This is a genomic window from Magnetospirillum fulvum MGU-K5 (assembly GCF_000442515.1).
Lineage (GTDB): Bacteria > Pseudomonadota > Alphaproteobacteria > Rhodospirillales > Magnetospirillaceae > Phaeospirillum > Phaeospirillum fulvum_B.
In genome coordinates this window covers 1-45348 of the sequence record NZ_AQPH01000024.1, presented here as the reverse complement: position 1 = coordinate 45348, position 45348 = coordinate 1, and the positions used below count along the sequence as shown (strand labels likewise).

The window sequence follows — 45348 nt, the reverse complement described above, 5'->3', positions numbered from 1 at the left end:
GGTAATCTCCATCTGATCAACGGCCTGTTCGATTGTCACCGCTCGCGGGTGCCGGTTCTGGCGATTGCGGCACAGATTCCCAGCGCGGAAATCGGACGGCATTATTCTCAGGAGACCCACCCCCAGACCCTGTTCGCCGAATGCAGCCATTTCTGCGAAATGGTTTCAACGCCGGAGCAGATGCCGGGGGTGGTCGAAACGGCCATCCGTGCCGCTGTTGGTCAGCGCGGGGTCGCGGTGATCGTCATCCCCGGCGATGTCGCCTTGATGAAGGCCCCGACCGAGGCGCGGTCTTCGGTCTCTCTGCTGCCGCCGGTTCCGCTCGTCCGCCCCCATGACGATACGATTGACGCTCTGGCGGTCATGCTGAATGCCGCCTCTCGCGTCTCGTTATTTTGTGGGCGGGGCTGTTCTGGCGCTCATGACGATGTGATCCGTCTGGCTGAACAACTGAAGGCCCCGATCGTCCATGCCTTGGGCGGCAAGGAAGGGGTTGAGTACGACAATCCGTTCTCGGTGGGGATGACCGGATTGATCGGCGTGAGTTCCGGCCATTACGCGCTTCAGAACTGCGACCTGCTGCTGATGCTGGCGACGGATTTTCCCTATCGCCAATTCTACCCGACCGAGGCAACGGTCGTTCAGGTCGATCTCCGCGTCGAGAATTTGGGGCGGCGCTGTCCGATCGATCTGGGCGTTGTCGGCGATGTCGGGGCGACGATTGCCGCCTTGCTGCCTGGTCTCGATACAAAGTCAGACAGAAGCCATCTCGACGAATGCCTGGGCAGATTTTCCCAAACCCGCCGTGATCTCGACGATCTGGCGGTCGGCCATCCCGGACGCACCCCGATCCATCCGCAATATCTCGCCAAGCTTATCAGCGATCATGCCGCCGACGATGCCGTGTTCACCTGCGACGTTGGGACGACGACGATTTGGGCGGCCCGCTATCTGAAAATGAATGGGCGGCGGCGGCTGATCGGATCATTCACCCATGCCTCGATGGCGAATGCCCTGCCGCAGGCGCTGGGGGCGCAATCCGCCTTTCCGGGGCGACAGGTGATCTCGCTGTCCGGCGATGGCGGCTTCGCCATGCTGATGGGTGACTTCATCACCCTGACCCAGCAGGCATTGCCGGTGAAGATCGTCGTTTTCAATAACGGCACGCTGGGCTTCGTCGAGTTGGAGATGAAGGTCGCGGGATTTCTTGAGACCGGGGTCGATCTGATCAATCCAGATTTCGCGGCGATGGCGCGGGCGATGGGGGTGTTTGCCCGCCGGGTCGAGGACCCGGCCGATCTGGACACCGCGTTGCGAGAGGTGCTTGACCATGACGGCCCGGCGCTTCTCGATGTCGTGACCAACCGTCAGGAACTGGCGATGCCTCCGCAAACCACGTTGGCCCAGGGGCTTGGCTTTGGTCTCTATGCGCTGAAAGCGATGATGAACGGGCAGGGCGATGATCTGGTTGATCTCGCCCGGACCAACCTTTTCCGTTGATATCTGTCCGAGGAGGAATGAACGATGAAATACGGTCTTCTATGGCTGCTGGGCGTCCCGATTCCGGTCCTGATCATCATCTATCTGTTCGTTCGTTGATGCGGTTGGGCCGGGTCGTTCCGGTATTGAAAGAGAGATGCCATGAGTCAGATCCGGATCGCCGTTATCGTCGGCAGCCTTCGTCGCGACTCGTTCAATAAAAAGCTGGCTCTGGCACTTGCTCCCCTGGCTCCGCCCGAGGTGTCGTTCACTCACCTCGGGATTGGCGACCTGCCCCTGTATACTCAGGATGAGGATGCCGCCCAGGCGGAGTCGGTTGCGCGCTTGAAACGTGGGATTCTGGCCGCACACGGCGTTCTGTTCGTGTCGCCGGAATATAATCGCTCGGTGCCTGGCGTGCTGAAGAACGCAATCGATCATGCCTCGCGCCCCTTCGGTCAGAGTGCGTGGCGAAAAAAGCCTGCCGGAATTATCGGCGTCTCGGTGGGCGCCGCCGGGACCGCGATGGCCCAACAGCATCTCCGCAACATTCTGGCCAATCTCGACATGCCGACGATGGGCCAGCCCGAGGCGTTTCTTCAGGCCAAAGAGGGGCTGTTCGATGCCGATGGCATGATCGGTCCGGACAGCCGGAATTTCCTCGAGGGCTGGATGGGCCAGTTCACCGCCTGGGTGCAAGCCCACGCCGTCTGACAAGGGGCGGTGCGTTGAAATCGATGGCCTTATACCGACGAGCCGTCGATTTCGCAACTGGTGCTGGCCGCCGACACCGGAGCGGGCAGGTCGGGGAACGGGCGGTCGTCCCCGCTTACCCCGGCTTTTGAATCCAGAACTGGTACATCCCGACGAAGGTCAGCGGGTGGTCGGCCTCGAACCGGCTCCACTGGCCAAGATCGGTCGCCGCCCAATCGTCGGGAAAGCGCGAGCGGTAGGCCTGAAGGGTGGTTGCGTCGATGTCAAAGCCAAGGAAGCGCATCTTCGTCTTGTCCAGGACCGCCGCGATCGTCTCCAGCGTCAGGCAATGTTCCTCGACGTGAAAGATCAGGTCGCGGCATTCGCTGGTCGTAAAGAAGTCGGAAAATTGGGCGGCCTGGGCCAGGGGGGACGACGGACCGGCGTCCAAGATCTCCTGGCGGCAGCGGCGGATGCCGTCGGCGGTGGCGGGATAGCCCCGCTCGGCGATCAGGGCGCGGGCGAAGGCCAAGCCCCGGCGCGCCGTTTCGCTGTAGAAGCCGACCCGCATGAAGCCGCCCGGCCGCAGCAGCGACAGCAGGATCGTCCAGGCCTGCACCGGGTCGGACAGATGATGCAGCACGCCCGACGAATCGATGACGTCGAAGCTTCGCCCCAGCGCGGGCAGGGCCAGGATGTCGGCCTGGGCGTACTCGATCGCGCCCAGCCCCAGCGCCAGACTTTTCCGCTTGGCGTAGCTCAGGCTGGACAGGCTGAGGTCGACCGCCAGAACCCGCGCCCCGGCGTAGCTCTGGGCGCTTTCGATGGATTGCTGGCCGGTGCCGCACCCGGCGACCAGCACGTCGCAGCCGGGTCCATGGGCCGGGGCGAAGGGCAAGATCGGAGCCAACGGGAAAAGCTTCCGCAGGACGGCATCGACCGGCCGGGCCGTCTCGGGCGGGGCGGCGACGATCCAGCGGGGATAGGGGTTTTGCTCGTATTGGGCCTGGACCCGGCGCGACACCTCGGACTCGATCGCGGTCAGCCGGGGGATGGTGGCGCGGAGATGCCGCTCCTGCTCGGGCTCGCGGCATTGCTGGGTCAGGACGGCCTCGACCGGCCCCGGCCAACTCCGCTCCAGCAGGCGGGCGGCGCCGGGCAAGGAATGAAGCGGGCGATAGGACGCCACCGCGACGACCCAGGCGGGCGGAACCGGGGCGCCGCTGTCCAGGGCGGTGGCAAGGGACCGGGCCAGGTGGTCAACCTGCTCCGTCTCGCTGTCGGTGAGGTCGTAGACATATTCGTTGATGAAGCATTGCCGGGCGAGCGCGGCGTGAAAGTCGGACAAACCCGGTGCCGGTTCGACGGCCGCGACCGCCGTGTCGAGCAGGGCGTGGCGGGCGACGGTCAACAGCCGTTCCAGCCCGCTGTCAGGAATCGGGGCGGCGGTCAGGGCCGCCCGCAACACCGGGTCTGCAATGGTCGCGGCGAAATCGGTCGAGGCGAGGAACCCGGCCGAGACCACCCGGTGGGAACCGCCATCGCCAAACCGGGCCTGGGCGGACCCGATCTCCGGGTTGGCCTTCACCAGGGTCAGCGCGGCCCTCATCACCGCGCTGGTCCGGTCCCACGGTTCGGCGAAGGCGCGCAGCACCGCTGCTTGCATCGCCGCCTGGGCCGCCCTGTCCGTCGGCACGGTGCCGCCCCGGCCCAGGCAGTAGACGAACAGCCGTTTGGTCGGCCCCATCTCCTTCAGGGCCAGCGCGCGCAGGCAGGCCTGGATCGCCTCGTCGAAACGGCCGAGATCGCTTAAAACGTGGGCCAGATTGCACTGCGCCTCGGCCAGACCGGGATTGATCGCCAGGGCCTGACGAAGCAGGTCGGCCGCCTCGTCCAGCCGCCCCTGCTCGCGCAGGACGTAGCCGAGATTGCTGTAGGATTCGGCATGATCGGGCCGCAGCGTCAGGGCCCGCCGCCAGCTCGCGACCGCCTCGTCATGCCGCCCCAATTCCTTCAACACGCTGCCGAGGTTGGAGCAGTACATCGCGTTGTTGGGGTTGACCGCGACGGCCTGGGCGATCAGCTCCGCCGCCGCCTCGGGCTGACCGCTTTGGAACGCGACCATGCCCAGCAGATGCAGGCTGTCGGCGTGGCGGGGGTCGAGCGCCAGAATCCGCCGGTAGAGCCGTTCGGCCTCACCCAGCCGCCCCTCCTGATGGTGGCGGAAGGCCTCGAGCAGAATCGGCTGGAGTCCGGATGGCTCCGCCGCCGTCCCCGGCGTGCCCGTCTTCGTCGCCTTGTCGGCCCGGCGTTGCTTGCGATTCATCGGACGTCTCCCCCGCGGCAATGACCGCTGGTCGCAGGATACACGGCTCTTCCGGCGTGGAACACAGGGGTTCGCCCCCGGACGCGGCGGCAGCGCACAATCTCCTTGTGTTCTTTTTCCCCGATCGGGCCGAGGCCTCTTTGCCCGACGCGCCCGCACAGGCTATGGTCGCAGCCAAGACGGGACCGAAAGGCCGCCCCCAGTGCGGGGGCTGTACAGAGACGGTATCGGCTGACGTGATTTGCCGTATTGTCCCTCTGCCCTAGCGGGCGCATCCGCGCTCTTGGCCGTCAGCCATGGCTGGCGGCCAAGAGCGGTTTATTGCCTTAGGCGAAGCGGGAGAAGTCGGGCTGACGCTTGGCGAAGAAGGCGTCGATCGCTTCGCGCAATTCCGGCGAACGCAGCCTGTGCATGAACAACTCAGCTTCCTCGACGATGCGGGTATCGACCTCATGGCGGGGCGATTTGATCAGGGATTTGACCTGACGCAGCGCTTCGGGGGCCTTGGCGGCAAGGCGGGCGGCCAGTGCCAGCGCCTCGGTTTGCAACGCGTCCGCCTCGACAACGCGGGAAACCAGCCCGATCTCGCGCGCGGTCTCGGCATCGAAGCTGTCGCCCAGCATCAACAGCGCGGCGGCGCGGTGGTAGCCGGCGAGGCGGGGCAGCAAAAGCGAACTCCCCGCTTCGGGCACCAGACCGAGATTGATGAACGGGAAAGCGAACTGCGCCGTCCGCGCCGCGATGACGAGATCGCAGTGCAGCAGCATCGTCGCGCCGACTCCAACGGCCGGTCCGTCGACGGCGGCCACCAGGACCTTGTTCGCCGAAGCCAGGGTGCGGATGAACCGGAACGCCGGGTGATCGGGTCCGTCGGGCGGGTTTTCCAGAAAATCGCGCAGATCGTTTCCGGCGGTGAAAACGCCGTCGGTTCCGTGAAAAAGGACAACGCGCACCGCCGGGTCGGCTTCGGCGCGGTCCAGCGCGGCGGCCAGTTCGCCATACATCTCCACGGTGATCGCATTGCGCTTGTCCGGGCGGTCGAAGCCGACGACCAAGGTCGCGCCTTCGTGCCGCAGGGTAATTCCCGTCATGTTTTGTCCTTCCCTGTTGCCTGGTCTTCTTGTTTTTGTCGAAGTCGGCACAACGTCCAACTCCGCGTCGGCGGTTTTGCCGATCGATTGTGAAGTCCTAAGGCACAGAGTATGAATAAAACCGCTACGCGATCAAGGGGGCGGATCGTCTAGTCCCACGACGCGGCGACAGGCCTGCGCATGATCTTGCGCACCAACAGGGACAGGCCGCCGCACAGCACGAAATACAGCGCCGCGGTGAACAGAAAGATCGTGGTCGGATAAAGCTGGGTTCGGTTGTTGACCTGACTGGCAACCATCGTCAGTTCGGGGACATTGACGATAAAGGCGAGCGAGGTATCCTTGATCAGCGAGGCGAACAGGCTGACATAGGAGGGCACGAGATTGACCAGCGCCTGGGGCAGCAGAACCACGAACAGGGTCTGCATTTCGGATAGCCCGGTGGACAAGGCGGCTTCGCGCTGACCACCGGACAGAGCCTCTAACCCGGACAGGGTGCTGTACATCACCGCCGCGGCGGAGAACCAGGCCAGGGCGAGAATCACCGACACCGTGCCGGGGATCGCCCCGCCGAACAGGGCCGGGACCAGGAAATAGACCCAGAAGATCACGAAGATCAGGGGGATGCCCCGGATCAGGTCGGCCCACACGAACAGCACGCGCCGCAGCAGGCCGGACGAAAACCACGCCAGCACCGCGAGCGCGATTCCGCCGACCAGGGCCAGCACGCCCGAGGCGAGGGCGATCAGGACGCTAAGCAGCAACCCGCCCGGCTCTCCCTGCGCCATCCGGCCCCACAGCAGGTAATCGAGATTGCGCCAGATCACGTCGAGTTCAGGCGGCATGTCCGGCCTCCGCGCCCCGCCGTCCGTCCCGTCGTTTGGGGGCAAAGGCCAGCATCAGCCGTCCCATCGCCAGCCCGAGCAGAAGGTACAGCCCGGTCCCGACCGCGAACGCCTCGATCGCGTGAGAGTTATAGCTTTCGATCTGACGCACCTGATAGGTGATCTCGGCCAGTCCGATCGCGGTGGCCAGCGAAGACAGCTTCATCAAATTGAGATATTGCCCGACGACGGCCTGAAACGAATTGGTCAGGGCCTGGGGCAACAGCACATGGCGCAGGCTGGCCCAATGGCCGAAGCCCTGACTGAGCGCCGCCTCGCTCTGGCCTTTGGGCAGGGCGAGCAATCCGGCGCGGATTTCCTCGGCGATGAATACCGCCGAGAACATCCCCAACCCCCAGGTCGAGGCGATGAATTCCGGGCTGACCAGCGGGATGTTGCCGGGCAGGGTGGCCCAGGAATGATCGGCGTTGATCCAGTCGCGGATTCCGGACGGCAGCAAGCCGAACGCGGCGAAGTACCAGAACATCATCTGGACCAGAAACGGCGTGTTGCGGAACAGTTCGATGATCCCGGCCGCGATTGTCCGCGCCGGTCGATTGTCCGAGATGCGCAGTCCGAGCAGGAGCAAAGCCAGCAGACTGGCCAGCACACTGGCGGCGATCGTGACGACGATCGTGGTGAAAAAGCCGGTGACCAGCCAATGCAACGGGGGGCCGCTCAGAACCCCGGCGAAATCGACGGAAAAGCCCATCACTCCGTCGCCGTATGCAAGGGAGACAGCAATTGCCGTAAGAAACGCTGGGCGCGGGGATGGCGGGTGGCGAGGAAAAATTGCTCGGGCGGGGCGTCTTCGAGGATCACTCCGCCATCGATAAAGACAACGCGGTCGGCGATCTCGCGGGCAAAGCCCATTTCGTGGGTCACCACCAGCATCGTGATCCCGGTGTCGGCCAACTGCCGGATCACCGCGAGAACCTCGCCGATCATTTCCGGGTCCAGTGCCGACGTCGGCTCGTCGAACAACAAGATCTTGGGCTGCATCGCCAGGGCGCGGGCGATCGCCACCCGTTGCTGCTGCCCTCCCGACAATTGCGACGGATATTGGGCTTCCTTGTCGGCCAGTCCGACCCGGGCCAGCAACGCCCGCGCCCGCTCCAGCGCCTCTTGCGCCGAGAGGCCGAGGACCTTGCGCGGGGCAAGGGCGATGTTCTCGGCGGCGGTCAGATGGCCATACAGATTGAATTGCTGAAAGACGAATCCGATGCCGGTGCGCAATTCGCGCAAGGCGGCGCCGCGATAGGACGCGGTGCTGTTCCCGTCGATCAGGATATCGCCCGAACTCAGGCTTTCCAGCCGGTTGACCAGACGGATCAGGGTCGATTTCCCCGATCCGGAGGGGCCGCAGATGACGACGACCTCGCCCTGGGCGACGGACAGATCAATGCCGCGGATGACCGGATTTGTTCCAAAGGATTTGGTGACGGAGCGAAATTCGATCACCGGCGGGGCGGGCTCTGACATCAACGGACCGATTCACTGCCAAGCGGGGGAGGGGAGATAAGGCGGCTCCCCAGCCGCAGCGACGGGGGAGCCGGTGATCAAGGGTAGCGGGTGGGGAACCCTTCCCTCAAGGCCGATGTTACGGGGTGCCGATCTTGAAATTGCGCGGCTCGGGCGCCTTGCTCTTGGCACCGAACCATTGCTCGAAGATCGCCGCGGCCCGGCCGTTATTTTCCAGCTCGAGCAGGATCGCATTGACCTGGGCAAGCAGCGCCGTTTCGTCCTTCTTGACCGCGACGCCGATCAGTTCGCGGCTCAACAATTCCGGTAGAACCTTGTATTTGGCCTTGTCCGGTGCCTCGGCCAGCAGACCGGCCAGGATTTCGGCATCCTGGGTGATCGCCTGGACGCTGCCATTGCGCAGGGCAGAGAAGGCCAGCGGGATATCGTCATAGGACAGGACCCGCGCTTCGGGGAAGCGGGCCTTGGCCGCCTGCTCGCCGGTGGTGCCTTTGACCGCCCCGATCCGGCTCTTGGCGTAATCGGCCAGCGTCGCTGGAGCGTTGGCCGGGACCAGGAATTGCTGGCCGGTGACGAAGTAGGGAATGCTGAAATCGACCACCTTGCCCCGCTCCGGGGTGATGGTGAGATCGGCGACAATCAGATCAGCCTTGCCCGACTGAAGCACCGGGATGCGGTTGGCCGGGTTGGTCGGCACAAGCTCGAGCTTCACCCCGATCTTGTCGGCAAAGGCTTTGGCGAAGTCGATGTCATAGCCTTCCAGGGCATGGGTCTTCTCATCGACGAAGCCGAACGGCGGATTGCTGTCAAAGACGGCGACCCGCACCACACCCGCTTTGCGGATATCGTCCAGCTGGTCGGCCTGGGCCGCGCCGGTGACGAAGACAAGGGCGGCGGCAAGAATCTGCGGTATCTTGCGAAACATCGTTTTCCCCCGAATGAAGAGAGAGGATGCGGGCCAGGTGGTCCTGTCCCGCCTCACTTTACGCGTTAGAAGCCGTACTTGACGCTGGCCTGGATCCGGTTCGCCGAACCGGACGAAGCCCAGGTCTTGGTCGCGGTATCATATTGCGGCCGGTCGAGTTCGATATGGCCGTAAATGTACTCGAGACCGACATCGGTGGAGTCCCACGGGCTCCAGATCAAATTGGCGTGGAATGAAGTCAGGCTCTTGAGCGGCTGAACGGTTCCCCCGGCGGGGGTGCTGAAGTGGCTGTAGCCATAGGCGGCGCTGCTGCGCAGCGTGTCGGTCCAGAAGTGGGTATAGCCGACGGTGCCGCCCCACACGTCGATCGGCCGGATTTCGTCATTGGTGACGATCGCCGAGATGAACTGGCCGTGTTCGAGATAGCGTCCGACGCCATTGCCATCGACGGTCTGGAACAGCAACTGATCCTTGCCGAAGGTCTTGATCCCGAGACCGGCCAGGACGCCATAGACGAACTTGCCGTCACTCTGCCCGGACAGGCCGGAATCGGTCGCCAGATAGCGGCCCAGGGCTGCCACGCCGACATGGCCCCACGAGGTGTCGGCGGTGTAGCGGGCGACCAGATCCGGGGCCTTGTCGATCTTGCTGTCGTTGAAGGTGCCGGTCGCGTTGAAATCGCCCTGCGGGCTTTCGATCGCAAGGTCGAGTTTGCCGAGCGGAAGCGGCTGAGTATAGCGCAACAGCGGCTGGCGCGTGGCGGCGTAACCGACCGGACCATTGAAATCGAGCGTTTCCGGCTGGGCGGTATCGAGGTCCGAGAAGGTCGTCCAGGTCTGACCGGCCAGGAAGCGCCCCCCCTGCACATAGGCCTGGCGCAGTCGGAACACGTTGGCGCCGCCATTGCCCGAGCCGTAGAAGTCGCCTTCGACATAGGTCTTCACGTCGCCCAACGCTTCGGTCGCGGTCAGAGCGGTCAGATTGAGCCGGGTTTCCTGGGCGCTGAAGGTGACCTGACCGTCGCGATTGCCCTTGCGCGAATGGTCGAGCGGAATCGATCCGAAATCGGTGGCGACGCTGCTGCCGATATTGCCGGAAAGATCGTCAACCGCGTCCAGTTTGACGTAGCCGCCGAACTTCAGCGAGGTCCGGGTTCCCGGAATCTTGAAGAAGCCGGGCTTGGTCGGATCACCTGCCAGCACAGGCGCCTCCGCAGCCTGCTTCTTGGCGATATCCTGCTGCTGGGCTTCGACCTTTTGCAGCGTGTCACTCTGGGTGGTGACCTGCTTTTTCTGCTCGTTGACCTGATTGTTCAACTCGTTGATCTGGGCACGCTGTTCGACGACCTGTTTTTTCAGCTCGTTGACCAGTGATTTCAGTTCGCTGATATCGTCGGCACGGGCGGACCCCGAATACAGCGCTGCCCCTAATCCCAAGGTGACGACCGAAATCGTCTTTGCGTTCTTGGAAAGCAATTCTCCCTCCTGCGCTCTTTCAATACTCAACCGCCGCAAGCGGTTTTTAGTTGTTTGGTGAATATATTTATCCCTTAATAAGGGTGTTTGGGCGGCGCGTTCGGATCTCCCGTCCGACGACGGGCGGCTCTGATGTCCTGTCGGCATTTCCGTTACTTCACCGGACGTTCGTCACACTGGATTGACGTCGCAGACATACGGCTCCGCTCTTCCCCGCCATCGGTGTGCGATGATGGCGGGGCTGTCTGGTTTCCGTGCATATGAGCGGAACGACCCGAACGACAGACGCGCAGGCCCCCTTACCACGCGGGAAGGATGGCCCCCTTGAAGCGCGTTTCAAGGAAGCTCGACACTTCCGGGGACTGATAGGCGGCGACCAGGGTCTTGAAGACCGGCTTATCCTTGTCTTGCTCCCGAACCGCGATGAAATTGCCATAGGGGTTGTTCTGGCGCGGTTCCTGAATCAGGGCGTCCTTGACCGGATCGAACCCGCCATTCAGCGAATAATTGGTGTTGATGACCGCCGCGTCGAAATCATCGAGGGCGCGCGGCAATTGCGGCGCTTCCAGCTCAAAGAACTTGATCTTCTTGGGGTTCTTGGCGATGTCGAGAACCGAGGCATCTTCCTGCTTGCCGTCTTTCAGGGTAATCAGCCCATGCGCCGCCAGCAGGCGCAGGGCGCGCGCCCCATTGCTGGGGTCGTTCGGAATGCCGATCTTGGCCCCGTTGGGCAATTGGTCGAATTTCTTGATCTTTTTCGAAAAAAGACCGATCGGCTCGACGATGGTGAAGCCAACGGGAACGATGTGATAGCCGTGCGCCTTGATCTGGGCGTCAAGGTAAGGCTTGTGCTGGAAGGCGTTGGCGTCGAGATCGCCCGATTCGAGGGCAGCGTTGGGCTGCACATAATCCGAGAAGGTGATCAGTTCGACGTCCAATCCCTTGGTCGCCGCGACCTTCTTCGCCACTTCGGCGATTTCTTCCTCGGCACCGCCGATCACGCCAAGCTTGACCTTTTCGGCGGCTTGGGCCGTGGCCGTCACCAGAGCCGCGACCAGACCCGTGGTCAAGGCAAACCCGCGCAGCCATCGTCTCTCAAACTTTACCATGGCATCGACCCCCGTCTTTGTTTTTGAAAAAACTGTATAGTCTATAGAGATACTATACAGTTCTGTTGCGCTGCAACCCCGAAATATGGCCATGCACAGGATATGGACATGCGGCATAGGGGGAGGGGCAGATATGGCGAGATTCGCCCTGTTGCAGGTGTCGACTTTCAATCAATCGGTTCGATTTCATGGGGTGGGCGACATCCTGGATATCGGCAGGCGTGACCTTTTTATGGTGCCGATCTGATTTCCGGAATGGTCTCGGGCAACGAGAGAGGTGCACCTTATTCGGGCAATTCTGCGCAACGCATCGCGATCTGTCGGTCTGCTATTAAACTGAAGTTTGACGCAATAGGTTTCATTTGAACGCTTTGAGACGCAAAGCAATTTGGGGTAAGGTCTTGGCTTAAGAACTCGTCATACGAGCATTATTACGGGGTTTTGCCCTGGGGATACCGCCCAGGCCAAGGTGAGGTTGATGCCAAGCGATTTGAGCCAAGAGAACAAGGGCACGCTTTCCACGGTGATCTCCCAGGAAAAGTTGCCCAAGCCGACCTTGCTGCCTTCCCCCGACCTTGGGGCGTGGCTGCGGCAGGTTGGGGGAACGCTGGCCTTCACCACCTATCAGACCGCGCGCCTGTTCTTTCTGTCGGCGGACGAGGACGGCCAGACCGTGGCGCAGGAGCGGATCGTCGGCTCGGCCATGGGCATGGCGATCAACAAAAACGCCATGTGGGTCAGCAACAAGGAACAGGTGTGGCGCTTTTCCAATGTCGGCCCGCACACCATCAAGGAGCAGGACTGGCAGGCGGTCTACATGCCGCGCAAAGGCTATTTCCTGGGGTCCTGCGACACCCACGACATTATCCCCAACGCCGTGATCGGCGGCCTGCGCTACGAACTGACCTTCGTCAACACGCTGTATAGCTGCATCGCCGCCATCGACGGACATTACGGCTTCCGCCCTCTGTGGAAGCCCAGTTTCATCACCGCGCTGTCGCCCGAGGACCGTTGCCATCTGAACGGGATGGGCACCCGTGACGGCGAAATCGCCTACGTCACCCTGTGCGGTGAGTTCGACAGCCGTATCGGCTGGAAAGCAACCAAGAGCGGCGGCGGGATGGTGATCGACGTCCGCGACGATTCCGTGCTGTGTCGGGGCCTGTCGATGCCGCACAGCCCGCGCTGGCACAATGGGCGGCTATGGCTGCTGAATTCCGGCGACGGCGATTTTGGCTATCTGGACGGCGACCGCTTTGTGCCGGTCACCCCATGCCCCGGCTTCGCGCGCGGCCTGTGCTTTGTCGGCGATTACGCCGTCATCGGCCTGTCGATGCTGCGCGACAACACCTTCTCTTCGGGGCTGTCGATCAAGGCACGCCTGGAGACGGCGCACATTCCGCAACGCTGCGGCCTGATCATCGTCGATCTCAACACCGGTACTATCGTGCACTGGCTGACCATTCAGGGCGTGGTGACGGAACTGTACGACGTCACGTTCCTGCCCGAGATCACCCGGCCCTACACGCCGGGTTTCTCGGAACCCGAGTTGCAACGCCGGATCGTTCACCTGACCCCCGGCATCTTTCCGTTCGAAATGCCGCGCCCAAAGACCGACCCCGCCGAGGAAGCATCGTCCACGCCCGTTCGGGAAGGAACACAGCAATGACCGCCATGCCCCGCCCGTCCAAGTCCCGTCGTTCCGGCATCTCGTTCCACATCCTGGCGCTGGAACCCCGCATGATGTTCGACGGTGCCGCCGCAGGCGACGTGGCCGACAAGGCGGCTGCTGCCAGCAAGAGTGCAGACACAGCGACTGCGGCAGCCGCCGCGACGACGACCACCGACACCAGCGCCAAAAGCGCGGCGGCGGCGGCCGAGGCGGACAAATCCGCCGCAACGGCAACGGTGGTACGCTGGAACGGTCAGGTGTCCACCGATACCACCGGCACCCGCCACGAAGTGGTGGTGGTCGATACCACCGTCGCCGACTGGCAGACTTTGGTGGCGGGGATCAACCCCAATACCCCGATCATCCTGCTGAAACCCAACGCCAACGGCATGGGCGAGTTGGAAGTGCTGGCCCAGATCATGAGCCAGTACCACGACCTCGACGCCATCCATCTGGTGGCCGAGGGACGGACCGGCGCGATCCTGCTGGGGAAGGAAGTGATCTGGAACGGCGACATGACCGCCGCCAGCCCCTATCTCGCCACCATCGGCGGCGCGCTCAAGGATGGCGGCGATTTCATGCTGTATTCCTGCTCGGTCGCCGGATCGGACAGCGGCAAGGCCTTCATCGACAGCTTCGCCCGTGCGCTGGGCAAGGTCGATGTCGCCGCCTCGACCGACCGCACCGGCCCGACCCGGCTGGGCGGTGACTGGGACCTCGAATACAAGGTCGGTGACATCGAAACCGTGCTGCCCTTTACCCTACAGGGCATGCAGGACATCAGTCATTGCCTGGGCTGCAGCGTGACGGGGACAAACGGTAGCGAAGTTCGCCGCGACAGTGATAACACCTTGCTGGCTCACTATGACAGCTCCGCGCAGGACTGGAGATTCGATTTCGCGGTTCATCTGGTCGATACCCCGACCATGGCGGTCGCGGTCGGTGACCTTCTGAATGGGAACTGGTATATCGGTCCGAACATATCGAGCGATGGCCCGTTCGTTCTTAGTAACATCGTGGAATGCCAGACTCCCGCCAACACCGCCCCCACGGTAACAGCGGGCTCCAGTTCCGCCAGCTACACCGAGAACGGCAGCCCCGTCACGGTGGACAACACCATCACCGTCGCCGATGCCGAACAAGCGGACATCACCGGCGCCACCGCCATCATTTCGGGCAACTTCGTCACCGGCGACGTGCTGAATTTCACCGCCCAGAACGGCATCACCGGTTCCTGGGACGCCGGCACTCACACACTGACGCTCAGCGGCACCGCCACCAAGGCGCAGTACCAGGCGGCGTTGCGCTCGATCACCTTCAGTTCCAGCAGCGATGCCCCGACCAATGCCACCCGCACCATCACCTGGAAGGTGAATGACGGCCAGAGCAGCAACAATTTGTCCACTGGCGTTACCAGCTCGGTATCCGTCACCCCGGTCAACGACACGCCGACGGGAACGCCATCCGTGTCGGGCACGACGCAGGTGGGGCAGACACTGACTGGCAGCGCGGCCTCGGTGGCCGATCTGGATGGCTTGGGAACCTTCAGTTACCAGTGGCAATCGTCCAGCGACGGCAGCACCTGGAACAATATCTCGGGTGCCACCTCGACCACCTACAGCCTGCAATCGGCGGAAAACGGCAAGCATGTCCGCCTGAAGGTCAGCTACACCGATGGCGGCGGCACCGCCGAAACGGTTTACAGCACCGCCACGGCGGCGGTAACGGCGCCGCCCTCGACCACGGTTTCCGTATCCTCGTTGTCGGCCGATACCGGCAGCAGCGGTACCGACTGGATCACCAAGACGGCGGCGCAGACGGTCAGTGGTACCCTCAGCGCCGCCCTGGTGGCGGGGGAAACGGTGCAGGTGTCGTTCGACAACGGCAGCACGTGGCAGAACACTACGGCGACCGCTGGCGACAGCACCTTCAGCTTCATCACCACCTTGTCTGGAACCAACACCTTCAAGGCGCGGGTGACCAACAGCACCGGCAGCAGTACCGCTTTCAGTCACTCCTACACGTTGGACACCACGGCCCCGAGCGCGCCGACCGTGTCCATCAGCGCCGACACCGGCAGCAACGCCTCGGACGGCGTCACAAAAACGGCGACACAGACGGTGACGGTTACGGCGGAAGGCAGTGCGACGTTGGACATCGATTACGGCGATGGCACGGCACATGGTTCTGCCAACGGCAGCCACACCTATACCGCCGACGGCAAATACACCATCTCGGTCACCGCCACCGACGCGGCAGGTAACGTCTCCAGCGCCGGAACCAAGGTGATCGTGGTGGATACCACCGCGCCGACCAACATCACCCCCAGTGTCACCCAGGTGGCGGTGGACGATGCCACCAACGGCGCCACCTTCTGCGCGCTGACCGCCACCGACGCCACCAATATCCCGAGCTTCACCGATGCCTGGACCTATACGCTGGGTGGCACCGATGCCGGAAAGTTCAGCATTTCCGGCGGCAATCTGGTCATCAACAACAGCGGCGGCCTGACGACGGGCAGCTACAGCGTGGATGTCACCGCCACCGACACGGCGGGCAACACCTATACAAAAACCCTGACTCTGAGCGTGGTGTCCGGCCCCAGCACTGCGGTATCGACGGCGTCGCTGTCGGCGGATACCGGCAGCAGCAATACCGACTGGATCACCAAGACGGCGGCGCAGACGGTCAGCGGTACCCTCAGCGCCGCCCTGGTGGCGGGGGAAACGGTGCAGGTGTCGTTCGACAACGGCAGCACGTGGCAGAACACCTCGGCGACCACCGGCGACACCACCTTCAATTTCACCACCACCTTGTCGGGCGCCAACACCTTCAAGGCACGGGTGACCGACAGCATCGGCAGCAGCACCGCCTTCAGCCACAGCTACGCCCTCGACACCACCATCGCGGCCCCGTCCGCGCCCGACCTGAGCGCGGCCAGCGACAGCGGACGCTCCAGCACCGACAACGTCACCAACGTCACCACGCCGACCTTCACCGGCACCGCCGAGGCAGGGGCGACGGTAACCCTGTACGACACCGACGGCACCACCGTTCTGGGCACCACGACCGCCGACGCGACCACCGGGGCATGGTCGATCACGTCCTCGGCACTGAGTGACGGAAGCCATACGGTGACGGCCAAGGCCGTAGACGTGGCGGGCAATGTCAGTGTCGTCTCGTCCGGTTTGGCGGTAACCATCGACAGCTCGGCCCCCGCCGCCCCGTCGGCCCCCGACCTGACGACGGCCAGCGACAGCGGCGAGAATTCCACCGACAACATCACCACCAACACCACCCCCACCTTCACCGGCACCGCCGAGGCCGGGGCGACGGTGACCCTGTACGACACCAACGGTACCACCGTTCTGGGCACCACGACCGCCGATGCGACCACCGGGGCATGGTCGATCACCTCCTCGACGCTGGGTCTTGGCGACCACACCATAACCGCCAAGACCACCGACGCGGCGGGCAACGTCGGTTCGGCCTCGTCCGGCCTGACGATGACCATCGTCACCGGTCCCGCGGCACCGACCGGACTGGCCATTTCGTCCGACACGGGCCAGTCCAATTCCGACAACATCACCAAGATCGCAACCCAGACCATCAGCGGGTCCGGCCCCGCCGGTGCCACCATCCTGATCTACAAGAACGGCGTGCAGGTCGGCAGCGTGACCGCTGACGCCTCCACCGGCAGTTGGACCTACAATACCGGCGCCCTGGCGGACGGAACTTACGCCTTTACCGCCAAGGCCCGGGTGTCGGGCCAGGATAGCGCCGCCAGCACCGCCTTGAACGTCACCGTAGACACGGCGACGCCGACGGCTCCCCACGTCACCGGCATCTCCACCGATGACGGCAGTTCGACCAGCGACGGCGTCACCACCGATCGTACCCTGACCATCTCAGGCACTGCCGAGGCTGGCAGCAAGGTCGAAGTGTTCAAGAACGGCGTATCCCTCGGTATCGTCGATGCCGACCCCACCACCGGGAGCTGGAGCTTCGATTACACCGGAACCGTCCTGGCCGATGGCAGCTATGTCTTCACCGCCACGGCCACGGATAATGCAGGCAACACCTCGGCCACCTCGTCGGGCTTCACCGCCAAGGTGACCACTGACGCCACCGCGCCGGGCGCGCCGACCCTGACCGCGACCGGCGGCGGCACCACGACCGCCTTCAGCGCGACCGGCACGGCCGAGGCCGGGGCCACCGTCAAGATTTACGATGGTGCAACCCTGCTGGGGACCGCCACTGCCGACGGCACTGGCGCCTGGAGCTATACCGGTACCTTGGCAGTGGGCACCCACACCCTGACCGCCACTGCTACCGACGCGGCGGACAACATTTCGGTGGCGTCCGGTTCCGCCACCATCACCGTGACCTCGCCGCCCACTCCACAACCGCCCGCGCCGACCACCACTCCCACCGATCAGGGGACGCCCAAGGAGACCAAGGCGTCCGACACCACCCCTGTTCCCAGCGCGCCACCGGTGACCACGGTTCGCGAACCCACTGTCACCGATAAACCCGTCGACATGCAGACGGTGGTGCGGACCACCTCGATCACCACGCCCAGCGGCTTTGGAGATGCGGGGACCGGAACCGGGGTCGCGACCGGAGCCGCAGCCGGAACAGGCGGTCTTGGCGGTGGCACCACAGGCGGATTCAGCGGCGGCGTGCCTGTGCTGGGCGACACCAGCCGGACAGCGGGCGGGGGCAACACCTTCCAGGTGGCGGTAGCGGCGCGTGCGCCGGGCGGCGGTGATGCCCTGGTGGTCAACACCCGTGTCCCCGATGCGTCGTTCGATGCCGGATCGCGCATTTCGGTGACGGTACCGGGCGACGCCTTCGCCCATACCCGGGCCGACGCCACGGTAACGCTGTCGGCCACGCGGGGCGATGGCGCGGCTTTGCCGGGCTGGATGAACTTCAACCCGCGGACCGGCACGTTCGAAGGTACGCCGCCCCCCAATTTCCGTGGCGAAGTGGTCGTCAAGGTCACGGCGCGTGACAGCGATGGCCGTCAGGTGGTGCAGACCTTCAAGATCGTGGTCGGCAGGGATCAGGGCACCGTCGCCCCAGATCGTGGCCAGGGCCAGCCGGGCGGGCGGTCCGGCGCGCTGCCCGACCAGAGCGGTATCCGCCTGGGCGACGCGCAACCGGCCGGTCGCACCAGCCTGACCGAACAATTGCGGCAAATGAGCTTCAAGGGAGGCATGGCGCGTCACATCGCCATGTTCGAAACAATCACGCGCGGCGACAAGGTCGTGTAGGAAGAGGGGATTGGAATGAAATTGTCCGTGATCCGCGCGAAGCGGTTGCTTGCCTCGGTTTCCGTCGCCGCCTTGCTGTCGGCCTGCGCGGTGACGCCCGAGCCGTTTACCGCCGATCAGATGAAGCAGGACGGGGCCGAGGACCGCAGCGCTATGTTCAAGGGCGGTGATCCCCTGGTCGCCCCGCTGACGGTTTCCGACGCCATCGCGCGGGCGCTGAAGTACAATCTGGACCGCCGCGCCAAGTTGATGGAAGAGGGGTTGGCGCTGGGTCAGACCAAGGTTGACCGCTGGGATCTGCTGCCGAAGCTGACGGCCAATGCGGGCTATAGCCACCGGTCCCAGCCCAACGCCACCGTGTCGCGCGACGTGCGCACCGGACAGGACGGCACCAGTTACAGCTATTCCGCCGATCAGAACCCCATGACGGCTGATCTGGGACTGTCGTGGAACGTCCTGGATTTCGGCCTGTCTTATTTCACCGCCAAGCAGAACGCCGACCGAGCTCTGATCGCCACCGAGCGTAAACGCAAAACGGTGCACAATCTGGTGCAGGAAGTGCGCTTTGCCTTTTGGCGCGCCGCCGCCCACCAGGAACTGAAGGCCGATGTTGAAAAGGCGGTGAACGAGGCCAAGGTGGCGCTGGACCGCGCTCGCACCGTCGAACGCGAGAACCTGCGCGCTCCGGCCGAGGCGTTGCGCTATCAGAAGAGCCTGCTGGAAACCCTGCGCCAGCTGACCGCGATCCAGCAGGAGTTGAGCACCGCCGAGATCGAACTGGCGGCGCTGATCAATTTGCCGCCGGGCAGCAAGCTTGTCCTTGACGTGCCTGCCGAGATGAAGGTGCCGTCCTGGCCCTTAAGCCTGGAGCAGATGGAGGAAAAGGCTTTCCTCAACAATGCCGACCTGCGTGAACAGGGCTATCTGGCCCGCATCGCGGTGGACGACACCCGCAAGGCCATCACCCGCCTGTTCCCCGGCGTCACTCTGAGCGCCAGCCGCCAGTATGACAGCAATACGTTTCTGATGGACAACCATTGGTACGAGGCCGGTGCCAAGCTGAGCTGGAGCCTGATCAATCTGGTTTCGGCCCCCGATACCCTGAACTACGCCGAGACCAACGAGGAAGTGGTCAAATCCCGCCGTCTGGCGCTGCGTATGGCAGTGCTGGCCCAGGTGCACGTCGCCGAACGTCAGTTCCAGAACGCCGTCAGCCAGTACGAGCAGTCGGACGAATTGTGGAAGGTGGACCAGCGCCTGTACACCTTGTCCGAGGTCCGCAGCGCCAACGACGCCCAGGGGATGCTGGAACGGGTGGCTGGCCGCGCCTCGGCCATCGCTTCGCAACTGCGCCGCTTCCAGACCTATGCCCAGGTCGAACAGGCCTATGCCAAGATGCAGGCCAGCATCGGCCAGGACCTGATGCCGGACAGCGTGGCCAGCAGCGACCTCAAGGTTCTGTCGGCGGCGATCGCCAAACGCCTGGAAACCTGGGGTCGGGAAGATCCGGCCCCCGACGAACCGACCGTCGCTGCCACCAAGGACGAAGCCAATAATAATGGTGACGTCCTGTCCAGGCTGAAAACGTGGTTCTCCGCCGAACCGACCGTCGTCGCCGACACCAAGGTCGAGGCCAAGGACAATGGCGCCGCCCTGTCCAGGCTGGCACCGTGGTTCTCCGACGAGGAAGCCAAGGTGGCGGTGTCGACCCAAGCCTCGGCCGCCCAATGAAGGCCTGGGGGGGATTTTTGGCCGTGGCGGTGGTGGCCTGCGAGTTAACCGCCGCCAACGCTCAGGAATTGCGAGCCCAGCTTTCTCCGCACGACTTCACCACCCTGGCCGCCGAGATCGGCGCCAAGGTGGAGAAGATCGCCGTGCGCGAAGGGGACCGGTTCAGGAAGGGTGAGACCCTGATCGCCTTCGACTGTTCCATCCAGCGGGCGCAGTTGGCCGAAGCCCGTGCCGCCCTGGGTGCCGCCGACAAAACTGCGGCCGTCAACAGCCGTCTGCTGGAACTCCAGACCATCGGCAAGCTGGAAAGCGATGTCGCCCTGGCTGAACGCGACAAGGCCCGCGCCAAGGAAAACGCCAGCGCTGCCGTCCTGGGAAAATGCACGATCCAGGCCCCGTTCAGCGGACGCGTGGTTGAACAGAAAGTCCGCGCCCAGCAATTCGTCCAGCCCGGCCAGGCCCTGTTGGACATTCTGGACGATTCCGTCCTGGAACTGGATTTCGTCATCCCCAGCAAATGGCTGGTCTGGCTGAAACCCGGCCACACGTTCCAGGTCGCCATCGACGAAACCGGAAAGACATATCCCGTCAAGATGACCCGCGTCGGAGCCCGTATCGACCCCGTCAGCCAATCGGTCAAGGTCACCGGTGCCATCGGCGGAAACTATCCCGAACTCAGCGCCGGAATGAGCGGAAAGGTCCTGTTAACCCCCCCGCAATGACAATAGCGGGGGGTGGCCCATCGACCGCCCGCCAGCCTATGCTGGCGTCAAAGTCGACGTCCAGCGCCCGAGGACCTGAGATGAACGATCTGATTCACGCCTGGTTGGAGCTGGAGCACCGCCTGCTGGAGGCCAAGCGGCCGGTGGAGGCGGCGTTTTCCGCCGTCAATCTGGGCCATTCTCTGGTGCCTTACCGTCAGGCGGCGTTGTGGCGGCCCGAAGGCGGCGTGGAGGCGCTATCGGGTGCGGCCACCGTCGAACACGGGTCCCCTTATCTGCTGTGGTTGAGCAAGTTGTTCCAGCATCTGGCCGGTAGCCCCGCCCGTATGCTGACCGCCGCTGACCTTCCTGCCGCCTTGGCCGAACCCTGGGCCGACTGGTTGCCGGAACATGGATTGGTGCTGCCCGTCGATGACGGACTGCTGCTGTTCGTGCGCGAAGAGGCCTTCACCCCCCAGGATTTCGCCTTGCTGGAGCGGCTGGCCCTGCTGACCGGCCTGTCGTTGCGGGCCTGGACGCCCAAGCGGCTGCGCCTGCGGTTGCCACGCGGGCGCAAGGCGTGGATGGCTGTCGCCGCCATGGTGATGGCCGCGCTGTTCCCGGTGACCGGCTCGGTCCTGGCCCCGGCCGACAGCGTCGCCGCCCATCCGGTGGTGGTGCGCGCGCCGCTGGATGGAGTGATCGATACCCTGGCGGTGCGGCCCAATGATCATGTGAACGAGGGGCAGCCGCTGTTCGCGCTGGACGCCACCACCCTGTCGGGCCGCCTGGACGTGACGCGCCAGCAACTGGCTACGGCCGAGGCCGAATTCCGTCAGGCCGCCCAGGCCATGGTGTTCGACGCCAAGGCCAAGGCTCAGGTGGCCATCTTGTCGGGCAAGGCCGAGGAAAAGGCCGCCGAGGTTCGGTTGCTGGAAAGCCAGTTGGCGCGCATCGCGGTCAAGGCACCGCGCGCGGGTATCGCGGTGTTCGATGATTCGTCCGACTGGATCGGCCGCCCGGTCACGGTCGGCCAGAAGGTGATGGACGTCGCCGACGAAACCGATACCGAAATCGAGGCCTGGGTGTCGGTGGCCGATGTGGGAGAAGTGCAGATCGGCGGTCCGCTGACCCTGTTCCTCAACACCGCGCCGTTGTCGCCGCTGAAGGCCAGGGTGCGATCCATCGCCTACGAGGCCTCGGCCCGCCCCGACGCCACCGTCGCCCACCGCGTCCGCGCCACCCTGGATGACGGCACCGCCAAGCCCCGTCTGGGGCTGAAAGGAACCGCACGGATCGACGGCGACACCGTGCCGCTGGTGTGGTGGTTGTTCCGCCGTCCGCTGTCGATCGCCCGTCAGTTCCTGGGCTTCTGACCATGGCCGCGCTGGCTCTGCCCACTCTGCGCGACGAACTGTCTGTCCTGCCGGGTCCGGCCGCCGATGACGGTGCGCCGACCTGGACCCTGCACGACCCGCTGGCCAATCGCTATTTTCGTCTGCCCTGGCCGGCCTTCGAAATCCTGAGCCGCTGGCACCTGAAGGACCCGCAGGCGGTGGCGGCGGCAGTCTGCCGGGAAACCACCCTGCATCTCGAGATCGACGACGTGATGGACGTGGTCGAGTTCATGGCGCGCAGCCAGTTGCTGAAGGCCCAGACCGGCACGGACGTCGATCGCCTGATCAAGCTGCATGATGCCAGCAAGACGTCGTGGGCCACGTGGCTGCTGCACCATTACCTGTTCTTCCGGGTTCCCTTGGTCCGGCCCAACCAGATGCTGGACGCCCTGTTGCCCTATGTGCGCTGGCTGGGCGGCGCCGCCTTTCGCTGGGCCACCCTGGCGGCGCTGGTGCTCGGCTTGTTCTTCGTGGTCCGGCAGTGGGACAGGTTCAGCACCACCTTCGTCGATAATTTGTCCGCCACCGGTCTGGTGGCGTTCGGCATCGCCCTCGGGTTCGCCAAGATCGTCCACGAATTGGGCCATGCCCTGACCGCCAAATCCTATGGTCTGCGGGTGCCGACGATGGGCATCGCCTTTCTGGTGATGATGCCGGTGCTGTACACCGACGTGAACGAGGCATGGACCCTGAACGAGCGGCGACGGCGACTGATGGGTGGGGGGCGCGGGCATCCTGTCGGAACTGGCGATCGCTGCCTGGGCCACCCTGGCCTGGGGCCTGCTGCCCGAGGGCTCCGCGCGGGAGATGGCCTTCATCCTGGCCACCACCACCTGGATCAGTTCGCTGGTGATCAACCTGTCGCCGTTTATGCGTTTCGACGGCTACTTCCTGGCGATGGACGCGCTGAACCAGCCCAATCTGCACCCGCGCAGCTTTGCCCTGGCGCGCTGGCATCTGCGCGAAGTGCTGTTCGATCTGGGCGAGCCGGTCCCCGAGGTGCTGTCACCGTGGACGCGCGGCTGGATGATCGCCTTTGCCTGGGCGGTGTGGATATACCGGCTGCTGTTGTTCCTGGGCATCGCCGTCCTGGTCTATCATTTCTTTATCAAAGTGGTCGGCATCCTGCTGTTCGCCGTCGAGATGGGGTGGTTCGTGCTGAGGCCGTTCTGGATGGAATTCGCTGAATGGGGTAAGCGGTACAAGGTCATCCGGACCCGGCCTCGCAGCCGCTGGCCGCTGGCCCTGCTGGTGGTGGCGGTGCTGGTGGTGGCGGTCCCGTGGAACGGCCGCGTATCGGCTCCGGCGATGCTGAAGGCCGAGCGCCATGCCCAGGTCTACACGCCGTCTCCGGCCCGGCTGGCGGCAATTCTGGTGGAGGAGGGCCAGACGGTGACGGGTGGCACCGCCGTCGCCCAACTGGACAATTCCGACATCGACCTCCGGCTGTCGATGACCGCCCGCCGCATCAGCGTGTTGAAATACGAATTGTCATCGATCGGTTTCGAAGACGCCTTCCGCAGCCGGGCCAAGGCCATCGCCGAGGAACTTGAAGGCGTCATCGCCGAGCAGGCAGCATTGCGGGCCGACCAGCGGCGGCTGGAGTTGGTCGCTCCGATGACAGGCAGTGTCGGCGACCTGTCACCGGCACTGCAACCGGGGCAATGGATCAGCCCGCACGACCCGCTGTTGAGCGTCAGCGCAGGGGCCTTGGTCGAAGCCTATGTGGCGGAAACCGACTTGCCCTACCTCTCGGTCGGAGACGAGGCGGCGTTCATTCCCGAAAGCCGGGCCGCCCGAATCACCGCCCGCGTTGCCGCCATTGATCGTGTCGCGGTATCCACCCTGACCGAACCGTCCCTGGCCGTGCCCTATGGCGGCAGTATTCCCGCCCGTTTCTCCGACAAGGCGCTGATACCCGACACTGCCGTCTATCGGGTACGATTGACCCTGGACGGCGTCAGTTCGGTCACTGTGCCGTTGCGCGGAAAAGTCCACATCGCTGGAATCCAGCGATCCTTGCTTGGTCACGTCTTTCAAAGTGTTGCCGCCATCCTGATCCGTGAATGGGGAATGTAACCATGCGCAAACCCAACACACTTGCTTCCCTCGCTCTGCTGGCCCTGCTGGCGGCAACGCCCGCCCTGGCCCAGTCGAGGTCCTTGGACTCCGCCGACATCGCCGTGCAATCGGCCCGGCTGGAAACTCTGCGCGCCCGCGCCGCCATGACACCGTCGGTTACCACCAACGCGACCCTGATCGAGGCCGAGAGCCTGCTGCGCCAATTGCGTCAGGCCCCTACCGAGAAGCGCCAGGCCCTGAATTCCCAACTCGACGCCGCCCTTGGCCGCCTTGATCTGGAGATCGACAGCGCCAGCCGCTTCCGCTGAGTCCCGCCTCTCTGTCAGATCGCGCCCTGGTTCCACCAGGGCGCGATTGCTTTGCCGTCTCTTGCGGGTGCACAGCCTGTCTGCTGCGTCTTTATTGTGAAATTTAATTGGACATATAAACCTGAAGTGGTATCCATACCGATGGCATGTGTTTAGACATACTGTCGTCCATATCTCCGCTTAAGAGGGGGAGAGCATGAAAGTCACATCCCTGCTGGATGGCATCACGGCGGCCGACATTCAGTTGGACCCGTATCCCCATGTCTTCGTTCCCAACGTCCTGGACGCCGACACCGCACGGGCGCTGAGTGACAGCTTTCCGCCGTTCTCCAGGATCGGTTGGGAACATGGCGGGCCGCCGCCCAGCAATTCCCGCTACCAGTTATCGGCATCGATAATGAACCGGTTCGACGACACCCCCGAGGTGTGGAGGGACTTCGCGACGCTGCACAGCTCGCCGTCCTTTTTCGAGCAGGTGGTGGCTTTATTCCAGGATTATTGGCCCGAGGCGCTGAAGCAGGCTTTGGGCGGATCGCTGCTCGGCCATTCCATGGGGCGCATCATGGAGCACAGCTTCGAGGAATGCCGCATCCTCCAGGATGCCCGAACCGAGATCAACACGCCGGTCACCAAGGGTCCCAGTTCGTCGCGCGGTGCCCACCTGGACACCCCGAACCGGCTGTTCACCTGTCTTTACTACCTGCGCAGCCCCGAAGACGATGCCGTCGGCGGCGATCTTGAGCTGTTCCGGTGGAAGGGCGAGCCGCACGCCAACATCGAATGCTACAACCTGCCCGCCGACACGGTCGAAATGGTGAAGACCATTCCCTACCGCGCCAACCAGATGGTGATCTTCCCGCAGGGCATCAACGCCGTGCATGGCGTCAGCATCCGTCATCCGACCCCGCACACCCGGCGCTATGTGTTCATCAGCGCGGAAATCCGCGAGGATTGGCTGAAATCGCCCACCGCCGCCCAGGCGGCATAACGGATTCCGGCCATGCGCCTGTTCGTTCACGGCATGCAATCCAGCGGCGCCACCGCTTTCACACTGTTCCTGGCCCAACGCCCGGATTGTCTGGCGCTGGTGGACATTCCCAACAATTTTGCCGCGCCGCGCATCGGCCGCACGCTGACCAAGGATATGGTGGTCAAGGCGGTGATCACCACCGCCTATCCGGCCGCCGTACACATGGAACGGTTCCGCCCCGACCGCACCATCCTGCTGTTGCGCGATCCGCGCGACAATTACCAGAGCCTGAGCAGCAAGACCTACCGTAACTATTCGGGTCTGATGGACGAGAAATTCGTCCTGCTGGATCAAATCTTCGCCGATCGCGCTAATTTCGACGCCGTCATCCATTACGAGGATTTCGTCGCCCGCTCGCCGCAAATCATCGACACGGTCAACGCGCTTGGCTGGGCGGTCGATGAAGGGCATTACACATATACCCGCCGTCACGACGAATTTTTCGCCGCTCTGCTCGAAGACCTGCCAGACCTGTACCAATCGATGGAAATGGTCTTCGGCAACGTTCGGGGAAAAGAGGTTGATGCCCGTTTTCGCGACAAGCCGCACGACGAAGACCTGGAGCGCCGCCTGAGCGACCTGTGTCCACGATTGTTGGACCATTACAAGAAACGGACAATACCGTGAAAAGCGCTCCCCGGCGGATTTCCTCGGAAACGCCGGTTCTTCAAGGCACGATCTCCCTCGACTGAAGAGAAAGAACGCTTTTTGTTGCGGCCGCTAAATCAATGCGCGAACCGATATTCGGTATTTTAGTTAAATAATCGAACAACCTTATTTCATCAAACTCCGCACTGTGGCACACTTTAGGTAGATGATTGACGCGTCTCTCTCGCCTTAATCGTCTTCATGTCGATCTGCAACCTCGATGCGGAGGTCTGTTATGGGAGATTGGTTCCTCGGAGAAATCCGTCTTTTCTCAATGTCCTGGAATCCCCAGGATTGGCTGTTGTGTGATGGCAGCATTCTGCAGATTTCTGGCAACCAAGCATTGTATTCCTTGCTCGGGACCACCTATGGGGGCGATGGGAAGAACACTTTTGCCCTGCCCGATCTGCGGGGCCGGACCATTGTCGGCACGTCCATGAGCGACGCCACCTACCAACGTGGCAAGGCAGGAGGCAGCGAAACGGTGCCTCTGACCCAGGCGCAGATTCCCCAGCATCAGCATGACTTTATGGCGGCCGCGAGCGCGGGGACCGTCACCGCTATTGGCGCGGGCGTCACCATCGCCACGGTTTCGCCGACCACACCCGTTCCGCAGGCGCCCGCCATCTTCACCAATCAGGTCAGTTCTCCAAAAACCAAGCTCAATTCCGGCACGATCGGCGTGACCGGCTCCGCGGATGGGCATCCCAATATGCAGCCATCACTGGTTCTCAATTACTGCATCGCCCGTTCCGGCATCTATCCGCCCCGCAACTGAGCGAGCCGATGGCGTAACGACATCTGTTGGAGATTGACGATGAGTGATTATTTCATTGGTGAAATCCGGATGCTGGCGATCCCGAACGGCAAGCCGCCGCTGGATTGGCTGTTGTGCGACGGCGCGGTGTTGAATATCAGCCAGTATCAGATGCTTTACTCCTTGATCGGCACTACCTATGGGGGCGATGGGATCACCACTTTTGCCCTGCCCGATCTGCGGGGCCGCTTGCCCGTGGGACAAGGGCACGGCACGAACCTGACGAACCGTGGCATCGCGCAAACTTTCGGTTCGGAGCAGGCAATCGTTACCCCTCAGAACCTGCCCCCGCATAACCATACCTTCAACACCTTGAACGTCGACGCGAACACCGCGACCGTTTCCCAGGGTGTCGCCTTCGCCAACACCACGTCGCCGGCGCTTGGATACCTGAAGGACGGCTTGGGCACGAGCAGCACCGCTGTAACGTTGGACAATGAATCCGTGGGCAACGTCGGCGGAGGTCAGGGCCACAACAACGTCATGCCCTGCGCTACCGTGAACTTCGTCATCTGCTGGCAGGGGCTGTACCCGCAGCGGTCCAACTAACGGAAGGAGCAAAACATCATGGATGCCTTTGTCGGCGAAATTCGTTCCTTCGCGTTTAGCTTCGTCCCCGAAAACTGGCTCCCCTGCTTCGGGCAGATCGTCAATGCCAGGCAGTATCAGGCGCTTTATGCCTTGCTCGGCACCACCTATGGCGGCAGCGCCCAGAACCTGACCTTCGGTCTGCCCAATTTTCAGGGCAGGGCCATGATCGGCATGGGGAGCGGCCCCAACCTGACTCCCCGTGTCATGGCGAAGACGTACGGCACGTCCACCGAAACGTTGAGTAGCACGGCGTATCTGGCGCCGCACAGTCACGCGCTCAACGCCATGGTGTTGACGACAGGATCGAACGTTCAGGCCAACGCCCTGGCGGCGCCGGTCGCGGGTTCGTCCTGGTTGTCTCAACTCGGCCTGCTCAAGGATGCGACGCATTACAAGTATGCGAAGCCCTATTTGCCGAACTCGACCGCCGATACCCAGTTCTCGGCACAGACCATCGATCCGGCCTGCGGGAACTCCTCCGGTGGGGTCGATCCGCACAACAATCTCCAGCCCTATCTGTGCATGGTCGTTTGCATCTGCTGGAACGGCATCTTCCCGTCCTATAATTGATCCCGGACGCTTCCATGGGTGGGGGGCCGCAAGGCTCCTCATCCATGGTTGTTTGGCTTATTCCAAAGGACTGCCCGTGCTGCCTCTGAACATTCCCTTCATCGACCTTGCCTTGCCGCAAAGCTGGCAGGAATGCGGTATCGCCCTTCGCCCGCGCCGGGATGAGGACGAAATGTTCATGCGGGAACTGTTCTTTTCCGTGCGCGCTCCCGAATTCGCCGTGATGGGCTGGTCGGAATCGGCCCTGCGCGACTTCCTGGCCGGTCAGTCACGAATGCAAAACCGCCATTACGCCAACGTCTATCCCAATGCCGTCAATCTGGTGGTGACCCGGCAGGGCACCGCCATCGGCAGAGTGATCCTTTACCCCAGCCCCGGTGATATCCGCGTGGTGGACATCGCCCTGCTGCCCCAATGTCGCGGCAGCGGGTTGGGTTCGGCGCTGCTGGATGCGGTCAAGCAGCAGGCCAAGGCATCCCGCACCAGCATCAGCCTGTCGGTGGACCTGAACAATCCGGCGCGGCGGCTGTATCTGCGCCAAGGATTCGTGCCGGTCGGCGACAACGGTATTGCCCAGGAAATGCGCTTGCCTGCGTAGGAGGGGGAGGCCTCGTTGACGAGGTTGCGACCATCGCCCCGCTTGGCCGTCGCCGCCAACAGAGCAAACTGAACGATGATCGTTAGGAAACGACACTCCCGCGCCTGTCCGGCCAGGAGTGTGGTCCCTATGCCGAGGCCTTACGCGCCTGGAACCTCTTTAAGGCTTGGCCCATATAGGTCAGGTGTTCGTGGTTCAGTGGCAATTGCAGGGTGTGGATGTCCTTGCTGCCTTCGACGTAGCGGGTAGGGATCGTCCGGTCGAAGCCGTCGATCACCAGATCGAAGCGGGCTCCGACCGCGGCGGTTAGCGAACCGATGAATTCGACGGTGCCGATCGACATCTTGCTGACCCGGCCGACGATTTTCGTGCCGCTTTCGGCGGTGGCCGTGGCCGACTGATTGACCTGACAATAAGACAGGCTCTGATCCTCGCTGAGGTTTTGCAGCGCGGATAGAAAGTCCTTTACCTCTTCACTTAGCGATTTGGCATCGCTGGACAGACGCAGCGAGGTCTTGTTGACGGCGATGGCGTTGTCCAGATTGCTCTGGATCGATTCGTTGACCTGGGTGATTGATGCGATCACCGTGAAGGTGCTGCCGGAAACCTGTTCGACGCTGCGGGCGATTTCCTGGGTGGCGGCGCTTTGCTGGGTGACGGCCGAGGCAATCGCCCCAGCCACATCGTTGACGCTCAACACACTGTCCGAGATGCTGTGAATGGCTTCGGCGGTGCGAGCCGTCGCCGACTGGATTGCCGCGATCTGGCTGCCGATATCGCCGGTGGCGCGCGCGGTTTGGTTGGCGAGGTTTTTGACCTCGCCTGCGACGACGGCGAATCCCTTGCCCGCTTCGCCCGCCCGAGCCGCCTCGATGGTGGCATTGAGGGCGAGAAGGTTGGTCTGACTAGCGATATTGTTGATCAACTCGACGACGGTGCCAATCTGCTCGGCCGCCTGGCTGAGTTCGGAGAAGGCGGCGACGACGACCTTTGACTTCTCCATCGCATCGCCCGACATGTTCGACGAGGTGGTGGCCTGACGCCCGATCTCGTCAATCGACGAGGCAAGTTGCTGCGAGGCGGCGGCGACGGTCTGGATTGTCGATGCGGTCAGGTCGATTTCGTTTTTGACCAGATTGACCTGACTGCCTGCGTCGTTGGAGGAATGCTCCAGCCGCGAAGACGTATTGGCCATATCGTTCGAGACCGAAGAGACTGAATTAAAAACACCGCCCAGACTGACGCCGAATTGGCGGACCAACTGGTCGATTTCCTCCTGACGCCGGGTTCGCGCCGCTGTCGCGCGCACCGCCTCTTGCTCCAACCTGGTCTTCTCGATCGCGTTGCGGCGGAACACCTCGACGGCGGCGGCCATATCGCCCAGTTCGTCGGCTTGCCCCCGGCAGGGAATGGTGACATCGACCGATCCGGCGGCCAGACGTTTCATCGCTTCGGTCATCGCCAGGACCGGCCCGATGATGGCGCGGCCGATCAGGATGGCAAGGCCTAGCCCCAGCAGAATTTCGATGACGGCCAGGATGCTCTGAACGTGGAGCGAGGTTGAAACCTTCTCCAGATTTTGGGCCTGGACCATATTGAATCGGTCGATCACGGTCTTTTCGGCGGTTTCCATCCGCTGTTCGATCGACAGGGCCTGTTCGCGCATTTCGACGAAGAGCCGATTTATCGTTGCGACATCCATCGCCAGAAGCTCGAACTTGGCGGCATAGTCACTCAAAATGGCGGCAACCTGTTCGGTCTGGCCGCGCAGAGCCCCATTGGTGATTTTGTCGAGGGCAGCAAGGCTGCCCCGCGCTTTCTCGACATTCTCCCGGAACCCGACGACATCGGCAGCCTCTTTGGTCGAGAGGTAGCGCCAGGTTGCCATCCGCACCAGGATGATGCCGCTGTCGAACGCTACCGCCGCCTGGGTTACCGCCGGGTCGTGGATCGCAATCGCGGCTGCGCTCAGTTTGGCGCTGAGCTGGGTCATCATCTCGCCGCTTTTTCGCATCGCGGCGCGATGCTCTTTTTCCGCGGCAGCCCCGGCTATGACCTGAGAGAATTTCTCGCCATGCGCGATAAGTTCCTCTCGTGCCAGGAGGTAGACCTTGCGTCTGTTGTCGTCGAGAGTGTTATCGGCCAGCGTCGCAAGCCCTTTGATCGCATCCGCGATCGCGCTGGTAAAATCAGCCGAAGCGCTTTCAAGTCCTTCTCTGACAAAAAGAATGCGCGAAATCCGTGACCGTTCAATCAGATGATTGATACGGGCGGCGGTTTGGGCATTCGTACTCGTTCTGCCCATTGTAATAGTATTTTCTTCGATTGAGTCGAGCTGGAAAAGTGAAAAAATTGTAACTGCCGCAGAAATGGCGACGATGATGCCAAAACCCGTAAAAATTTTGTTCTTTAATTTGAGTGAGTTGAAGAACATTTTGGCACCTTTTTGTTTGTGTTCGTCGTCTCGTTTCCTGTTTAATCGGTCTGTATTTGGATGTAATGTGATGTTTAGTTTTTCTATTGAAGGCTATCGGCTATCCTGGTTCCCTGCCCGTGAATTGGGCCGCAGAAGGGCATCTGGGGGCATCGTTGATTGATGACAAGGCATAACTTAACGATTTGGGAGAAAAAGTTGTATTAGAATTATCCGATAAGGATGGTTGACGCGGAGGGTATCTGTGTTGAGAGATCTCTCGATCGCTAAGGACTGCCCATCCGTGCCTCCCCAGGGGGAGGCGGGGCGGATCGCCGCGTTGCATCGCTATCGCATTCTCGATACCGAGGCCGAGCCGGCGTTCGACCGCATCGTCAAATTGGCGGCTTTGTTGCTTGATGTGCCGATCGCCTTGATTTCTCTGGTCGATACCGACCGTCAGTGGTTCAAGGCGGCGCTGGGGCTGAAGGTGCGCGAGACTCCGCGCTGCATCGCCTTTTGCGACCACGCCATCCGCGGTGAGGGAATCTTCGTCGTTCCCGATGCCAAGGCCGACCCGCGCTTCGCCGACAATTCCCTGGTGACCGGGGAACCGTTCCTACGCTTCTATGCCGGGGTTCCGTTGGTCACCAGTGACGGTTATGCCCTGGGGACGCTGTGCGCCCTCGATTTGGAGCCGCAGCAGCTTGATGCGCGCGGTGTGACGATCCTGAACGAATTGGCCGCCCAGGCGATGCACGAACTCGACGTTCGGGCCGCGCTGGGCGATCTCTACGATCAGGTCGATCGCGGCTATCATTCCGAACGGGCGCTGCGCAGCACCAACCTGCAATTGGCGGCCTTACTGAACGTTACCGCCAACGCGGTGGTCGCGGCCGATAGCGAGACCCGGATCATCGCCTGGAACCGCGCCGCCGAAGAGATGTTCGGCTACAAGCCGCAGGAGGTTGCCGGTCAGCCGATCTCCTGTCTTCTGTCGGATCGTCATCGCACCGCCGAGGCGGGCAGTTTGTCCAAGGATGCGACGATGCGTGACGGCTCGCCGCGCCTGCTGCACGGGCAACGCAAAAACGGCCAGGAATTCCCGATGGAGGCGTTTCTGGCTTGCTGGGATGATCCTCTGGCGGCGGCGTCGTTTGGGGTGATCATCCGCGATGTGACGCTGCGCAGCCAGCGTCTGGAGGAAATCAGCCGCAGTCGTGTCCATCTCGCCGAAGCCCAACGGATCGCCGGATTGGGCAGTTGGGATTGGACCGTCGATGACGACGTCATCACTTTGTCCGAACAGATGGCCTGGTTGCTGGGGTTGCCCGACGAGCGGGCGGTGACAAAGGAACAGTTCCTCAGCCGCCTGCACGAAGACGACCGCGCCGCTTTTCGGGGCGAAGTCGCCCGGGTTCTGACCGGCGATCTGTCGCCCAGCTATACCTTCCGGGTGCCGGGCGAAACCAGCGGGCTGCGGATTTTGCGCGGCTCATGCCGGTTGGTGGAAGGGTGGGACGGTCGGGTCAACCGGGTGATCGGGGTGGCACAGGACATCACCGATCTGTCGCGGCGCGAGGCGGTCGAACGCCAGCGGGAGAAGCTGGTCGCGCTGGGCGAGTTGGCCGGAGGGGTGGCCCATGAACTGAACAACCTGCTCCAGCCGATTCTCAGTCTGGTCGACTTGTCGCTCGGCTTCATCCATCCCGGTCCGCCGACCGAGGACGAGTTGGAAGAGATGCACGCCTATTTCACCTGCGTGCTCGACTACACCCGCCAGGGGCGGGAGATCGTCCGCCAGATTCTCCGCTTTGCCCGCAAGGAGGGCGCGGTGCTGAGCGTCGTCGATTTCGTCGCCGAGATGCAGAGTACCCTGGGCTTCTTGCATGGCGTCCTGCCCTCGGGGGTCGGTCTGGTCGCCGAGATCGAGCCGAGTGCCGCAGGATATGCCCGGGTCAATGCGGTCGAGTTGACCCAGATCATGACCAATCTGGCGGTGAATGCGGTTTATGCGATGGGCGGGCAGGGGCGATTGACGGTCTCGCTCAGCGAAAGCGACCTGTCGGTCGAGGTCTCTCACGCGCTGGGGGTCGAGCCCGGCCGCTTTTTCGTTCTGGCGATCGCCGATACCGGCCCGGGGATGCCCGAGGCGATCCGGTCGCGAATCTTCGAGCCGTTCTTCACGACCAAGCCGGTCGGCGAGGGCACCGGGCTCGGTCTGTCGGTGGTGCATGGCATCGTCCAGAGTTGGGCGGGCGCGGTCGAGGTCACCAGCGCCGTCGGTCAGGGTGCCACCTTTACCCTCTACATTCCAAAGCTCCACGACTTTGTCAGCGATGGGGAGATCTGACGTGGCAAATATCTTGTTGATCGAAGATATGAAGGGCGTGCGGCTGGCTCTGACCGCCGTGCTGAAACATGGCGGTCATACCGTGACCGAAGCCGATGACGGTTCGACCGGGTTGGAGATTCTGCGCAGCGGTCGGCGGTTCGATCTGGTGATTACCGATATTCTGATGCCGACCATCGACGGGATCGAGGTGATTATGTTCCTGGAAGCCCAGGCCAACCGTCCCCCCATCGTGGCGATTTCCGGAGGCGGCAGCCAGATGCCGTCGGACAAGGCGCTGATGCTGGCAAAGACAAAAGCCGATGCCGTTCTGTCCAAGCCGTTCGATAATGCCGATTTGCTGGCGACGATCGAACGATTGGTCCACAAGAGTGGAACAAAGAAGGGATAAGGAATCCCTCTCTCCGCTCTGGTGTCACATGCCCAGAAGGTGTTTTCGTCACCTTTGGTCATATTTTTGTTTTTTGATGCTGAAAGGGTGACGGATTTAAGTTGAAAAATAATCGGCACCGCCCTCTCGGGGTAGAATGAAATTATTGGTACAGGCCGGGTCGCTTTTCTGTTTTGCTTAGACTAACGTGATCTGGCGTATCTGTTTAATTGACGGCCGTCTCGGTCGCGCAGCGTTGCCGCTTTGGGCGGCGATTCCCTGTACGAGCCGCGTCGAGTCCTCGGAGGAGCCGACATGACCGATCCCGTTTCCCAGTCGACAGACGCGGCAGCGGGGACGCCCGCTGCCTTTGCCGTCGTCGGCATCGGCGCGTCCGCCGGGGGACTGGAGGCGCTGGAGCGGCTTCTTGGTTCGGTCCCGGTCCAAAGCGGGATGTCCTTTGTCGTCGTTCAGCATCTCGATCCCGATCAGTCCAGCGCCATCGTCTCGCTGCTGCAACGGGTAACGCCGCTGAATGTGTGCGAGATCACTGACGGCTTGGCGGTGAGGCCGAACGTGGTCCAGGTGATCCCTCCCAACCGCGACCTGTCGATCGAGAAGGGCTTGCTCCGTCTGCTTCCGCTGGCGACGCCGCATGCGCCGCGTCTGCCGATTGATCATTTCTTCCGTGCCCTGGCGCAAGACCGGCGCGAGAACGCGGTGGGCATCGTGTTGTCGGGGATGGGGTCGGATGGCACCCAGGGGCTGCGCGCGATCAAGGAGGTTGGCGGCCTTACCCTGGCGCAAAAGCCGACGGAAGCCGCTTTCGACAGTATGCCGCAATCGGCGATTGCCGCTGGACTCGTCGATATCGTCGTTCCTGCCGATGAGATGGTCGAGGAAATCGTCGCCTGTCACAACCATGTGCCGTTGGTCGATGCGGACAAGGTAATAAAGGCGCTGGAAACCCGTGAGAACCTGACCGCGATCATCACCTTGTTAAGCCAACGGTCTCATAACGATTTCACCTTATACAAATCGACGACCCTGTTTAGGCGGATCGAACGGCGGGTTGCTCTGCATCGCCTGAACTCGCTGGCAGAATATGTCAGCTATCTCCATGACAATCCCGGCGAGATCGATCTGCTGTTCAAGGAATTGCTGATCGGCGTCACCAGCTTTTTTCGTGATCCGGCGGTGTGGGAATCGCTGAAGCTCACGATCCTGACGCCAATGCTGACGGGGTGGTCGTCGGAGCGTCCGGTCCGGGCGTGGGTTCCCGCCTGTTCGACCGGGGAAGAGGCCTATTCCCTGGCGATTGCTTTTCGCGAGGTGCTGGAAACCGTCATGCCAAAGGTGCGGGTCGCCTTGCAGATCTATGCAACCGATATCGATTCCGAGGCGATTGTCCGCGCCCGTCAGGGGATGTTCCCCGACAGTATCGCCGCCGATGTCTCACCCGAGCGGTTGGCGCGCTATTTCGTTGCCGAGGAAAACGGATTTCGCATCACCAGCGAAATCCGCGAAATGGTGACGTTCGCCGAACAGAACATCATTTCCGATCCGCCTTTTACCAAGATCGATATTCTGAGCTGCCGTAATCTGCTGATTTATTTCAGCAATGAGCTTCAGAAGACGTTGTTGCCGCTGTTTCATTTCTCTCTCAATCCCGATGGCGCGCTGATTCTGGGCAGTGCCGAGGCGATTGGCGGCTTTACCAGTTTGTTTACGCCGGTCGACCCGAAGTCCCGCTTGTTCCGGCGGGTCGATCATCCGGTCTTGCGGGGCGAAATCGGCTTTCCGGCCCGCGCTTTTCCCATCCGGTCGCATCAGGCCGAGGAACCGGGGGCGAAACACGGACCGGAACCGTTGCAGGCCCTGATGGAGCGGCTGTTGCTGGCCCGCTATTGTCCTGCGGCGGTGCTGGTCGATGGCGACGGCGACATTCTCTATATCAGCGGACGCACCGGGAAATATCTCGAACCGGCGGTCGGCAAGGCCAATCTCAATATTCATGCGATGGCCCGCGATGGACTGCACCAACCTCTGATCACCGCACTCAAGCGCGCCCTGCGCCAGGATGGTCCGGTTATCCTCAGTGGCCTCAGCATCAAATCGGAAAACAGCACCCAGACGATTACCGTCACGATCCAGCGGGTTGATCGCCACGAAGCGACCTTTGATATGGCGTTGATCGTTTTTACCGATGTCGATCATGTGGGAATGCCGCCCAAGACATCGCGCAAGGCGGCGCGGGCGCAGGCCAAAGATGCCCTGGTCGCCGAACTGGTCCGCACACGTGCCGATCTGGACGAGACCCGGGCCGAGATGCAGGCCTCGCTGGAGGAGTTGAAGTCGGCCAATGAGGAGCAGCAGGCCACCAACGAGGAACTGCAATCCGCCAACGAGGAATTGACCACCTCGAAGGAGGAAATGCAGTCGATGAACGAGGAACTTCACAGCATCAATGCCGAACTGCATTCAAAGGTCGGTGATCTGCTGTCCGTTAACAACGATATGAACAACCTGTTGAACAGCACCGAGATCGCGACGGTGTTCCTCGACAACGATATGCAGGTTCGCCGCTTCACCCCGCACGCCACCCAATTGTTCAAACTGATCCCCGGCGATGTCGGGCGGCCTTTGTCCGACATCGCGACCGATCTATTCTACCCGGCCTTGCCCAATGACGCGCGCGAGGTTCTGCGCACCCTGATCTTCATCGAGACGCGGGTTCCGACCCAGGGGGGAGGCTGGGTCAAAGTACGGATCATGCCGTATCGGACCCATGACAATGTGATCGACGGTGTGGTGATTACCTTCGTCGATATCTCCGAGATCAAGCGGTTGGAAGACGAGGTGAAAGAGCTCAGAGGGGAGAGGCCTGAGTAATTTCCGACCCTCCCCGCCGTCTATCGAACGGGTGTAAATTTGCGCGGTGCCTGGGGGGCATGGGCCGTACAACCCGACTGGATGGGCGGCCATGAATGCTGAGTCGAAACCGTCGCAAGACGCTCTGTCTCTTCGTCAACAGGCCGAGCAGAAACTCGGTGCAGGGGGGGGCGAGACCGGATCAATCGCGGACAGTCCTGCGCGGCTGGTCCATGAGCTTCGCGTTCATCGCATCGAACTGGAACTTCAGAACGAGGCGCTGCGCGAGGCATCCTGCTTTGCCGAAGCCAGTTTGGCCCAGTTTACCGAGCTTTACGAGCTTTCCCCCGTTCCCTATCTGACGTTGGATCGTGACGGACAGATCAGCCGGGTCAATCATGCTGCCGCCGCTTTGCTGGGGCTGGTTCCCGGTCCGACCGGTGCCTTGCGGCTGGCGGCCTTTATCGCCGACGATTCGATGGCGGCGTTCCGTGGCTTCCTGGGCAATCTCTTCGCGGATGAAGGCGTCGGATGCTGCGAAGTGGCGTTGCGGCGTGGGGGCGCTCGTCCCGACGATTGCGTCGTCCAACTCGAAGGCCGGATCACGTCGGGCGGAGGGGGCAGCATCATCGCTCTCCTCGACATCACCGAACGCAAACGCGCCCATGATGCGCTGCGCCGCGCCGTCGAGGATGCCGAGCGGGCAACCGCCGCCAAATCACGATTTCTTGCCGCCGCCAGTCATGATCTGCGTCAGCCGTTGCAGACGTTGTATCTGATCAGTTGGGTGATGGCGCGCAAGACCGACGATCCCCAGATCCGCGCTCTGCTAGCCGAGCAGGATAAGGCGCTGGGGGGGATGTCGACGATGCTCAACACCTTGCTTGACATCAATCTGCTCGATGCCGGGATCATCTCGTACCATCCGGTCGGCCTGTCGGTTGCTTCGCTGCTTGGACGGCTGGCACAGGATTTCGCGTTTCAGGCCGGGGCCGCCAATAACGTCCTGCATCTGGTCGAAAGCGGGCTGATCGTGCGAAGCGATCCCAAGCTGCTGGAACAGATTCTACGCAATCTGCTGTCAAACGCATTTAAATACACCCATGACGGCCGGGTTTTGCTCGGCTGCCGCCGTCGGGGCGACCGGGTGCGGATCGAGGTGTGGGATAACGGAATCGGTATCCCCGAGGACCAGCTCGATTCGATCTTCGAGGAATTCCATCAGGTCGATAATCCTCGGCGCAAGCGGAGCCAGGGGCTTGGTCTGGGGCTGGCGATCGTCAAACGGCAGGCGGCTTTGCTGGGGCATCCGATCGGGGTCCGCTCGCGCCCTGGCAAGGGGTCGGTGTTCTGGATCGAGCTGCCCCGGGGCGAGGTCGAGACGGAGGTTTCCGCATCCGATCCGGTTGCCGATGATCTCCCCGCCGTTCAGTTCCATCACCGCAGCGTTCTGCTGGTCGAAGACGATTCGTCGGTCGGGTCGATGCTGGAGCATCTGTTCGCGGCCGAGGGTTGCGCGGTGATCCGGGTCTGGAACGCGGACCAAGCCCTGGCCCTGGCCCGCACCCCGCTTGATCTGGTGGTGACCGATTACACCCTGCCGGGCGGGTTGACCGGACTCGACGTGCTGGCGCAATTGCGATCGGTCGCGGCGACGTTGCCCGCGATCTTGTTGACGGGCGACATTTCAACCGACAGCTTGCGCCAGATCGTCGCCGAACCGGATTGCATCCACCTGTTCAAGCCCGCGACGACCAGCGAAATCCTGCGTGCGGCGGGAACGTTGCTGGCGCGTTCGGTGTGCCGTTTCCCTCCGGCGGAGGGACGGGCGGTGACGTCGACCGTGCATGTCATCGATGACGATCCGTTTGTGTGCAAGGCGATCGCCGCTTTGTTGTCCGAGGACGATCGCGACGTCCTGCTCTATCCCAATGCCGAGACCTTTCTGCGGAGCGATCAGCCCCGGGGGGCGGGATGCCTGGTCGTCGATGCGGTGATGCCGGGGATGGGCGGATTGGAGATGCTCCGCCATCTTCGCGACCAGGGCAACCCGATCCCCGCCATCGTGATGACCGGACATGGCGATGTGCCGATGGCGGTGGCGGCGATGAAAGCGGGGGCCGAGGACTTCATCACCAAACCGATCGATCCTGAGGAAATGCTGGCCGCCGTCGGGCGTGCCCTGGAACTGGGGCGCGATGTCGCCGCCGAAAGCGCCCGCCGTGCCGAAGCCGCCCGCTGCTTCGCCGCTTTGACCCCCCGGGAACGACAGGTGCTGGGGCTGATGCTGACCGGCCTATCCAACAAGATCATCGCCCATGAGATGGGGATCAGCCGCCGCACGGTTGAAAATCATCGCGCCGCGATCATGAGCAAGACCGCGTCGAAATCCCTGCTCGATTTGTATCGAATCTCCCTGCTGTCGGGTGACCGGGACAAGGGCTGATTTCGATCTGGCTTGGTCATGCCGAAATCCGCGATCAGAGATCATGGGTCCCCCGTGGAATCGGCGACGAACTGCCCGGCGGCGACGAAGGCCCGCACCTCGGCAAAGGCCGCCTCGACGGCCTTGACCTTTTTCGCCAGGGTCGGCCATTTTTCCTTTTCCGCCGTGGCTTCCAACGTGGCGAGGCACTCGGCCAGCTTGGGGCTGGCCGCGTTGCGGGCGGCCCCCTTGGCGGCGTGGGCGGTCGCGCGCAGAGCGGCACGGTCGCGGGTGGTGATGGCGGCGTTCAGCCGGTCGCTCAATTCACCGAAGGCTTCGACAAAGAAGGTCAGGATTTCCGCGAACAGGTCGGGATCGGCTTCGCCTAGAATCTCGGTCAAAGCGGCAAGATCGATCGGAGCGGGCGAGGGCGGCGGCAGCGGGGCGGCCTCGGGCGGTGGGGGCGGGGGGGCGTGCCTTTTTCGGCAGATAGGTTTCGATCAGTTCGGCCAGGCGATCAAGGGCGACCGGCTTGGACAGATAAGCATCCATTCCGGCGGACAGGCAGCGTTGCGCATCCTCTTCCATCGCGTTGGCGGTCAGGGCGATGATCGGCAGGTGCCGGTCGGTTTCGCTGGCCCGAATCCGCCGCGCCAGATCATAGCCATCCAGGCGCGGCATCGCGCAATCGGTCAGCAGCAGATCGAAACTGGTCGAAGCCAGCGCGTCCCAGGCCGCTTCGCCGTCCTCGGCCATATCGAAGGCATACCCGAGCCGGGTGAGCTGGCGGGCGATCACCAGACGGTTGGTCGGGTTGTCCTCGGCCACCAGGATCAGACGGCCCGAGGCGTGGGCCTCGTCGCGGCTCGGCGGTGCCAGCGGTTGCGGCGAGAGCGGGGCAGCGGCCTTTTCGCCGGGACTTTCCAGATTGAGCGCCTGATGGACCTGCCGCAGCACGATCGCTTCGCGCGCGGGTTTGATCAGCACGCCCCCCTCGGTTCCGGGCGGCGGTTCGCTCGACAGGGCGCGCAGGACCGGGCTTTGGCCCAGGCGCTCGACCAGCGTGGGCGTCCGCAACGGCTCGTCGAGGATCGCCAGCGAGACCGGAGTGGCGAGGGCAGCGAGGGCGGAATCGGTATCGGCACAGGCGATCACTTCGGCACCATGATGGATCAGAATCCCCGCCATATGGTCGCGGCTTTCGGGCAAATCGTCGAGCACCAGGATGCGCTGACCGTCCAGACTCTGGCGGGGGGCGTCGGGGATCGTTCCTTGCTCCAGCGGCAGCGTGAACCAGAACGTCGACCCCACTCCGGGAACGCTGGTCACGCCGATCGCGCCCCCCATCAGCGACACCAACCGATGGCAGATCGACAGGCCAAGGCCGGTGCCGCCGAACTGGCGGGTGGTCGAGGCGTCGGCCTGGGTAAAGGGTTGGAACAGGCGCGCAACCTGTTCGTCGCTGAGGCCGATCCCGGTATCGACGATCTCGAAGCGGGCGAAGGCGCTGTCCGGGCCGGTGGGGACAGCAACGCGGACAACCACCGCGCCCCGCTTGGTGAATTTGATCGCATTGCCCAGCAGGTTGAGCAGAATCTGCCGCAGCCGCACCGGATCGCCGGTCCAGTAGACAGGCAGGTCGGGAGCGGCGCACCAAGCGAGTTCGATGCCTTTTTCCCGTGTCTGCGGTGCGACGATCTCGACTGCGCTTTCGACCAGATCGCGGAGGTTCACCTCGACCCGCTCCAGCTCCATCTTGCCGGACTCGATCTTCGAGAAATCCAGGATGTCGTTGATAATGGTCAACAAGGTGGTCGATGATTTGCGTACGATCTGAACCATGTCGGTCTGATCCTCGTCGAGCGAGGTCAACGACAGCATCTCCAGCATCCCTTGAATGCCGTTCATCGGGGTGCGGATTTCGTGGCTCATCACGGCCAGGAACATCGACTTCGCCTGGGTGGCTTTTTCGGCAATCTCCTTGGCGTCGAGAAGCTCTGCTTCGGTCCGCTTGCGGTCGGTGATGTCGATCACTCCGACCAGGACGCAACGCTGGCCGTCGATCTCGACCATCTGACCCGACACCAGCGCCCAGAAGCGTTCGCCGTAATCAGTGTCGAGCAAGGTCACGAAACCCTCGACGAAGCCGCCGCTGCCCAGATTGTCGAGAAAAGTGGAACTGGCCGCCGGACCCATAAACCCCTCCAGGGTCATGGATTCCTTGCTGTCGGAATAAAACAATTCCGAGGCCCGGCGGTTGGCCCGGATCATCTCGCCGCCCGGCAGGCGGGCCAGGATCATCGCCAAGGGGGCGGCGTCGAAAAAGCGGTGCAAAATCTCGTCGGCCTTGCGGGTTTCGCTCAAGTCGGTGATCCCGACCAGAACGCAGCGTTCTTCCTCCCAATTTACCGCCTGTCCGGACAGAGCGGCGGGGAGGACCTCGCCATAGGCCGTGCGCAGATCGATCTCAAAATGCTCGACATAGCCGCCTTCGCGCAGTTCGGACAAAAAGGCGGTCCAGTCCTTTCGCCCGACAATGTCGTCCATTCGCTGGCCGTCTTTTGAACGGCCGACCATGAACAATTCGTTGGCGCGGCGGCTGGCGCGGATGATCGCACCGCTGTCGGTATTGATCAGGAAAAAGGGTTGCGGCACTGCGCTGAACACCCGCTCCAGGCCCTCTTCGGACACCCGTTGCGCGGTGATGTCCTTCACCCACACCAGGAGAGCATCGACATCGTTGAAAATCGTCGATTCAATGGTGATCTCGGTCCACAGGGCCGGGCGGTGCAGGCTGCGGATCGCGGCGACGCAATCGCGGACCGGCTCCATCTGCAAGGCGGCGCTGAACAGCCGGTCATGCATCTCGGTGCGTTTGAACAGGTTGCGCAACAAGCCACCGGCCAGCGTTACCCGGTCGATCCCCATCAGGACTCCAATCGCCTGATTGGCGTAGAGGATACGGTTGTCGCGGTCGCAGATCACGATGCCCAACGGGCAAGTGTCGAGCAGGCGCATCATGCCGAGACGGCGAAGCCCCGTCTGACCGCGTAACCCAGGGGGAGAGACCGGCTGTGCCGGTGTTGTCGTGGCGCTCACCTGATGATGCCTCCCCCCCAGTCCCGCAGCCGGTCGTCGATATGACTCCTATATCATAAGGTATGGCGTGGGGACGCCCAGATCAATGGGGCTCCGGCCGATCGACCTATCCTAAGGGGCGGTGTGCCCCCGGTGCGGTCACACCGCCGATCCCCGCCACCGCAACAGCCGCATCGCATTCGCCGTGACCAGCACGGTCGCACCGGTATCGGCCAGAATCGCGGGCCACAATCCGGTGATGCCCAGAAGCGTCGTCACCAGGAACCCGGCTTTGAGGCCAAGCGCGATGGTGATGTTCTGACGGATGTTGCCCATGACCCGGCGCGACAGGGACACCATGTCGGCGATGTCCATCACCCTTCCGTGCAAGATCGCGGCGTCGGCGGTTTCAAGCGCGACATCGGTGCCGCCACCCATTGCGATTCCAATATCAGCGGCGGCGAGGGCAGGGGCGTCGTTGATACCGTCCCCGACCTTGGCGACGATTTCCCCCCGGCTCTGCATGTCGCGGATAATCTCCTGCTTGTCGCGGGGAAGGAGATCGGCGCGTGGGGTGATGCCCAGCAGCGCGGCCACGGCCTCGGCGGTGGCGCGATTGTCGCCGGTCAGCATCACCGGCGCCACCCCGGCCGCCTTGAGCGCATCAAGGCCGCGTCTGGCATCGGCGCGGGGTTCGTCGCGCATCGCGACCAGTCCGATCGCTTCTTCGTTGCGGACCAGCACTGCCACCGATTTCCCCTCGGCGCTGCGTGCCGCGATCAAAGCCTGTTCGGCCTCGCCGATCCTGGCGCGGTCTGCTGCGGACGAGGCCGAGCCGAGAAAGATCTGATCGCCGCCGATTGTTCCGGTCACGCCTTGTCCCGGCACCGCCGCCTGATTGTCACAGGCCAAGCTCCCCAGCGCCTGGGCGTTCGCTTCGGCAAGGATGGCCCGGGCGAGCGGATGGCTCGATCCGGTTTCCAGCGCAGCGGCCAGGGTCAGCACCGTCGCCGGACTCTCAGTTCCGAACCCGATCACGTCGGTAACGGTCGGCTTGCCCGTGGTCAGCGTTCCGGTCTTGTCGAAAGCGATGGCGGTAATCCGGCCGACCGTCTCCAGCACGGCTCCGCCTTTCATCAGCAGGCCGCGCCGCGCTCCTGCCGACAAACCGGCGGCAATCGCGGCGGGGGTCGAGATGACCAGGGCGCAGGGGCAGCCGATCAGCAGGATCGCCAGGGCTTTATAAGTCCAGGCGGCCCAATCCGCACCCCAGGCCAGCGGCGGAAGTATGGCAACCAGGGCGGCGACGACGACGATCCCAGGCGTGTACCAGCGTGCAAAGCGGTCGATGAAACGCTCGGTCGGGGCCTTGCTCTCCTGGGCCTCTTCGACCAACTGGACGATGCGGGCAATGGTGTTGTCGGCGGCGGCGGCAGTGACGCGGACCCGCAACACGCCGTCGCCATTGACCGTCCCAGCGAAAACCGTATCGCCGGTCCGCTTGGTCTTCGGCACGCTTTCGCCGGTGACGGGGGCTTCATCGATCGCGCTGTCGCCCTGGACGATCTCGCCATCGGCGGGGATGCGGTCGCCGGGGCGGACAACAACAATCACGCCGACGGTCAGGCTATCCGCCGCTACTTCCTTGAGTCCGTCGTTGGTTTCCAGCCGGGCGGTCTTGGGCACCAGCGCGGCCAGACCCTGGATGCCGCTTCGGGCGCGCTGAGCCGCGACGCCTTCCAGCACTTCGCCGACCAGGAACAGGAACAAGACCACGGCGGCTTCCTCGGTCGCCCCGATGACGATCGCGCCGATGGCGGCAATCGTCATCAGCATCTCGATCGAAAATGGGCTGCCGGCGCGGGCCGACGCCAACGCCCGCCAGGAGATCGGGACGATCCCGACCGCGATGGCGAGCAGAAAGGCCCAGACCGCGTAATGCGGCAGCACCAACCCAACCCCATAGGCTGTCACCAGCGCTACGCCGCTGGCGATGGTCAACCGGGCCTTGGGCGACTGCCACCACGGACCGTCGCTGGGGCCGTGATCGTGCTCCGTCGTTACCACCGCGTCCTCTCTGCCGCCATGGTCATGGTTATGGGCGTGATCATGATCATGGTTATGGTCGTGGTGATGTCCGCCGCAGCACGGTTCGGGCTGGTGACGGGAGATGGCGCTTAACGGGATTGGGGTAGGGGTGTGGCGCGTCGCCCGGAAGCCCAGGCTGTTGATTTGTCTGATCAACGCGTCAAGGTCGGTATCGGGAGCATGGGTTACCGATAAGGTCTGAGTGGTGACCGAGACCATCACCTCGGTTACGCCCGGAATCCGTCGTGCGGCAGTGTCGATCTTGGCCGCACATGAAGGGCAATCGACCCCTTCAAGGCGGAAACGTGTCTTCGGAACCGAGGTCATCGTGGTGTCCTTGCTTGTCATTCTCAACAAGGCTACAGTCTCTAGTCGCTAGAGGAGCAAGCGGGAAAATGTCCGGAGTTTCGATCGGCGAAGCGGCGCGCGTCAGCGGGATCAAGGTCCCGACGATCCGCTATTACGAACAGATGGGGCTGTTGCCCGAACCGCCGCGCACCGAGGGCAACCGGCGGGTCTATGACGAATCCCGGCTGCGCCGACTGACCTTTATCCGTCACGCCCGCGAGTTAGGGTTCGATATCGGTGCGATCCGCACCTTGCTCGATCTTCAGGACAATCCGGGGCAATCCTGCTCTCCGGCGGATTCGATCGCCCGGCAGCGGCTTCAGGACGTGGTGGAGCGTATCGAACGCCTCAAAGCGCTCCAAACCGAACTTGAGCGGATGATCGCGGGGTGTTCGCACGCGACGATCGCCAAATGCCGCGTGATCGAGGTGCTGACCGATCATGGTCAGTGCGGGACCCCCACTCACTGATCGAACGGCGCATCGGTGACGCAGTTCGATCCTCGGCTATTCCC

At 62.9% G+C, this 45348-nt stretch carries 34 protein-coding genes; 21 read left to right on the top strand and 13 right to left on the bottom strand.

Annotated features, from left to right (window positions below; genetic code table 11):
• The coding region (poxB, locus tag K678_RS08215; protein WP_021131996.1) for a ubiquinone-dependent pyruvate dehydrogenase at positions 1-1500 on the top strand (1500 nt) is incomplete at its 5' end.
• A gap of 141 nt (positions 1501-1641) precedes the next feature.
• Complete coding sequence (locus K678_RS08210) at positions 1642-2193, top strand: NADPH-dependent FMN reductase (protein WP_021131995.1); 552 nt, start codon at positions 1642-1644, stop codon at positions 2191-2193.
• A gap of 115 nt (positions 2194-2308) precedes the next feature.
• On the opposite strand, the gene K678_RS08205 is transcribed toward K678_RS08210, so the two are convergent.
• The 8 genes from K678_RS08205 to K678_RS08170 form a co-directional block, all read right to left on the bottom strand.
• Entirely contained in the window at positions 2309-4498 is a 2190-nt protein-coding gene (locus K678_RS08205; protein WP_021131994.1) for a tetratricopeptide repeat protein, read from the bottom strand.
• Positions 4499-4824: 326 nt separating this feature from the next.
• Positions 4825-5589, bottom strand: a complete 765-nt coding sequence (locus tag K678_RS08200) for an enoyl-CoA hydratase (protein WP_021131993.1) — start codon at positions 5587-5589, stop codon at positions 4825-4827.
• A 149-nt stretch (positions 5590-5738) separates the two neighbouring features.
• The gene (locus K678_RS08195) at positions 5739-6434 is read right to left on the bottom strand and encodes an amino acid ABC transporter permease (protein WP_021131992.1); all 696 of its coding nucleotides are present in this window, start codon (positions 6432-6434) and stop codon (positions 5739-5741) included.
• Complete coding sequence (locus tag K678_RS08190; protein WP_021131991.1) at positions 6424-7185, bottom strand: amino acid ABC transporter permease; 762 nt, start codon at positions 7183-7185, stop codon at positions 6424-6426. The genes K678_RS08195 and K678_RS08190 overlap by 11 nt, the downstream gene beginning before the upstream one ends.
• Positions 7185-7955 (bottom strand): amino acid ABC transporter ATP-binding protein, encoded by a 771-nt coding sequence (locus tag K678_RS08185; RefSeq protein WP_021131990.1) that lies wholly within the window; start codon positions 7953-7955, stop codon positions 7185-7187. The genes K678_RS08190 and K678_RS08185 overlap by 1 nt, the downstream gene beginning before the upstream one ends.
• Positions 7956-8073: 118 nt before the next feature.
• Positions 8074-8880: an ABC transporter substrate-binding protein gene (locus tag K678_RS08180; RefSeq protein WP_021131989.1), complete on the bottom strand. Its 807-nt coding sequence runs from the start codon at positions 8878-8880 to the stop codon at positions 8074-8076.
• Between the two features lie 65 nt (positions 8881-8945).
• On the bottom strand, positions 8946-10355 hold the full coding sequence (locus tag K678_RS08175; protein WP_021131988.1) for a DcaP family trimeric outer membrane transporter: 1410 nt from the start codon (positions 10353-10355) through the stop codon (positions 8946-8948).
• A 299-nt stretch (positions 10356-10654) separates the two neighbouring features.
• Positions 10655-11464 (bottom strand): MetQ/NlpA family ABC transporter substrate-binding protein, encoded by an 810-nt coding sequence (locus K678_RS08170; protein ID WP_021131987.1) that lies wholly within the window; start codon positions 11462-11464, stop codon positions 10655-10657.
• A gap of 478 nt (positions 11465-11942) precedes the next feature.
• Between K678_RS08170 and K678_RS08165 the strand changes: the two genes are divergently transcribed.
• The 5 genes from K678_RS08165 to K678_RS08145 all read left to right on the top strand — a co-directional run bounded on the left by K678_RS08165 (position 11943) and on the right by K678_RS08145 (position 22223).
• The gene (locus tag K678_RS08165) at positions 11943-13133 is read left to right on the top strand and encodes a TIGR03032 family protein (RefSeq protein WP_021131986.1); all 1191 of its coding nucleotides are present in this window, start codon (positions 11943-11945) and stop codon (positions 13131-13133) included.
• Positions 13130-18415: an Ig-like domain-containing protein gene (locus K678_RS08160; protein ID WP_021131985.1), complete on the top strand. Its 5286-nt coding sequence runs from the start codon at positions 13130-13132 to the stop codon at positions 18413-18415. The genes K678_RS08165 and K678_RS08160 overlap by 4 nt, the downstream gene beginning before the upstream one ends.
• A 15-nt stretch (positions 18416-18430) precedes the next feature.
• Positions 18431-20146 (top strand): TolC family protein, encoded by a 1716-nt coding sequence (locus K678_RS08155; protein WP_021131984.1) that lies wholly within the window; start codon positions 18431-18433, stop codon positions 20144-20146.
• A 23-nt stretch (positions 20147-20169) separates the two neighbouring features.
• Positions 20170-20868, top strand: a complete 699-nt coding sequence (locus K678_RS08150; RefSeq protein ID WP_231376229.1) for an efflux RND transporter periplasmic adaptor subunit — start codon at positions 20170-20172, stop codon at positions 20866-20868.
• Positions 20869-20948: 80 nt separating this feature from the next.
• Entirely contained in the window at positions 20949-22223 is a 1275-nt protein-coding gene (locus K678_RS08145) for an efflux RND transporter periplasmic adaptor subunit (protein ID WP_021131982.1), read from the top strand.
• Here the strand turns inward: K678_RS08145 and K678_RS19020 are convergent.
• Positions 22205-22831: a hypothetical protein gene (locus K678_RS19020; protein ID WP_196802557.1), complete on the bottom strand. Its 627-nt coding sequence runs from the start codon at positions 22829-22831 to the stop codon at positions 22205-22207. The genes K678_RS08145 and K678_RS19020 overlap by 19 nt on opposite strands.
• 130 nt (positions 22832-22961) lie before the next feature.
• On the opposite strand from K678_RS19020, the gene K678_RS19015 reads away from it, so the two are divergent.
• The 8 genes from K678_RS19015 (at position 22962) to K678_RS08105 (ending at position 28888) form a co-directional block, all read left to right on the top strand.
• Positions 22962-24323 carry an efflux RND transporter periplasmic adaptor subunit gene (locus K678_RS19015; RefSeq protein WP_196802556.1) on the top strand — a complete coding sequence of 454 codons (1362 nt, stop codon included), beginning with the start codon at positions 22962-22964 and terminating at the stop codon, positions 24321-24323.
• 2 nt (positions 24324-24325) lie between these two features.
• Positions 24326-24634, top strand: a complete 309-nt coding sequence (locus K678_RS08135) for a hypothetical protein (RefSeq protein WP_021131981.1) — start codon at positions 24326-24328, stop codon at positions 24632-24634.
• Positions 24635-24830: 196 nt separating this feature from the next.
• Complete coding sequence (locus tag K678_RS08130) at positions 24831-25622, top strand: 2OG-Fe(II) oxygenase (RefSeq protein ID WP_021131980.1); 792 nt, start codon at positions 24831-24833, stop codon at positions 25620-25622.
• A 12-nt stretch (positions 25623-25634) separates the two neighbouring features.
• Positions 25635-26291, top strand: coding sequence for a hypothetical protein (locus tag K678_RS08125; protein WP_021131979.1), 657 nt, complete (start codon positions 25635-25637; stop codon positions 26289-26291).
• Between the two features lie 256 nt (positions 26292-26547).
• On the top strand, positions 26548-27090 hold the full coding sequence (locus K678_RS08120; protein WP_021131978.1) for a phage tail protein: 543 nt from the start codon (positions 26548-26550) through the stop codon (positions 27088-27090).
• 39 nt (positions 27091-27129) lie between these two features.
• On the top strand, positions 27130-27678 hold the full coding sequence (locus tag K678_RS08115) for a phage tail protein (RefSeq protein WP_021131977.1): 549 nt from the start codon (positions 27130-27132) through the stop codon (positions 27676-27678).
• A gap of 18 nt (positions 27679-27696) precedes the next feature.
• A complete protein-coding gene (locus tag K678_RS08110; RefSeq protein WP_021131976.1) occupies positions 27697-28290 on the top strand; it encodes a phage tail protein in 594 nt (197 codons plus the stop codon).
• Between the two features lie 76 nt (positions 28291-28366).
• Positions 28367-28888 carry a GNAT family N-acetyltransferase gene (locus K678_RS08105; protein WP_021131975.1) on the top strand — a complete coding sequence of 174 codons (522 nt, stop codon included), beginning with the start codon at positions 28367-28369 and terminating at the stop codon, positions 28886-28888.
• Between the two features lie 127 nt (positions 28889-29015).
• Here the strand turns inward: K678_RS08105 and K678_RS08100 are convergent, their stop codons facing one another.
• Positions 29016-30902, bottom strand: coding sequence for a methyl-accepting chemotaxis protein (locus tag K678_RS08100; protein ID WP_231376228.1), 1887 nt, complete (start codon positions 30900-30902; stop codon positions 29016-29018).
• Positions 30903-30911: 9 nt separating this feature from the next.
• On the opposite strand from K678_RS08100, the gene K678_RS19445 reads away from it, so the two are divergent.
• From K678_RS19445 to K678_RS08080, 5 genes are all read left to right on the top strand, one after another.
• Positions 30912-31133 (top strand): hypothetical protein, encoded by a 222-nt coding sequence (locus K678_RS19445; protein ID WP_231376227.1) that lies wholly within the window; start codon positions 30912-30914, stop codon positions 31131-31133.
• 472 nt (positions 31134-31605) lie between these two features.
• Complete coding sequence (locus tag K678_RS08095) at positions 31606-33654, top strand: ATP-binding protein (protein WP_021131973.1); 2049 nt, start codon at positions 31606-31608, stop codon at positions 33652-33654.
• Between the two features lies 1 nt (position 33655).
• Positions 33656-34045 carry a response regulator gene (locus K678_RS08090; protein ID WP_021131972.1) on the top strand — a complete coding sequence of 130 codons (390 nt, stop codon included), beginning with the start codon at positions 33656-33658 and terminating at the stop codon, positions 34043-34045.
• A gap of 294 nt (positions 34046-34339) precedes the next feature.
• Positions 34340-36916, top strand: a complete 2577-nt coding sequence (locus K678_RS08085; RefSeq protein WP_021131971.1) for a chemotaxis protein CheB — start codon at positions 34340-34342, stop codon at positions 36914-36916.
• Between the two features lie 91 nt (positions 36917-37007).
• Positions 37008-39341, top strand: a complete 2334-nt coding sequence (locus K678_RS08080) for a response regulator (RefSeq protein ID WP_021131970.1) — start codon at positions 37008-37010, stop codon at positions 39339-39341.
• Between the two features lie 41 nt (positions 39342-39382).
• Here the strand turns inward: K678_RS08080 and K678_RS08075 are convergent, their stop codons facing one another.
• From K678_RS08075 to K678_RS08065, 3 genes are all read right to left on the bottom strand, one after another.
• Complete coding sequence (locus tag K678_RS08075) at positions 39383-39721, bottom strand: Hpt domain-containing protein (protein ID WP_021131969.1); 339 nt, start codon at positions 39719-39721, stop codon at positions 39383-39385.
• The gene (locus tag K678_RS17680; RefSeq protein ID WP_155804499.1) at positions 39645-42419 is read right to left on the bottom strand and encodes an ATP-binding protein; all 2775 of its coding nucleotides are present in this window, start codon (positions 42417-42419) and stop codon (positions 39645-39647) included. Before K678_RS17680 ends, K678_RS08075 begins: the two co-directional genes overlap by 77 nt.
• A 138-nt stretch (positions 42420-42557) precedes the next feature.
• Complete coding sequence (locus K678_RS08065) at positions 42558-44813, bottom strand: heavy metal translocating P-type ATPase (RefSeq protein ID WP_021131967.1); 2256 nt, start codon at positions 44811-44813, stop codon at positions 42558-42560.
• Positions 44814-44881: 68 nt separating this feature from the next.
• Between K678_RS08065 and K678_RS08060 the strand changes: the two genes are divergently transcribed.
• The gene (locus tag K678_RS08060) at positions 44882-45304 is read left to right on the top strand and encodes a MerR family transcriptional regulator (RefSeq protein WP_021131966.1); all 423 of its coding nucleotides are present in this window, start codon (positions 44882-44884) and stop codon (positions 45302-45304) included.
• Positions 45305-45348 lie beyond the last annotated feature (44 nt).

Coding starts and splice junctions, on each gene's coding strand:
- K678_RS08210 (WP_021131995.1), top strand. CDS start 1,642: ATGAGTCAGATCCGGATCGCCGTTATCGTCGGCAGCCTTCGTCGCGAC.
- K678_RS08205 (WP_021131994.1), bottom strand. CDS start 4,498: ATGAATCGCAAGCAACGCCGGGCCGACAAGGCGACGAAGACGGGCACG.
- K678_RS08200 (WP_021131993.1), bottom strand. CDS start 5,589: ATGACGGGAATTACCCTGCGGCACGAAGGCGCGACCTTGGTCGTCGGC.
- K678_RS08195 (WP_021131992.1), bottom strand. CDS start 6,434: ATGCCGCCTGAACTCGACGTGATCTGGCGCAATCTCGATTACCTGCTG.
- K678_RS08190 (WP_021131991.1), bottom strand. CDS start 7,185: ATGGGCTTTTCCGTCGATTTCGCCGGGGTTCTGAGCGGCCCCCCGTTG.
- K678_RS08185 (WP_021131990.1), bottom strand. CDS start 7,955: ATGTCAGAGCCCGCCCCGCCGGTGATCGAATTTCGCTCCGTCACCAAA.
- K678_RS08180 (WP_021131989.1), bottom strand. CDS start 8,880: ATGTTTCGCAAGATACCGCAGATTCTTGCCGCCGCCCTTGTCTTCGTC.
- K678_RS08170 (WP_021131987.1), bottom strand. CDS start 11,464: ATGGTAAAGTTTGAGAGACGATGGCTGCGCGGGTTTGCCTTGACCACG.
- K678_RS08165 (WP_021131986.1), top strand. CDS start 11,943: ATGCCAAGCGATTTGAGCCAAGAGAACAAGGGCACGCTTTCCACGGTG.
- K678_RS08160 (WP_021131985.1), top strand. CDS start 13,130: ATGACCGCCATGCCCCGCCCGTCCAAGTCCCGTCGTTCCGGCATCTCG.
- K678_RS08155 (WP_021131984.1), top strand. CDS start 18,431: ATGAAATTGTCCGTGATCCGCGCGAAGCGGTTGCTTGCCTCGGTTTCC.
- K678_RS08145 (WP_021131982.1), top strand. CDS start 20,949: ATGAACGATCTGATTCACGCCTGGTTGGAGCTGGAGCACCGCCTGCTG.
- K678_RS19020 (WP_196802557.1), bottom strand. CDS start 22,831: ATGGCCCAATTCGTGGACGATCTTGGCGAACCCGAGGGCGATGCCGAA.
- K678_RS08135 (WP_021131981.1), top strand. CDS start 24,326: ATGCGCAAACCCAACACACTTGCTTCCCTCGCTCTGCTGGCCCTGCTG.
- K678_RS08130 (WP_021131980.1), top strand. CDS start 24,831: ATGAAAGTCACATCCCTGCTGGATGGCATCACGGCGGCCGACATTCAG.
- K678_RS08125 (WP_021131979.1), top strand. CDS start 25,635: ATGCGCCTGTTCGTTCACGGCATGCAATCCAGCGGCGCCACCGCTTTC.
- K678_RS08120 (WP_021131978.1), top strand. CDS start 26,548: ATGGGAGATTGGTTCCTCGGAGAAATCCGTCTTTTCTCAATGTCCTGG.
- K678_RS08115 (WP_021131977.1), top strand. CDS start 27,130: ATGAGTGATTATTTCATTGGTGAAATCCGGATGCTGGCGATCCCGAAC.
- K678_RS08110 (WP_021131976.1), top strand. CDS start 27,697: ATGGATGCCTTTGTCGGCGAAATTCGTTCCTTCGCGTTTAGCTTCGTC.
- K678_RS08100 (WP_231376228.1), bottom strand. CDS start 30,902: ATGCGAAAAAGCGGCGAGATGATGACCCAGCTCAGCGCCAAACTGAGC.
- K678_RS19445 (WP_231376227.1), top strand. CDS start 30,912: ATGCTCTTTTTCCGCGGCAGCCCCGGCTATGACCTGAGAGAATTTCTC.
- K678_RS08085 (WP_021131971.1), top strand. CDS start 34,340: ATGACCGATCCCGTTTCCCAGTCGACAGACGCGGCAGCGGGGACGCCC.
- K678_RS08080 (WP_021131970.1), top strand. CDS start 37,008: ATGAATGCTGAGTCGAAACCGTCGCAAGACGCTCTGTCTCTTCGTCAA.
- K678_RS08065 (WP_021131967.1), bottom strand. CDS start 44,813: ATGACCTCGGTTCCGAAGACACGTTTCCGCCTTGAAGGGGTCGATTGC.
- K678_RS08060 (WP_021131966.1), top strand. CDS start 44,882: ATGTCCGGAGTTTCGATCGGCGAAGCGGCGCGCGTCAGCGGGATCAAG.